Raw genomic sequence first — 57671 nt, forward strand, 5'->3', positions numbered from 1 at the left:
TCGGTCACAGCTTTGGCGGCATTCCGATCACCGGGGTTGCAGACCTCGTGCCGGAGCGGATTGCCGGTCTGATCTATCTCGACGCGATCATGCTGGAGAGTGGGGAAACCTGGTTCGATCTTCTGCCGCAAGATCTTGCCGAAGACCGCAGGAAGCTGGCGGAAACCAGCAGCGGTGGCCTGTCACTGGCGCCAGCCCCGCCGGAAAGTTTTGGCATCACGAAGCCGGACGACGTTGCCTTTTTGAAACCGCGCCTGACACCGCACCCGTTCCGAACCTTCACCACGGCACTGGACCTGAAGCACCCGGTCGGAAACGGTCTTCCAGCCCATTACATCGAATGCACTGAACCGCCGTATCCGCCGGCAAAAGTCGCGCTGGCCCGGGCACAGGCCAAGGGATGGCCGGTCTCTCGGATCGCGACAGGCCACGACGCCATGGTGAGCGAGCCTGAGGCGCTTGCAGATCTGCTGGAAGAGATTGCAGAAGAACTTTGACGATGAACAGGCTGCCGTTCCCGGGGCTTCAACGGAAAACGGGGCAGCCTTCTTTCGAAGACTGCCCCGCATCACTGCCAGGACAAGATCGGGTAACGCCGGCAGTCTTTAGAAGAACCCGAGTTTGTTCGGGTTGTAGCTGACCAGCATGTTCTTGGTCTGCTGATAGTGATCCAGCATCATCTTGTGGGTCTCACGGCCGATGCCGGACTGCTTGTAGCCACCAAAGGCCGCATGGGCCGGGTAGGCGTGATAGTTGTTCACCCACACGCGGCCTGCCTCGATGGCGCGGCCGAATCGGTAGCAGCGGTTGGCATCACGCGACCACACGCCGGCGCCGAGGCCGTACATGGTGTCGTTTGCAATCGCCAGGGCTTCTTCTTCGGTCTTGAACGTGGTGACGGACACCACCGGGCCGAAGATTTCCTCCTGGAAGACCCGCATCTTGTTGTGGCCTTTCAGGATGGTCGGCTGAACGTAGAAGCCGCCGGAAAGGTCGCCGTCGAACTTCGCTTCCGCGCCGCCGCACAACACTTGTGCACCTTCCTCGACCCCGATGGTCAGATAGGACAGGATCTTGTCCTGCTGCTCGCGGCTGGCCTGGGCACCGACCATGGTCTCGATGGCGCGCGGGTCACCCTGCTTGATGGCTTTCACACGGGCGATCGCCCGTTCGATGAAGGCTTCGTAGATGTCTTCCTGGATCAGGGCCCGGCTCGGACAGGTGCAGACTTCACCCTGGTTGAAGGCGAACAGAACAAAGCCTTCGATGGCCTTGTCGAGGAACGCATCGTCTTCGCTCATGACGTCGGAAAAGAAGATGTTCGGCGACTTGCCGCCCAGTTCCAGCGTTACCGGAATGAGGTTCTCGGTTGCGTACTGCATGATCATCCGGCCGGTTTCGGTCGACCCGGTAAAGGCGATCTTGGCGATGCGATTTGACTTGGCGAGCGGGGCGCCAACCTCTGCACCAAAGCCATTGACGATGTTGAGAACGCCATCCGGCAACAGGCCGCCGATGAGCTCCGCCAGCACCATGATTGCCGCCGGGGTCTGCTCGGCCGGTTTCAGGACGACGCAGTTGCCGGCGGCAAGCGCCGGAGCCAGTTTCCAGGCAGCCATCAGGATGGAGAAGTTCCAGGGAATGATCTGCCCGACAACGCCGAGCGGCTCATGGAAGTGGTAAGCAATTGTGTCGGCATCGATCTCCGACATGGAGCCTTCCTGGCCGCGCAGAACACCTGCGAAATAGCGGAAGTGGTCAACGGAAAGCGGAATATCGGCTGCCGTGGTTTCGCGGATCGGCTTGCCGTTGTCCCAGGTTTCGGCCTTGGCCAGAATGTCGAGATTCTGCTCCATGACATCGGCGATTTTCAGCAGAATATTGGCACGCTCTGCTGCCGGGGTCCGTCCCCAGGCTTCCCTGGCCGCATGGGCCGCATCAAGCGCCAGGTCAACGTCAGCGGCATCGGAACGGGCGACTTCGCAAACGGTGGCGCCGGAAATCGGCGTGATGTTGTTGAAATACCGTCCGTTCACAGGCGCAACGAATTTGCCGCCAATATAGTTGTCATAGCGGGACTTGAACGGAGACGTCGTGTCGACGGAAAAACTGGGCATCTGATTCATCTGGGTTCCTCCACAAGATCGGCGGTCAGGCAACCGAAGCTGCGACGGGCCGAAGGTCCCGGTCCTCCACCGGGAATGGGTGGACTGTGCCGGAGGAGCTTGCGCTGTGGTAGGAGGGGGCAGATGCCTGTGTCCGGCATGTGTCTCAGTTCTGAGACAGGTCAGCCGGGATATCAGTCTATGTTCAGCCGTTTCATTCGCCGGTAAAGGGTTGCCCGGCCGATGCCGAGCGCGCGCGCGGCTTCGGAAACGTTGCCGCCGGCCCGCGCCAGTGCACGAATGACGGCAGCCCTTTCGGCCTTCTCAAAGCCGCTGGGGCCATCCTCGCGGCCAAGCAGATCGGAAGCGGGCAGGGGCTTCAGAGGGCCGCTTGCACCAAGCCCGAAGGCCTTCCTGGCAGCGCGCGTTGCCCCGAGAACGATGTCGTCGGCGTCGACGGCAAGCAGCATTGCGGTATCGGTGGTTTCCCCGTCGGCGACGATGATACGGGCGGCAGGAAAAGCGGCGCGGAAGGTTTCGATCTCGATCTGTCTTGCAGTCTGCGAGACCATTGCTGCGATCAGCCGGTTGAAGGTTTCCGTCTGGTCGGAACGGGCAGAAGACACATCGAGTGCACCGGCCAGCCTGCCGTCCGGACCATAGATAGGCGCGTCCATGCAGCTCATGCCGACATTGCGAGCCAGGAAATGTTCTTGCCGGTGGACGATCAGATTGCGTTCCTCGGCAAGGCAGGTGCCTATGCCGTTTGTGCCGACGGCGGCTTCGCTCCAGTCGGTGCCCTGGCTGAGACCCCAGTCCTGAAAGATGTCCGCATCGGCGCTCATGCAACGCTGGTCGAGCACGACGCCTTCCGCGTCGGTCAGCAGAACCGTGCAGCCGGACTGACCGACCAGGCCGAATAACTGGTCCAGTTTCGGCGTGGCGATTTTCAGGAAGGCGCCTGTCTCTTGCCGTCGCTGGTAAAGCTGGTCGTCCCCCATGCGCTGGGGCGCCTTGTGGGCGGCAGGGTCTAGGCCGTGCTTGTCGATCGATCTGCGCCACGAGGCGGCAATCCGGGACAGCGCAGGCGCCGATCCCGATTGCACGGTTCGCAGAACTGTCTCGACATGGTCCTTCATTGATGCGACCGCCGACCTCGGGTCTTCCGGCCTTTTGCGCCGGTTTCAAACCGTCGGATCGTTCCTCCCATGAACGCTCGATTGATCGCGGAGGATGGAGGGATTGCATGGCGATTGCAAGCCGTCTGTCCGGCAAGGGGCCGAACCGAAGACGCGGCCGAGCTGGACACGAAGGTTGGCATTGCCTTTCCGGTACCTCAAACGATGCGCCTTCTTCCGGCAAGAGTTTCAGGTATTCATTGTTGTTTTTCTCAATGGGTTATCTGGAGAAAAAGAAACGTTGGGTAATTAAATCGGAAAACTCGCGCGGAAGTAGTGATTGTTTGTCAGTAATGGCAGTTAAAAACAGACATATGTCTGGAACTGATTAATGCTGACGTAAGCAAATTCGTATACTCACAATGCTAACTCTGGAGGAGTCTGCATGTATGGAATGGTGAACGAAGGCATTCGCACCTTCATTCTGGACAACCACGGACCCGAGGCCTGGCAAAGCATTTGCGAAACCGCGGGCCTGGAGGAACTCGAATTCGAAAGAATGTCGAGTTATGACGATGCCATCACCTACAAGCTCGTCGGTGCCATCTGCAGCTTTACCGGCCTGCCTGCATCGGACGTCCTGAGCATCTTCGGAAAATACTGGGTCGAATACGCAGGCGCCTCGCATTTCGGCAATCTGATGCGCCTTGCCGGCAATTCCTTCATCGAGCAGTTGAAGGGGCTCGATGACATGCACGACCGGATCCTGCTGTCGATGCCACATCTGAAGCCGCCGTCCTTCGAGGTCGACCAGAAGGAAGATGGATCCTGCATTCTGCACTACTATTCCGATCGTGACGGACTGGCGCCGATGGTCATCGGACTTCTGCATGGTCTCGCCAAGGAGACCGGTGAGAGCATCGAGGTCAACCAGGTCGCGGTGAAATCGGAACAGGCGGATCACGACATTTTTGAAATCCGGATCCTCGACACTGCACTCAAGCCCATGAGACCCGAGGCCGGAATTTGACAGCATCCAAACTCGATCTGACCTGCAAGGCCATCGACATGCTTTTTCCCATGCATGTTGTTCTGGACAATTGCGGCCGGATCAGTGGACTGGGCCCGACCCTTGAACGGATCCTCGGGCCGGAAGCGTCGGGAGCGAACTTGTTCGACGTCTTCACGGTTGAGCGGCCGCGTAACGTCAGATCCATGGCCTGTGTTCGCGAAAGGCTCGGCACGAAACTGGTCCTTTCAGCATGTCCGCAGGATGGCGAGCCTATACAGTTTCGCGGTTTCGCCCTTGCTGCTGCGGACGAGGACACGGTGTTTCTGGACCTGTCCTTCGGTCTTCACCTGTCGCAGGTCGTGGAACGTTTCGGGTTGACGGAAACCGACTTCAAACCGAACGACTTCTCCATCGATCTCTTCTACTCCTTCGAAGCGCAGCGTACGCTTCTGGAGGACAGCCAGAAGATGGCAACCGCATTGAAGGCGGCGAAGATCGAAGCGGAAAAGAAGGCCTCACAGGATCCGCTGACGGAGATTGCCAACAGAGGGGCACTGCACCGGCGTCTGGAAGAGGCGTTGCAGCTGCCCGACACCGGGCACGTGTTTGCGCTCCTTCACATCGACCTCGACGAATTCAAGTCGGTCAACGACAACTTCGGCCATACCGCGGGCGACATGATCCTGATGCAGACGGCCGAGGCGTTGTCGGCAATATGCGGTCCGAACGACCTTCCTGCACGGCTTGGCGGTGATGAGTTTGCCCTGTTCCTGGCTGAGCCTCCGGACAAGGAAAGCCTCTATGCCATGGCGCTGCGCCTCTTGAATGCGATCGCCATGCCGATCCGCTACAACGGGCACAGCTGCCAGGTCAGCGCGAGCATAGGCGTGGTTCTGTTTCATCCCGGCGAAGTGCAGAACGCCGACAGGCTGATCGCGAATTCCGATATCGCGCTTTACGATGCCAAGGTCACCCGGTCGTCCGTCAAATTGCTGTCAAAGGAGATGATCCGGCGGCACGAGGAGACGAGCAGGTTGGTCTCACAGATCGAAGAAAGTCTGAAACGCAGCCAGTTCGTTCCCTATTTTCAGCCGCAGATCGATATCGTCACGGGTCGGGTGTGCGGCCTGGAGGTGGTCGCGCGCTGGGAGACGGCAGAACAAGGGGTTTTGCCACCGGCCCGTTTCCTGGAAACGGCGACCAGGGCAAACATCATGTCCGAAATCGACCGGCAGGTGCGTTGTAAGGCGTTCACCCATTTTGTTGCCTGGAAATCCGCCGGCAGGGACATAGGCAAGCTCTCGTTGAACGTGACGGCATCGAACCTCAGGTCGGTGGAATTTGTCGCGATCTTGCATGCCGAACTTGCCGCGGCCGGCCTGAAGCCCGGGGACATTCAGCTGGAGCTGCTGGAATCGATCCTTTTCGATCAGTCGGATCAGGAGCTGATTGCCCAGTGCCGTAACCTGGAACAGGCAGGTTTCGCCCTGGCCCTCGATGACTTCGGCACCGGACATTCCTCCATCGCAACCTTGATCGAAACACCGGTCGCGACGCTTAAGATCGACCGTTCGTTCGTTTCCGGGCTCGACAGGAACCCGAAGATGCAGAGAATTGCCGGCGCCATGCTGGCAATGGCCAAGAACATGGGGCTGGACGTTCTGGCGGAAGGCGTTGAAACCCGCGAGGAGCTGGAGTTCCTGAAAAACTGTGGCTGCCGTCTATTCCAGGGTTTCTATTTTTCGCCGCCCATCGGTGCCGACGAGATCCTGCAATGGCTGGATGTCTGGGCGCCGGACGTGAAATACAAAAGCGCCTGATCGAGGTACCGTTCCCGTGTTCCATAAAGAAAACCCCGTCTCCTTTTCTGGGAAACGGGGCTAAGTCGATCTCGCGGGGAACGCGAAGTCTCTCTTTGGAGTGCCTGCTTATGCCTGCAGGCGGGATCTGATTTCCTTGCGGAGATCGTCGATTGGCGACGTCTTGCCGCCCTCGTTGATGTGCCAGAAGGTCCAGCCGTTGCAGGCCTCCTGACCCTGTACCAGAGCACCGACCTTGTGGATCGAGCCGGTATGATCGCCGGACTTGAGCGAGCCGTCGGCGCGCACGATGGCAAGATGCTTGCCTTTCGGGCAGCTGAGTTCCGTCCCCGGCTGCAGCAGACCGCTTTCCAGAAGCGTGCCGAACGGGATGCGTTTCAGCGCCCGCTTGCCCTGCTGCATTTCCAGCGATGCGGCATCGCCAGGCTCGATGGCCTCGATACGAGCCGTGGCCGCGTCGATATAGTCCTGCTCACGCTCCACACCGACATAGTGGCGGCCAAGTTTCTTGGCGACAGCCCCGGTGGTGCCCGTCCCGAAGAACGGGTCGAGCACGACATCTCCCGGTTTGGAGGAGGCCGTCAGTACGCGGTAGAGCAGAGCCTCCGGTTTCTGGGTCGGATGCACCTTCTGCCCGTCCTTGCCCTTCAGCCTCTCGGTACCGGTACACAGCGGCAGGTGCCAGTCGGAGCGCATCTGAAGATCCTCGTTGAAGGTCTTCAGCGCATCGTAATTGAAGGTCGGCTTCGCATCTTTCGATTTGACCGCCCAGATCATGGTCTCGTGGGCATTGGTGAACCGTTTGCCGCGGAAGTTCGGCATCGGGTTGGACTTCAGCCAGACGATGTCATTCATGATCCAGAAGCCGAGATCCTGCAGGATCGCGCCGACGCGGAAGATGTTGTGATAGGAGCCGATCACATACAGCGAGCCATCCGCCTTCATCACCCGCCGGACGGCCAGAAGCCAGGCCCGGGTGAAAGCGTCATAGGCTTCGAAACTTTCGAACTGGTCCCAATGGTCGTCACAGGCATCCACCTTTGACTGATCCGGCCTGTGCAGATCGCCACCCAACTGAAGGTTGTAGGGCGGATCCGCGAAGACCAGGTCAACAGACCGGGACGGCAGTTTCTCAAGGGCGGCAACGCAGTCGCCCTTCAGGATCGTGTTCAGCCAGGAAGCACCAGCTTCCGGTTCATTTGATAGGCGGGGTGCCGCGAAGGACACCCCGGTACGCAGTACACTCATTGCGACGCAATACCTCACGCAATTTCGAGTGTCATGGTTACCGGGTTTGGTAAATCAGCAGTTAAGCTGATGGAACAAAAATTCCCTTTGAATCAAGGCTTTGTTTACAATCGTAAAAGCTGAATGAGAAGTTAATGACTTGTCCCGACCGAAAAGGCCAGAATTCTGCTGATTTCGTTCAGGGGACGACCGGAAGTTGCTTTCCATTCGTTAAAGGCGGCCTGAATCGCGGTAAGATTTTTTTTCGACATCGCGTCCTTCTCGATGACATTTTCGCGGATCAGGGCGTTAACCACATCGCCGGAGAGGACGAAACTTTCCTTGCCCATGAAGCGCAAGGCGATTTGCCCTGTGTTGCCACCAAGCCGGCTGCCGCGCTTCTTGAGCAGCTCCATCAGGCCGATCTGGTCGTTGACGGGATAATGCGCGAAAAAACCGGCTGCGCTGCCGTGTTCGGTCGCTAGGTCCTTGAGGAAAATCGCGTTTTCCTGAACAGATCGGATCTTGGCACCGTTGCGGACGATGCGTTTGTCGCCGAGCAGCGCTTCAAAGGCCTCGTCAGGGAGAAAGGCGAGGCGGGGAACGTCGAACCCCTCGAAGGCTTCCTCGAAACCCGGCCACTTCTGGTCGATCACCTTCCAGCTGAAACCGGCCTGGAACACGCACTTGGTGAACATGGCCAGCCAGCGATCGTCTCCGACCTTCTCCAGCTCTTCCGCAGTCCTGGGCGCATTATGCTCTGCCAAAAGAGCATTGAGTGCTGCCGGTCCGCCTTTCTTCTCCGCGGCCAGTGCTTCTATTTCTTCAAAGGAACGCATGCGGGTCTCCGTCTCGCTGCAGACGCCGTTCCCCCTGCACCCCCTCCTCAGGATGAGGGAGGAAGAAAGGCGTGGTCAGGCGAAAACCTTAGCGCTCCTGGATCTGCTTTGCCCGTTCAAATTTGCGCAGGGCCAGCGAAAGCGTGATCGTCATCATCAGGTAGATCAGCGCAACGACATTGTAGGTCTCGAAGTACCGGAAGGAGCCGGCAGCGTAGACCTTGCCCAGCTGGGTGATATCCGCGACACCCAGAACCGAGACCAGCGAGCTGTCCTTGATCAGGGCGACGAAATCATTGCCGAGGGGCGGCAGGATGGTCTTCAGGGCCTGCGGGAAGATGATCAGGCGGAAGCGAAGCCAACCGTTCATGCCGAGTGCTTCGGCGGCCTCGATCTGTCCCTTGTCGACCGCCTGGATGCCTGCCCGAAAGACCTCGGCGATGAAGGCCGAATAGCCGATGGTCAGCGCGAGAACGGCGCGCCAGAGCAGAGGGAAATCCCGCGTGCGCAACGGATCCAGACCCAGAGGTTCCACAATGGCGTTGACCCCGGCAATGAACAGCGGCGTCGCGACGAAGGCGATATAGAGCAGAAGCACGATGATCGGCATGCCGCGCACGATCTCGACGTAGAACCGGGCCATCTGCCGCAAGACGATTGATCCGGACAGGGAGGCAAGCGCCAGCAGGAGCCCGATCAGGGAGGCGCAGAAGAAGGCGACAAGCGTGACGAAGACCGTCAGTCCGATACCACGCGAGACCGTCGACATGACCTGCGAATAGATGTCGTCGGTCGCAATCTGGAACAACAGGAAAACCGCAATGCCGGCGGCAGCAACAAGCCAATAGGGAAAGTCTTCCTTGGGGGCGCCGGACGGTGTCTTGTTGCGGAACATGGGTTGGTCTCGGCTCCAGCTTTGTTAACGGCAGTTCAAACGAAAATGGCCGGCATCGGGGCCAAAAGCCCGGATACCGGCCATGGAGTGGAAAGTCCAGCCGCGCAGGGGCGGAGGATGGCCTTACTGGGCGACTTTATAGTCGAAGAACCACTTCTTGTTCAGTGCATCCAGCGTGCCGTCTGTGCGCATGCTGGCGACAGCCGCATTGATCGGTTCGATCAGGTCGGAGCCTTTCGGGAAAATGAAGCCGAAGTCTTCCGAGCCCATCGGATCGCCGATCAGCTTGAAGGTGTCCGGATTGGTCGCGACATAGCCCTGGCCGCCGGTGCTGTCTGTCAGGACCAGATCGACGTCGCCCGCCTTGAGCGCCTGGACAGCGGCACCAAAGGTTTCGAACAGCTTGATGCGCGGGTTGGCTTCATCGCCATCCAGCACTTCATAAACAGTGACGTAGAAGGGGGTGGTGCCCGGTTGAGCACCGGCCAGGAAGTCCGTGTTGGAAGCAAAGCCCTTTGCATCGGTAAACCGGTCTTCATCGGCGCGCACCAGCATGAACATTTCGGACCGCATGTAGGGCTCCGAAAAGTCGACCTGCTCGGCCCTGTCGGCGCGAATGGTGATGCCGTTCATCGCCATGTCGTATTCGCCGGCGGAGATGGCAGGGATCATCGCATCCCAGCTGGTGTTCTGAAAGGTGACGTTCAGGTTCAGCCGCTTGGCGATTTCTGCAACCGCATCATATTCCCAGCCGATTGCCTCGCCAGACTTGGGGTCGACGAACTGCAGCGGTGGGTAGGTGTTTTCCGAAGCAATGACAATGTCCCGGCCACCGAGATCCGGCAGATTGTCGGCAAGGGCGGAGACGCCTGCGCCAATCAGGGAGGAAACGGCGACCGCAAGGGTCAGAACGGTTTTTTTCATGGGAAACTCCTGGTCAAAAGTTAGCCGGACTTTAGCCGCTTGCCACGGTTTGGGAAAGCCTGCTCAAATGCATCGTTGAGGGGCGTGTGCAGAAATTTTCTCTCTGCGAAAAAAAATTCAAAATCCGATGCTAGATCTATTGACCAAGGCAAGCGTTAGCGGGACTGTGAGCCCATAACAACAATAAGGAGACGGTTTATGTCCAACTCAACCAAAAACGTTTTTCATCAAGCCGCCCGCAGGGTTCGGCATGCGCCATCGCATCCGCTTGAGGTCTTTACCGACGCCAACAAGGCAGTCGACCGTTTGATCGAAATTTTTGAATCCAACACCGCCTTTCTGCGCCAGCATTTTCAGGACCTTCTGGAGGGCAAGGAAATCGACGGCCGCGTACGCGCGTTCTATCCGCAGGTCCGTATCGTGACCGACAGCCACGTCCGCCTCGACAGCCGCCTGTCTTATGGGTTCGTCTCCCGCCCTGGCACCCACGCCTCCACGATTACCCGCCCGGATCTGTTCCGTAACTATCTAGTGTCGCAGCTTTCGCTGCTGATGAAGAACCATGACGTGCCGATCCAGGTCGGCGACAGCGACATGCCGATCCCGCTGCACTTCGCTTTCTATGACGGAACGCATGTGGAAGGCGGCGCTGCAGCAGCAAATCTCGACCGCCCCCTCGCTGACATGTTCGATCTTCCCGACCTGACGGTGATGGACGATTCCATCGCCAACGGCACTTACGATCCGGCCGACGGGGTGATGCCGCTGGCATCCTTCACGGCGCCGCGCGTCGACTATTCCCTGCACCGGCTGCAGCACTATACCGCGACAAAGGCCGAGCATTTCCAGAACTACGTGCTTTTCACGAACTACCAGTTCTACATCGACGAGTTCTGCCGCATGTCCAAGGCGCTGCTGTTGCAGCCGGACAGTGGCTACGAGGCTTTTGTTTCCCCCGGCAACGTGGTGCTGGAGGCAGGGCAGACACAGCCGGATGGCGAAGAGCTGACAAAACTACCCCAGATGCCGGCGTATCACCTGAAGCGGGCTGACGGCAGTGGCATCACCATGGTCAACATCGGCGTCGGGCCGTCCAACGCCAAAACCATCACCGACCATATCGCGGTGCTGCGGCCCCATGTCTGGCTGATGCTCGGTCACTGTGCCGGCCTCAGGAACAGCCAGACGCTTGGCGATTATGTGCTGGCCCATGGCTATGTGCGCGAGGACAATGTGCTCGACCAGGATCTGCCGATCTGGGTGCCGATCCCGCCGCTCGCCGAAGTGCAGGTGGCACTGGAAGACGCGGTTGCCGAAATCACCGGCATCGATGGGTATGAACTGAAACGTGTCATGCGCACAGGAACCGTCGTATCGCTCGACAACCGAAACTGGGAACTCTGGGACCAGCCGGAACTGGTCAAGCGGTTCTCCCAGTCCCGTGCCATCGCGCTCGATATGGAATCGGCAACCATCGCGGCCAACGGCTTCCGCTTCCGGGTGCCTTACGGCACGCTGCTGTGCATTTCGGACAAGCCGCTCCATGGCGAATTGAAACTGCCGGGCATGGCGACCGACTTCTACAAGCGCCAGGTCGCCCAGCATCTCCAGATCGGCATCAGGGCAATGGAGAAGATGCGAGACATGACGGCAGAACGCCTGCATTCCCGCAAGCTCCGCAGCTTTGCCGAGACAGCGTTCCAGTAAAGTTTCCTGTGTGGACAGGGAGTTTCCCGACTTATGAGTGTCGCCCCGGGCGAGCAAAGCGAGACCCAGGGCCTACTGATTTCCAGAGAAATGACCTGGCGCGGCAAGGGGTTGGCAGAACCTCCTGCTTTGGCAAGCTGACTTGCGAGTAGGCCCCGGATCTGCGCTGCGCTCGTCCGGGGAAACACCCTGGAGAACAACGCTCGCCCCCAGCCACCCCGTCCGTCAAACCGTCGCCCACGTACCGGTCTTCGACGATTTCCAGGCAGCTTCCGTGACCAGTTGCACCTCCAGCCCGTCCCGGAAGGTCGGCCAGACAGGTGTTCCGGTTTCGATGGCCTTCAGGAAGTCCCGCATCTCGATGATGATCTGGTCCTGATAACCGGTTCCGTGACCGGGGCCCTGACAGAAGGGCAGGTAATCGGGATGTGCCGGTCCGGTCAGGATCTTGCGGAAGCCGCGTTCCGCCTCCGGCCCTTCGGCAAGGTAAAGCCAGAGCGCATTCTGGTCTTCCTGGTCGAAGCGGATCGAACCTTTGTCACCGTATATCTCGTAGGCGTAACCCATCTTCCGGCCGGTGGCGACACGGCTGATGAAGAGATGACCCATCGCACCGTTTTGAAAGCGGCACATGAGATGGGCCTGGTCGTCATTGGTGACCGCCTCCGGCCCGTTTGCGCCCGGACGTTCGGAGTGGACGGTCTGAATATCCGCACTAACGCTGGAGATAGGCCCGGCAAGGCGCAGGGCGGCGTTGATGATGTGAGGGGCGAGATCGCCCATGCATCCATTGCTTATGTCCTTGGTACGCCAGTGCGACGGCGTTTGCGGATCTGACAGAAAATCCTCGGTGTGTTCAGCGCGAATATAGTGGATCTGACCAATCCGGCCTGACTGGACAAGGTCATGGGCAAATTGGCTTGCAGGAGTGCGAATGTAATTGAAGCCGGTCATGTTCGGCAGGCCGGAGGCTTCTGCGGCCGCCATCATCCTGCGGCAATCTTCGGCGTGGCTGGCAAGCGGCTTTTCGCAAAAGACAGCCTTGCCGTTTTCAAAGGCGGCAATTGCGATATCCATGTGGGTCGACTGGGGCGAGGCAATCACAACCGCATCGATCGCCGGATCGGCAACGACAGTGCGCCAGTCGTCCGTCGCCCGGTTGAACCCGAAAGCACGGGCCTTTTCCCGGGCGCCTTCCAGCGTTGTTGCACAGATCGTCTCACAAATCGGGCGCAGGCCTGTGTCGAAAACCGACGCCACTGATTTCAGGGCAACAGCATGGGCCTTGCCCATATAGCCTGTTCCGATCAGCCCGATCCGGATTTCCGTCATGGTTTCGCACCTCCAATTGCAATGAAAAAGCCGGTGCAGACCTGCACCGGCTTCAACTTAACCAATGAAATGGCCGCTTGCGACTACTCGGCTTCGTCGGCTGGTGCGGCATTCAACATGCCGTAGCGCTCGACACCGATCTTTTCCAGAAGGTCGATCTGGGTTTCCAGGAAGTCAATATGGCCTTCCTCGTCGGACAACAGCTCTTCGAAAAGCTGCATGGAAACATAGTCGCCTTCTTCGCGGCAGACATCGCGGGACTTGGCATAGGCCGTGCGGGCGTCATATTCGCCGGCAAGGTCTGATTCCAGCACTTCCTTGATGTTCTGGCCGATGCGCAGCGGTGCGACCTTCTGCATGTTCGGATGGCCTTCCAGGAAGATGATGCGGTCGACCAGCTTGTCGGCATGCTGCATTTCCTCGATGGATTCTTCACGTTCCTTCTTGGCAAGGCGCGCAAAGCCCCAGTCGCTCAGGAGGCGGTAGTGAAGCCAGTACTGATTGATGGCGCCGAGCTCCAGAAACAGAGCTTCGTTCAGGCACTCAATGACTTTTTCATTCCCTTTCACGGCAGAGCCTCCTTATTGCAAACCGGTCTTTGTTTAGAATTATTCTAGAGTAATTCACGGCAGGCGCAAGGGTCCATTGCGCACGGAAGTGTAACTTCCACTGGTTACACCCCGAAACAGCGAATTGAAACCGATCACATGCGCTTTGACGTTTTTCCGGGAGTGGAGAGCAAGCTTCGGAGCCGTAGACACCTGTCCCCGCTCAGATCTCACCGAAAGCGGGGGCCGTGGCTCCAGCAGGTCAGGGAGTAGCGGGTGCCCTTGGTCACGGGTACGACCCTGTGCAACATGAAACTGGCAAACAGAGTTGCGCAGCCCTGTTCACGCGATGCGGCCATCACCTTGTGTCCAAGGCTGATTTCCAGCGCGCCACCTTCATAGTCCTGTGAAGGGGAAAGCTGGGTGACGATGGTTGCCTTGCGGAACTGCGCGATCGGGCCTTCGCCGACATCGGAATGCCAGTCGTAATGGCCTTCTTCACTTTCGTCGTAGATGGCGACCTGGAGTTTCTCCCGAAACTCGGTGATGTCGAAATCGAAAGCTTCGCGGTTGGCCTTTGCAACGGCTGTCATAACGCGGTTCAAAACCCATCCCGCATCGCCTTCGTCATCAAGCCAGCTGATTCTGGCCCGGCGGATGTCACCCTGCTGCTTGCCCCCGACGAGGCCGCCCGTATCCTGAGCTTCGGCCCGGCTCAGGCGGATGATTTCATCGCAGTCCTTTTGAGAGAAGAGTGCGTCATAGGAATAGGTGAACATCGAGGCTCAGATCCAAGGATTGGGTGCGCTGTTCAACATCCAAACCGGACAAACTGCAACTGTTTTCTTGAGCCGGGAAAGAACTATTTCCGGGGGCTTTCGAACGCAGCGGCAAGAGCCTTCTTCATAACCGTGGGAAGTGCTTCGGTTTCGATGACTTCCGGGGCCGACCACCAGCCACCGTCAAGCAGTGGAGTGGTGTCTGCCGTGAGGTCGGCCCGATAGACGGTGAGCCGCAAATGGAAATGGGTGAAGGTGTGTTTCACTTCCACCGGGCGCTGCCGCCAATCCGCTGGAAACGGTGCGAAGTCTGGAGCTGCTTCTGGGGAGAAATCCTCTGCCCATTCGGTCCCCGGCACTTCGCTCATCCCGCCAAGAAGGCCTCTTGGTGGGCGGCGGCGCAACAGTACGGCCCCCGTCGCCGTATCGACAGCCACGAATGCAGCTCCAAAACGGGTGGGTTTTTCCTTCTTGGGTGCTTTGCGCGGCAGTGTTTCGGCAAGTCTTGAGGATTGCACCTTGCAGATAGAGCGCCACGGGCAAAGCGCGCAGGCCGGACGTCTGGGCGTGCAGATGGTTGCGCCAAGGTCCATCACAGCTTGCGCGAAGTCACCGGGCCTTTGGTCCGGTGTCAGGCCAGCCATTTTCGCCTTTATTTCTGGTTTGGCGTCCGGAAGCGGTGTTTCGATCTGGAAAAGTCGTGTCAGCACCCGCTCCACGTTGCCGTCGACCACTGCTGCGTGCCGGTCAAACGCGATGGTTGCGATGGCGGCAGCCGTATAGGGGCCGATGCCCGGAAGCTTCAGCAATGCGTCTTCGTCTTCCGGAAAGCGGCCGTCGTGATCACGGGCAACGGTTTCTGCGCATTTTTTCAAATTGCGCGCCCGCGAGTAATAGCCAAGTCCCGCCCAGGCTTTCATGACGTCTTCTTCAGCCGCGGCGGCAAGATCGGTTACGGTTGGCCAGCTTCGCGTAAACTTCGTGAAATAGTCTTTGACGGCGGCAACGGTCGTTTGCTGAAGCATGACTTCGGACAGCCAGATCCGGTAGGGATCGGGGACTTCGCCCAGTAGGCGGTCTTCCGGGGAAACCCGCCAGGGCAGGCGCCGGGCATGACGGTCGTACCAGTCGAGAAGCAGTCGGGAAGGGGAAGCAGACGCCATGAGATCAGCAGAACAAGTGGTGTTGATATGAAGCAGCAAGCCTTGGATAGCCTGGGGACAACTTGGCTGATAAAGGCAGTGCGGTGAGGTTGGGGAAAGTATTCGTCGTCATTTTGTCGTATTCTATTGAGACACAACACCCCAATCCGGAAAACGGCCGGCAAATCGCCGCACCTTACATCTGGATGAGGAGGTAGGCTATTAGCGCTACAAAGGCAAATCCCGTGCACGCCTCGAAGGGGGTGAAATCGCTGGCCGATCTTGTCGGCAAGGCGATGACGCCTGTTTGCCGGAAGCGTGGATTTGCGTCCGTCGATATCATTGCCTCCTGGGCCGATATTGTCGGCGAGCGTTACGGCACGCGCGTGCAGCCGGACAGGCTGATCTGGCCGCGGCAGCCTGAACGCGGCGATCCGGAAAACCCGCCGGAACCGGCGACACTGGTGGTGCACACGGACGGGGCGACAGCCTTGATCCTGTCTCATGACAGTGCCCAGGTGATCGAGCGTATCAATACTTTCTATGGCTGGCGGGCCATCGGCCGCATCAAGATCCTGCAGAAGCCGGTTCTGGTGAAGCAGCCCGTGCGCAAGAAGCCCTTGCGCGACTTGACGCAAACCGAGGAACAGCAGCTCGAAGCACGGCTGGAGGGGGTGGAGAACGACCGCCTGCGGCAGGCGCTCAGGAAGCTTGGCGCCCAGGTTATTGCCCGCGGCGCAGAAGATGCGGCCTGACGGTCCACATTGCTTCTTCCAATAACAACTCTGTGAAACCGGCATTGGCAAACGTGCCGCCGGCTTTGGCATGATATCGAAGAACTCAGGATTTCCCTTGTGTTGGTGTCGGCGGGTCAAGGGTGGATGCCAGTATTTAATAGCCTTTGACCGTCCTCGCTCCTGCCACATTTGATAAGCTTTGTTGACGCCGCCTGCCCGAGAGGGCACAGAAAGCGGCAAGCTGGTTCATCCTGCATTCAGCTGAACGCAAATAGGGTGGCCCGGTATCAATTAACCCGATCGGCCAGGATATCCGACAGGATGTGCTTCGATCCACGCACCGGCCGGTGCAGCGCTTGATTAATGTGACAGGACGATCTTCGTGACCCAGACCCGTAGACAGTTTCTCAAAACCACTGCCCTGGCGACGGCTGCATTCTGCCTTGCCGGTTCGAGCTTGGCTCTTGCGCAGGCCGTCGACCAGGACGAGTTGGTCAAACCCGGCCCGCTGGGCGACAAGATCCTTGGCGACGAAAACGCGCCGGTCACGATTGTGGAATACGCATCCATGACCTGCGGACATTGCGCCAATTTCCATGAGCGTACCTATCCGGCCCTGAAGGCCGATTACATCGATACCGGCAAGGTTCGCTTCATTTTCCGCGAATTCCCGCTGGATCCGGTTGCGGCCGGCGCGTTCATGCTCGCCCGCTGCGCTCCTGCGGACAAATATTTCGAGATTGTGGACATCATGTTCGAACAGCAGCGGACCTGGGCGTTTACCGACAATCCGTACCAATCCATGCTCGACTTTTCCAAGCAGATAGGTTTTACAAAAGAGTCCTTTGAGGAATGCTTGGGGAACCAGGGTCTGCTCGACGCCATCGATGCGGTGAAAAACCGCGGTGCAAACGAGTTTGGCGTGAACTCCACCCCGACGTTCTTCATCAATGGCGAAAAGCACTCGGGGGCGCTTTCGATTGAAGAGATGGGCAAACTTATTGACGCAAACCTCTAGACTGGCGGTCTGTCCGCCGGTCTTTTCGGTATGCGCCGATCAAGCCCGTGATCTTCAGGTGTCCGTGTCCAGGAGGCACGGGCGCCAATGAAATTTTCCAAACTCCGCATTGTCGGTTTCAAATCCTTCGTCGAACCGATGGAGTTCATCATCGGCAACGGCCTGACCGGTGTGGTCGGGCCGAATGGCTGCGGCAAGTCCAATCTTGTCGAGGCTCTTCGCTGGGTGATGGGCGAAAACTCCTACAAGAACATGCGTGCGTCCGGCATGGACGACGTCATCTTTTCCGGCAGCCTGAACCGCCCGGCGCGCAACACCGCGGAAGTGACGCTCTACCTGGAAAACCAGGACCGTACGGCACCTGCCGCTTTCAATGATGCCGATGCGCTTGAAGTCAGCCGCCGTATCGAACGCGAGCAGGGCTCCAACTACAAGATCAACGCCAAGGATGTGCGTGCGCGTGACGTGCAGCTTCTTTTTGCCGACGCATCCACAGGCGCCAGGTCACCTGCCATGGTGCGCCAGGGGCAGATTGGCGAGCTGATTGCCGCCAAACCGACTTCCCGCAGGCAGATCCTGGAAGAAGCCGCCGGTATCTCCGGTCTGCATTCGCGCCGGCATGAGGCGGAAATTCGCCTTCGCGCCGCAGAGCAGAACCTGGAGCGGCTGGAGGATGTCCTCGTTCAGATCGACAGCCAGCTCGACAATCTGCGCCGCCAGTCGCGCCAGGCTTCGCGCTATCGTAACCTGTCGTCTGAAATCCGCGGGGCTGAAGCCTCGATCCTTTACATTCGCTGGACCGAGGCGCGCGATGCGCTGGGAACAGCCGAAAGCCATTTTGCCGAAGCCCAGAAGCAGGTGAACGAAGCCACGGGTCTGCAGGCGGAAAGCGCCCGCATCCAGGCTATCGCCGCTCACAAGCTGCCGGAACTGCGCGAGGATGCGGCCAGGGCGGGCGCCGCCTTGCAGCGGCTGGTGATCGCCCGCAACGAACTGGACGCGGAAGAACGGCGGGTAAAGGAAAAGCTTCAGGATCTGGAGCGCCGCCTGGTGCAGCTGGCGGAAGATATCCGGCGCGAACAGTCCATGGTGTCCGAGAACGACGAGGTTCTGGAGCGCTTGTCGGAAGAACGCGCAGAGCTACTGGAAGAAAACGAGATGGTGCAGGAGCGCACCGAAAGCGCTCGTGAAAAGGTGGCCGAGGCCGAAGAGGCCGTGGGAACGCTGGAAAACCAGTTGTCCGACCTGACCGCGGCCGAAGCGCGTGCAACCGCCGAACGCCGCCAGTTGGAGCGGGCAGTCGCGGAAAGCCGCCAGCGCTCGGACCGGTTGTTCGCTCAGGCGCAGGACGCTCAGAAGGCTCTTCAGGAAATCAACGAACGCATGGCCGAACAGGACGGCGTTTCCGAGAACCGGGAAGCACTGGAGATGGCCGAGGAATCTCTTCTGGAGGCGGAAGCTGCCGCGGAAGAAGCCGAAACCGCGACCCGCGAAGCGCGCGAACAGGAGCAGTCCGCACGTGGACCCGTTGGTGATGCCCGCCAGATGTTGCAGGGCCTCGAGACAGAGGCACGGACGCTGGAGCAGGTGCTGAATGTTCACTCCGAACAGGATCACACGCCGGTTGTCGAGCAGATCCAGGTGGAGCAGGGCTTCGAAACGGCTCTGGGGGCGGCACTTGGTGAAGACCTTGATGCCTCACTTGAAGAAGCTGCTGCTGTTCGCTGGGGTGGTGTCCTCTCTCATGATGGCGATCCAGCCTTGCCGGCAGGAGCCCGCAGTCTGGCCGAGGTGGTTGAAGCCCCTGTCGAGCTGAGCCGCCGCCTGCGCCAGATCGGCCTTGTCGACCAGACCGACGGACCAGGCCTGCGCACGACCCTGAAACCGGGGCAATGTCTGGTTTCCGTGGAAGGCGACCTGTGGCGCTGGGATGGATTCGTAATCGCGGCCAATGCGCCGACACCGGCGGCACAGCGCCTGGCGCAGAAGAACCGCCTTGCTGAACTCGGAGATGAAATCGAGCAGGCCCGGCGCGAGCTTGAGGATCGTCAGCAGGCACTGGAAGGTGCCGCAACGAGGGTTCGGCAGGCCGTTGAACTTGAACAGATGGCCAGAGGCAAGGTTCGTGACGGCCAGCGTCAGGCAGCCGCGGCGCGCGAAGCCCTGGCTGCGGCGGAAAGGGCCGTTTCCCAGTTCGCCGCCAAGCTGGAAGCTGCGCAGGACCGGGCACAGCGTCTTGGTGAAGAGGCCGAGCTGGCACGTGAACAGCTGGCAGAGGCCGAAGAACGCCTGGAAGAAGCGCCAGACGGAACCAGCTATCGCGAAAGCATCGAAGAATTGCAGGGGCAGGTCGCGGCCGCACGCGGCGCCCTGGCCGAAGCAAGGGCCGTGGCAGAGGGTCTTGCCCGCGAACAGCAGATGCGCGACCGGCGGCTTGAAGCCATCGCCCGGGAATATGACGGCTGGAAGACCCGTGCTGCCAATGCCGCCCAGCAGATTTCCATTTTGCAGGAACGGCGTGAAGAAGCGGAAGAAGAGCGGGCCGAGCTGATCGAGGCGCCCGAAGACATCGAAATCAAGCGCCGCGACGTGTTTTCCGCCATTGCCAAGGCAGAAGAGGAAAAGAAGGCGCGCGACGATCAGCTTCAGCAGGCGGAACTGGATCTTGCCGACGTCGACCGTGCAGCCAAGGCCGCGATGGAAGCGATGGCAGGCGCACGAGAAGAGAAGATTCGCGCCGAGGAACGGCTGGAAGCCGCCCGCGACCGCAAGCAGAACCTGGAACGGCGGATCGACGAGGATCTGGAGGTTCCGGTGACGGCATTGCCGGAAATCGCGGGTCTGAAGGACGGCGCACCGCTGCCGGATCCCGATTCCATGGAGCGCAAGCTGGAACGGTTGAAGGCGGAGCGCGAACGGCTTGGCGGCGTCAACCTGCGAGCGGAAGAAGAGTTGCTCGAAATCGACGATCAGAAGACCACGCTGACCTCGGAGCGCGACGACCTGATCGAGGCGATTCGCCGTCTGCGAACAGGGATTTCGAATCTCAACCGCGAGGCGCGCGAACGTCTGCTCGCCTCCTTCGAGATCGTCAACGGTCATTTCCAGCGCTTGTTCACTCATCTTTTTGGTGGCGGCACGGCCGAACTCCAGCTGGTCGATTCCGATGATCCGCTGGATGCGGGGCTGGAAATCATCGCGCGCCCTCCCGGCAAGAAGCCACAGACCATGACGCTGCTGTCGGGTGGTGAGCAGGCGCTCACGGCCATGTCCCTGATTTTCGCGGTGTTCCTGACCAACCCTGCGCCGATCTGCGTGCTCGACGAGGTCGATGCGCCGCTGGATGACGCGAACGTGGAGCGTTACTGCGATCTCCTGGACGAGATGGCCAAGAGCACGGAAACCAGATTTGTGGTGATCACGCACAATCCGATCACCATGGCGCGCATGAACCGTCTCTTCGGCGTGACGATGGCCGAGCGCGGGGTTTCCCAGCTTGTTTCGGTCGATCTGGAGACGGCAGAGCGATTCCGCGAAACTGGCTAAGATTGCGTCTGGTGCGGCACTGCCGCGAAAACCTTATGCAACTTAGGTCTGGCTGATTCTGCAAAAACAGAAAAGATCTTTATTTTTCAAATGGATAGAGTTTAGTGCAGGCTTCTTGACACGGCATGAGGTGCCGACTATGGTGCGCGCGGCTTAGGGGGCTCCCCAGTTGTCGGATCAAGCATGTCGGCGCAAGCTGAGGACTTAAGAACATGTCTTCGCAAAACGGCGATAACAAGGATCGGGCGGTTGGTTCCCCGGAAGCAGGTCTGTCGGAACGGCGGGCTCAATTGAACCGGAAGCTTGATGACATAAGGGTGGTTGAAGAAAAGACCGCTCGGAAGTCTCAAAGCAGCTCATCCGGATACGCGCAGGCAATGAAACTCTCTTCGGAGTTTATCGCCGGCGTGCTGGTGGGGGCCGGGATTGGTTGGGTTGCCGACCAGTGGCTTGGGACGTCGCCTTTCGGGCTGATTGTCTTTCTGTTGCTGGGTTTCGTGGCCGGGGTCTTGAACGTTCTGCGCGCGGCCGGTGTCGTCGAGCAGCCGGATGCCAAGGTCCAGCGCGAAAAAGACGTTCAGAACGACAGATCGAAATAGAATTTGTCGCGCCTTCTGGCGCATTGATATGAACGAACGAAGAAGGCTGGCCGGTGGCGAACGATCCGATCCATCAGTTCCATATCCAGACGCTATTCCCGATTGAAGTCGGGGGCATGGATTTCTCTTTTACCAACTCTTCGTTGTTCATGGTTTTGACCGTGGCGGCGACGTCTGCATTCCTGATTTTCTCGACCAGCGGCCGCGGACTCGTTCCGACCCGCCTGCAGTCGATTTCGGAAATGGCGTATGAGTTTGTTGCCGGAACATTGCGAAGTTCAGCAGGAACGGAAGGGATGCGCTTCTTCCCTCTCGTGTTCTCGCTCTTCATGTTCGTTCTGGTTGCCAATCTGTTCGGGATGTTCCCGTACTTCTTTACCATCACCAGCCACATCATCGTGACCTTCGCCCTGGCGATGCTGGTGATCCTCACCGTGATCATTTACGGCTTCATGAAAAACGGCATGAAGTTCCTCAAGCTCTTCGTCCCCAGCGGCGTGCCCGGTGCACTGATCCCGCTCGTGACGCTGATCGAGGTGATCTCGTTCCTTTCGCGCCCGATCAGCCTGTCTGTTCGTCTTTTCGCGAACATGCTCGCCGGTCACATCACGCTGAAAGTGTTCTCCGGATTCATCGTCAGCCTTAGCGCGATGGGTGCGGTCGGTATCTTCGGATCCATTCTCCCTCTCGGAATGACGGTTGCCCTGACGGCTCTGGAATTCCTGGTCGCGTTCCTGCAGGCATACGTCTTCACCGTTCTGACCTGCATGTACCTGAACGACGCCATTCATCCTTCACACTGAGGGTAACCCAATCACACGGCCATTGCGCCGCGAGTGAGCAATCTGCAAACACCATTTAGGAGCACGTGTCATGGAAGCAGAAGCAGCAAAATACATCGGTGCCGGTATCGCATGCCTGGGCATGGGCGGCGCAGGCATCGGCCTAGGCAACATTTTCGGTAACTACCTCGCAGGCGCTCTGCGCAACCCGTCCGCTGCTGATGGCCAGTTCGGCCGTCTGATCTTCGGCTTCGCCGTGACGGAAGCTCTGGGCATCTTCTCCCTGCTGGTGGCTCTGATCCTCCTGTTCGCTTAATCGCTAAACCTTAGCGACTATCGATGCGACTCCGGTGGCGGCGCTCTCTAGCGCCGCCCAGCCGGATTTAGGAGACTGGAAATGGCAGGCCAAACTCACTCGACCACAGAAGGCATGCACGAAGCCATAGAAGTGCCGGCCGCAGAGCATGGCGCGGGTTTCCCGCCTTTTGACAGCACCACATTCGCCTCCCAGCTCTTGTGGCTCGCGATCACGTTCGGCGTGTTCTACTGGATCATGAAGAATGTGGCCGTTCCGCGGATCGCAGGCATTCTGGAAGACCGCAGGGACCGTATCGCCGGTGACATTTCCGAAGCCAACCGGCTGCAGGAAGAAACCGACGCTGCGATCGCAGCTTACGAGCAGGCGCTGGCCGAGGCCCGCAACAAGGCTCATGGCATTGCCCATGAGACGCGGACCAAGCTCAAGGCTGATCATGAAGCTCGCCGCGAAAAGGCGGAAGCCGAGCTGAACGGGAAGCTGAAAGCGGCTGAAGCACAGATCGCTGCAACCAAGACCGATGCCCTTTCTCAGATCGGGGATATTGCCGGAGAAACCGCTTCAGCGCTCGTTGAGCAGCTGATGGGCAAAGCTCCGACCAAGACCGACCTGACCAAGGCGCTCAAGTCGGCGATGAACTGAGGAGACCGTCATGGATGCTACATTTTGGGCCCTGATCGGTCTTATCCTGTTCTTCGTCGTGATTTTCTACGTCAAGGTTCCGGCCAAGATCAACGGTTCACTGGACGAACGCGCAGAAACCATCCGCAAGGAACTGGAAGACGCACGCAAGATGCGTGAAGAAGCCCAGGCTCTTTTGTCCGAGTATCAGCGCAAGCGTCATGAAGCCGAAAGCGAAGCGGAAGCCATCATCGCAGAAGCCAACTCGGAAGCCGAGCGCCTGACGCTCGAAACCAGCCAGGCTCTGGAAGAAATGATTGCTCGCCGTACCAAGGCTGCGGAAGACAAGATTGCACAGGCTGAAAGCCAGGCAGTCGCTGAAGTCCGTGCCAAGGCCGCTGACATTGCCGTTGCCGCTGCCGAGGAAATCCTTGCAGCGAAGGTGAAGGATAAAGTCGCCGACGACATCCTCGCCAAGAGCATTGAGCAGGTGAAGGAGCGGCTGAACTAAGTTCGGTCCACTCTGCTGACGAATTGAAGAAGCGGCCTTTCGGGGCCGCTTTTTTGTTGCGGCAAGCAATTCGCTCGCTACTTGGCACTAATCGGCAGCGAACGCCATTGCTGGTTGGTGTTGACGTGCCCGAAAGCAGAGGAGTGTCGCTGACTTGCAGCGTATTTCCTGCCGTCTAAACCCAACCCGTTATGTCTGGAACCTCAAGACCCTGCAGCCAGCCTGACCGGCTTGAAACTGAGGCGATGATGAACGGTTGGCCCATGGCGTTCCAGCGCTGCCTGGTGCTGCGGCACGCCATACCCCTTGTGCTGGGCAAACCCGTAGTCCGGAAAACTGGCGTCGAGGTGGACCATCATCCGGTCTCTTGTCACCTTCGCAACGATAGAGGCAGCCGCAACGCACAGGCAGCGGCCATCGCCCTTGATCAATGCCTGTCCGGCCTGATTCAGCCCATGCGGCACATCGCGGCCGTCGACAAGAACGTAGTCGGGAACAAGTGGCAGGTGATTGACGGCGCGCACCATGGCCGAAAGGGTTGCGGTGCGAATATTGATAGCATCGATCGTTGCCGGTGAAGCGCTGGCGAGCGAGACATGGGCTGTAGCAACAATCTGCTCGAAAAGCTCTTCGCGCCGGGCTTCGGTCAGTTTCTTGGAATCATTGAGGCCAACCGGTACCCGGTCGTAATCCAGGATAACCGCGGCCGTGACCACGGGCCCAGCCCAGGGGCCACGACCGGCTTCGTCTACGCCGCAGAGCCGACCGTCAAAGGATTTCGCGTGCTTGCGCTCGATGGCAAGGTCTGGGCTATCGGGAAAGGCAAGGTCAAAGAGGGAAGGGCTGAACGTCATGAACAGCACCCTGCCGTCCGGCAGCAAGTTTCTCAAGATCTGGCTTCAAAACAGGTCCAATTGCACACCGCCTTTTTGCGGCTGGACGAAGGCCTCGGTGTTGAGCTTTCGGCGACGCAGATTGAGGCCAAGACGTTTTGCCCCCAGCGAAAACCGTTTGGCAATCTGGTCGGCATAAGGACCACGGCCGCGCATGCGCTCACCCCATTTCGCGTCATAGTCCTTGCCGCCGCGCATGGCGCGGATCAGGTTCATCACATGGCGGTAGCGGTCCGGACGCTCTCGCAGCAACCAGTCCCGAAAGAGTTCCGACACTTCCAGGGGAAGCCGTAAAAGGATGTAGGCAACCTCCGTCGCGCCATGCTCGGCTGCCGCTTCCAGAACGTTTTCAATTTCGCTGTCTGTCAGGGCTGGGATCACAGGCGCCATCATTACGGACGTGGGAATGCCCGCGTCGGAGAGAGCCCGGACGGCCTCAAGCCTTTTGTGGGGTGCAGACGCACGCGGCTCCATGGCCCGGCAGAGTTTCTTGTCGAGCGTCGTGACCGACAAGGCAACCTTCACCAGATTTCGTTCTGCCAGCCTCGACAGAATGTCGATATCTCGCGTGACCAGGGCTGACTTGGTGACGATCGCAACCGGGTGGGAGCAATTGTCCAGCACTTCCAGGATCTCACGCATCAGCTTGTAGCCGCGTTCCATAGGCTGGTAGGGATCAGTGTTCGTGCCGATGGCGATCACGCGCGGCTGATAACCGGGGCGGGAAAGTTCACGTTCAAGCAACTGTGCGGCATTGGGTTTGGCAAACAGCCTGGTTTCGAAATCCAGGCCCGGAGACAGCCCCATGAACGCGTGGCTCGGTCTGGCAAAACAGTAGATACATCCATGTTCGCAGCCCCGGTAGGGATTGATGGAGCGGTCGAAGGAAATATCCGGCGACTCGTTTCGGGTGATGATTGTGCGCGCACGCTCTTCCTGAACCTGGGTTTTCAGCGGCGGCAGGTCTTCAAGCGTTTCCCAGCCATCGTCGAAACATTCACGAGTTAATTTCTCGAAGCGGCCGGAGGCATTGAGCGCAGCCGCGCGTCCCCGCCGCCTGTGCTCGGCAACGGAGCGAACATCGGGTACAAGGCCGGTTGCGTCGGCTGGTAGTGAAATCTCATCGGGAGGACTGAAGGGCACGCGAGAACGTCCAGGTTACGAAATGGAACATAACAAGAACATTATCACGACGCCAATGCGACGCAAGATGCTGTTTACACCTTGTGGGTTTTGACCTTCAAAAGATGGTGGACTGCAGACCAGGACGGAATTCAGGAACCGCCACGATCATCGTGACCTGGCCGGCGACCAAGGTATTTGATCAGGATCGCATCCAGCGTCCCGTCGGACTGCATCTCGCGAATGGTTTCGTCGTAGCGTCCGGGAAGGCTTTTGATGTCCGGGTAGGTCGAGGCTTTGGCAAAGACGTTGTAGTAGGGCTTCGTTATCAGCGGCAGCGGTAACGTCGCCAACTGGTCCAGCCTCCCGGCCTTCTTTTCCTCGTAGAGCGTGCTGATGGTGTTCATGGGAACGGCGTCCACACGCTTTGCCAGCAGCATGCCGATCTGGAGATTGTTACTGGCGACCGTCTGAAAATCGAGGCCGGCGTTGAGGAACTCCGGCGTATAGGCGAAATCCTGCGTGATACCGATCTGCAGCCCCTTCAGATCGTCGTAGCCTTCGAAACGGATTGTCCCGGCATCTTCGGCGCGGATGAAGAAGCTCCAGCTGATGTCGATGTAGCTTTCGTCTGGATAGTTCAGGTACTCCATCCGGTCCGGCTTCTTGGAAAACAATAGCAGCATGTCCGCCCGTCCGGCGCGCGCTTCCTGTTGGATGCGGGTTCCGGATTCGACCAGTTCCAGCGAATAGGAAAGGCCGAGACGGCGCATGACTTCATCGAGAACTTCGACGTCGATACCCTTGTACACCCCGTCTTCAAGAAACTTGTATGGCTCTTCCGGGGTTGCCAGCACCACGAGGTCTCGGGCCGATGCTGTCCCGGCCAGCAAAGCCAGGGACAGAACAAACCCGGCGAGCCCCATGAAAATTCGGCCGAGCGTCTGCGTCAGGTATCCTGCGCCTGAAGTTGGCTTTTGATCGGGTGTCGTCATGGCGCGATCGCTTGGGTTCTGGTCGAAGTAAGAGCTTTCAGCTTTGGTATGCACTCTTAAGATAACATGAAATCCGGCACTTCCATTTGCCGGAGAGGGGCTATTTTCCTGAAAACCGTCAAATGGATACCGATCGGTTTCACACTGGAGCAACTTTTCACGGCCCTATGACAAATGTGAAAGAGGTACTGCTACAGCTTTCGCCCGGTCTTTTCTTTTCATGCAACCAAAGTAGACATTACCCGGCGATATATATCGCGAAGGTTGGTGGCCGATTATTGGAGTTTGTTAAGAACCCCAACAAAAAAACAGCTCCCGCTTCGTCGGCGACACTCGCACTTTGAAAAAAATCATGTAAAACTTGAGATCATGATCAGCGTCATCATTGCGACAAGAAATTCCGAAACCGAGCTCGTTCACGCGCTTTCGGCCCTGGTGCCGGCAGCTGCAGAGGGCGTTATCCGCGAAGTTATCGTGGTCGATGGTGGTTCGTCGGACAATACCGAGAAGGTTGCCGACGCGGCCGGGTGTGTCTGGATCAGCCGGGGCAATGCTTCCCGCAGCGAACGCCTTGCCTATGGCGCCTCCATGGCGAGCCGGGGCGACTGGCTATTGTTCCTGCGGCCGGAAACGCTTCTGGAAAGCGGCTGGCATCATGAGGCCCAGGCCTTCATCGAGCGGGCAGCCCGTGCCTCCAACGGTCCACGGACCGCCGCAAGCTTCCGCCTTCGCTATGAGGCTTTCGGGCTCAGTGCGCGGGTAAGCGAGTCTTTTGCAGCCTTGCGATCCCAACTGCTTGGCATGCCTTACGGTAACCAGGGCCTGCTGATCTCCAGGCAGTTTTATCAGAAGCTCGGCGGCCATCGGCCGTTGCCGGAGCTGGAAGATCTCGATATCGCCAAGCGTATCGGACGTGGGCGGATGGTGTTCCTGCGGGCTGCCGCGGTCTCTTCGGGTGAAGCCGAGCGGGAAGGGCTGTTTTCCAGGTTCCGCCAGGCTTTCGCACGCTTTTGCGTCGGTACCCTGCGCATTCCAGCGAGTGTTGCCGTCAAGCTGCACGGCTGAACAAGGCACTGCACGGTTCTGGGCGGATACGCTCTTCTTCGGTGTGGTGGCGCTCACGCCTCCCGCAGCTTGCCGCGCTTCAGGTGCTCGTCCAGCCTGGGCATGATCTCCACGAAATTGCAGGGCATGTGACGATAGTCCAGCTGCCATTTCAGGATACCGTCCCAAGCGTCCTTGCAGGCGCCCGGGGAACCGGGGAGCACGAAAATATAAGTCGCCCCGGCAACGCCGCCGGTCGCACGGGACTGGATCGTGGAGGTGCCGATCTTGTCGTAGGAGATCCGGTGAAAGACCTCCGAAAAGCCGTCCATGCGTTTTTCGAACAGAGGCTCCATAGCCTCCGGCGTCACGTCACGGCCGGTAAAGCCGGTGCCGCCGGTCGAGACGATCACATCCACGCCCTTGTCATTGATCCAGCTTTTGACGACCGCCTGAATGGCCGGAACGTCGTCGGTGACGATCTGCCTGTCCGCAAGCGTATGTCCTGCCTTTTCGATCCGGTCCACCAGCGTATTGCCGGAGCGGTCTTCTGCCAGCTTGCGCGTGTCCGATACCGTCAGCACAGCAATGTTGAGCGGAATGAACGGACGGGTTTCATCGAGACGGGACATGGCGAACTCCTTTGCTCTCCAGACATAGGCAATAGCCGCAATGGCTTCCAGAGGCAGCAAGCAAACTGTCGCGGCATTTTGATATTGAAATAAAATTACAAAAAATAACAAGATTGAGACACTTGCAAAAAAGTTAGGTCAGTATTATTGACTTAAATAACCAATCCAAAAATGCAACGAGCCAACAATGACAACCTGGGAAAGCCTATACGCCCGACGCGCCAGCCGCATGCGCGCTTCGGAAATCCGTGAACTCCTGAAACTGCTGGACCAGCCGGATGTGATCAACTTCGCCGGCGGCATTCCCGACCAGGCTCTGTTCCCCGCCGAAGCGTTCAAGGCAGCCTATCAGGAAATTCTGGCAGGTCCGGACGCGGGCCGCGCACTGCAATACGGCATGAGCGAAGGCAGCGCCCGCCTGCGCAACTGGATCGTCAACCACATGCGCCGCCTTGGCGTCGAGTGCGGGCCGGAAAATATTCTCGTCACATCCGGGTCTCAGCAGGGGCTCGATTACATCGGCAAACTGTTCCTGACGGAAGGCGATACCGCATTGGTGCAGTGGCCGACCTATCTGGGCGCATTGCAGGCTTTCAATGCCTATGAGCCCGGTTACGACCGGCTTGACCCTGGAGCCAACCGCCCTGCGGAAGATTATGCGGCAACCGCGCGCGAAAAGGGCGGACGGATCAAGTTCGCTTACCTTTCTCCCGATTTCGCCAACCCCACGGGCCTGACGGTGGATCTGGCCGAGCGACAACGCCTTTTGGCACTGGCCGGAGAACTCTCCTGTGCAGTCATCGAGGATTCGCCCTATGAGGCGCTGCGCTATGACGGCGAACCGTTGCCACCGATGCTGGCGCTTGATTGCGAAGCCTCGGGGGGCATCAACAACGCCCGCACACTATACTGCGGCAGCTTTTCCAAGTCGCTCTCACCGGGATTACGCCTCGGCTGGATCTGTGCGTCGGCTGAAGTCATCTCCAGGCTGGTTCTGATCAAGCAGGCGAGTGACCTGAATTCGCCGGTGCTCAACCAGGAAGCCATGGCCCGGGTCGCCGAAAATGTCTTTGAAGAGCATACGGCAAAGACGAATGCGGTCTACAAGTCCCGGCGCGATGCAATGCTGGCCGCGCTTGAGCGACACATGCCAGCTGGTGTCAGCTGGACCCGTCCGGATGGGGGCATGTTCATTTGGATGACCCTGCCCGAAGGTATGGACGCGGCAACTCTGCTGGAAACCTCCATTGAAACGGTGCGCGTCGCCTTCGTTCCCGGCCGTGCGTTCCATCCGGATGGCACCGGGGCGAACACCCTCCGGCTCAGCTTCTCCTGCAACGACTATCAGAAAATCGAAGAAGGTATTTCAAGGCTTGGCCGCTTGATTACCGAAACTGTCACGTCCAAGTTGTAAGTCCTTCGAGGGAAGAAGCAGGGGCGGATGTTGGAGCCGATGGCGCTGACCGACAAGCTGGACAATTATTGTGAGCGGATCGGGCCGGAGTTCTGGTCCGAGCCGCTCAATGCGCTCACCAATGCGGCTTTCCTGATTGCGGCCATTGCCGGATACATGCTCTGGCGCCGCAAGACACCGGACGATCTCTTTGCCCTTGTCCTGATCGGCATCGTCTTCGTGACCGGCCTGGGATCGTTCCTGTTTCACACCTTCGCGACACGTTGGGCGAGCCTTGCCGATGTCATCCCGATCGCGCTGTTTATCCATGTCTATCTCTTTGCGGCGCTGAACCGGTTTCTGGGTCTGTCCTGGTGGGCGGCGCTAGGCATCGTTATCGTGTTTTTCGCAGTCACGCCCTTTGCCGGGCGCGCGGTCGCACCGCTGGTCGGCTCATCAGCAGGCTATGTGCCTGCGCTGCTGGCGATCTTCGTGGTGGGGGCACTGTTTCTTCGTAAGAATGCGCGGCTCGGGCGTGAGGTGTTGCTGACAGGTGTCGTCTTTGCCGTTTCACTGACATTCCGGACGCTGGACGGCCCGGTTTGCGATCAACTTGCCATTGGCACGCATTTCCTGTGGCATATCCTGAACGGGGTCGTACTGTTTTTGCTATTACGGGTTCTCATCAGGCAGCGCGCCGGTTAAATCACACAGAGTATTCACGAAATTGCAGATCATCCTTGCGGACAGGCCGCAGAGCTTTGCAGAAAAACAATATGACCTTAGGGAAGAGGCAGGAGACAGGGACCGTCATGAGCGACAGCAGCAAGACCGGAAGTGATCTGACCGAAGCGGCCCTGTTCTATCACGAGCATCCGCGCCCGGGAAAACTGGAGATCCAGGCAATCAAGCCGCTGGGCAACCAGCGCGATCTGGCACTGGCCTATTCACCCGGCGTGGCCGCGCCGTGCCTTGCGATTGCCGACAATCCGGCACTGGCAGCCAATTACACCTCGCGCGGCAATCTGGTCGCCGTCATCTCAAACGGCACGGCAGTGCTCGGCCTCGGCAACATCGGTCCGCTGGCATCCAAGCCGGTGATGGAAGGCAAGGCGGTTCTCTTCAAGAAATTCGCCGGCATCGACGTCTTCGATATCGAGGTGGCCCAGACCGACGTTGAAAAATTCGTTGATGCGGTTTCGGTTCTGGAGCCGACCTTTGGCGGTATCAACCTGGAAGACATCAAGGCACCCGAATGCTTCATGATTGAATCGAAGCTCCGGGAACGTATGAAGATCCCGGTCTTTCATGACGATCAGCATGGCACGGCGATCATCGTCGGTGCCGCGGTTCGCAACGGTCTGGACCTTGCCGGCAAGAAGATCGAGGAAGCCAAGATTGTGGCGTCCGGTGCGGGCGCGGCTGCGCTTGCCTGCCTCAACATGCTCGTCTCGCTGGGGGCGAAGCGGGAGAACATCTGGGTTACCGACATTGAAGGCGTCGTCTATGAAGGCCGCGAGGCGCTGATGGACGAATGGAAGGCGGTCTTTGCCCAGAAGACGGATTTGAGGTCGCTCGATCAGGTAATCGACGGCGCCGATGTCTTCCTGGGGCTGTCCGCTGCCGGCGTGCTGAAGCCGGGCATGGTGGAAAAGATGGGCAAGGGCCCGCTGATCCTGGCGCTCGCCAACCCCAACCCGGAAATCATGCCGGAGGACGCCAAGGCTGTCCGTGACGACGTGGTCATGTGTACCGGACGGTCCGACTACCCGAACCAGGTCAACAACGTCCTGTGCTTCCCCTACATCTTCCGGGGCGCGCTCGACGTCGGGGCGACCACCATCAACGAGGAAATGAAGCGGGCCGCCGTGGAGGCAATTGCCGGCCTTGCGCGCGAGGAACCGTCCGACGTTGCAGCCCGTGCCTACGGCGGCAAGACCGAAACCTTCGGACCGAACTACCTGATCCCTTCGCCGTTTGATCAGCGCCTGATCCTGCGCATTGCACCGGCTGTTGCCAAGGCGGCCATGGCAACAGGTGTCGCCACGCGCCCGATCGAGGATTTTACAGCCTATCTGGACCGGCTGAACCGTTTTGTCTTCCGGTCCGGCCTCATCATGAAGCCGATCATCCAGAACGCCAGCAAGGACCCGCAGCGGATCATTTATGCCGAAGGCGAGGACGAACGTGTTCTTCGTGCCGCTCAGGTGCTGATCGAGGACAATATCGCCAAGCCGATCCTGGTTGGCCGTCCGGATGTTCTGCAGCAACGCTGCGAACGCTTTGGCCTGCGCATTCGTCCCGATGTCGATTTCGAGTTCGTCAACCCGCAGGACGATCCGCGCTACCGTGAATATGTCGACGAATATTTCGAGTGTGTCGGCCGCAAAGGCATGCCGCCCAACGCGGCGCGGACGGTCGTGCGCACCAACACCACGGTGATTTCCGCCCTTGCGGTGCGCCGCGGCGATGCCGATGCGGTCATTTGCGGTCTGGAAGGCCGGTTCATCCGCCATCTGCGGGACATCAAGCAGGTGATCGGCGTTTGCGAGACGGCCAGGGACCTTTCGGCCATGTCGCTGCTGATCAACTCGCAAGGGGCGATATTCCTGTCGGATACCTTCGTGACGGAAGACCCGACCGCCGAAGAGATCTCCGAAATGGCAAACCTCGCGGCTGAGGAAATCCGGCGCTTCGGTATCGAACCGAAGATCGCCCTGCTGTCGCTTTCCAACTTTGGTTCTCGCGACACGGCGTCCTCGCGCAAGATGCGCGAAGCGCTGGAGATGATCTGGAAGCGTTACCCGGAACTGGAAGTCGATGGCGAAATGCACGGCGACAGCGCGCTCAGCGTGGAGCTGCGCGAGCGGGTGATGCCGGGCAGCAAGTTGAAGGGAGAGGCCAACCTGCTTCTGTTCCCGAACCTGGATGCGGCCAACATTGCCCATAACCTTCTGAAAGTTTCGACCCAGGCGCTTCATGTCGGACCGATCCTTCTGGGCACGGCCAAGCCCGCGCATATCCTGACACCGTCTGTCACGTCGCGCGGCGTGGTGAACATGTCGGCACTTGCCAGCGTCGAGGCACAGACCCGGTCCGCCGGCTAGTCCTGCTTCAAATCGCGCCTTCTGTTGAACAAGGCGGACCGGTACAACCGGTCCGCTTTTCCATTTTTTAAACGGCCTGCCATGACCCTTGTGAAACAGCCAGCCGACTGCGTCAGCAAAACGGATATCCGCACCGCAATTGATGCGCTTGACGAAGAACTCCTGCAGCTCTTTGCCCGTCGCCAGGGCTATGTCCGGCGGATGGCGGACCTGAAACAGCATCCTGATGAGGCCTTTGATCACCAGAGGATTGAAACAATGGTGGCTGCACTGAAAGACCGGGCGGAAGAATTGGGGCTGGAAGGCGCGCAGGCGGAAGCGGTCTGGCGGACGCTGATCGACTGGAACGTGGCCTTCGAGAAGCGAACGATCGCCGCACGGCTCGAGGGGCTGCAGGACGGGCCGACGAAACCGGGCTCCGATTTTTAGCACCGTGCCGGGTTTTCCAGACCGTTCAGGCTCCTACTTATCAGGGAGTATGGATCGTCCGTGGAGCCCCAATGACCCTGAATTCGCATCTTCTTCCAGGCGTGGCCGCAATGGCCGCAGCGCTCGTCCTGCCGATTGTCCCTGCCGCTCTAGCCCAGTCCGGGGTTCAGCTGGAAACCGTTGCCGCGGGATTGTCCTACCCATGGAGCGTCGCTTTCCTTCCGGAGGAGGGCTACCTGGTGACGGAACGCGACGGGACTGTGAAGCACATTGATGCATCCGGCAGGCAGAGCGAAGTTACCGGCGTTCCGGAAGTCTTTGCCCAAGGACAGGGTGGTCTGCTGGACGTGGCGCTCAGCCCGGACTTTGCCACCGACCGGACGGTCTTTCTGTCCTATTCCCAGGGATCGGCGGAGGGCGCCGGCACATCCCTGTTCCGGGCGAAGCTTACCGGTGCCTTTGAGGGAGGCTTCGCGCTGGAAGATGGCGAGACGATCTTTTCCGGCAACAACAAGGCTTACGGAGGCCGCCACTTCGGATCACGCCTCGTTTTTGCGCCCGATGGCACCTTGTTCATGACCGTCGGTGAGCGGGGAGACGGTGAGCGTGCTCAGGATACCTCGGACCACGCCGGGTCCGTGTTGCGTCTGACGAGGGACGGTCAACCTGCTCCGGGCAATCCCTTTATCGGGCAGGAAGGCTACAAGCCGGAAATTTGGTCCTATGGTCATCGCAATCCGCAGTCGGCTGCGATCCATCCTGAAACCGGCGTATTGTGGACAGTTGAACACGGGGCACGAGGCGGCGACGAAATCAATATTCCCGAAGCCGGAAAGAACTATGGCTGGCCGGTGATTTCCTACGGACGCCATTACTCGGGGGCAACCATCGGTCAAGGCACGTCGAAGGAAGGCATGGAACAGCCGGTTCACTATTGGGATCCCTCCATCGCTCCGTCCGGCATGGCCTTTGTAACCAGCGACCGATATCCAGACTGGAAGGGCGACATGCTGGTCGGTGCGCTGGCTGGACAACACCTTGCCCGTGTTGACCTCGACGGCGGAACCGTTGTCGGCGAGGAAAAGCTGCTGACGGATCTTGGCGAGCGGATACGCGATGTCCGGCAGGGCCCCGATGGCTACGTCTATGTACTGACAGACAGCGACGATGGCCGGTTGCTGCGGCTGCAACCTTGAGGCAGGCCGAACTTTTTGAGCTGTAAGCGCTTTTGCGGCTTCTTTGCTTGACATTAGGGCCGTTCCCGACGATATACCGCACTGCAACCGCTGCCGCGTGAGCAGAGAGTGCGCCCCGGACAAGAGAAGTTTCTTGGCGGGCAGTCGCAAGAGGGTTGCCACTTCAAGAACCCAATGAGGGGTTCAACCAGTTCCCATTTCACGCGAGGGTCTGGCGGCAGAGAGACCGGGTAGCGATGGCTGCCGGCTGTGCCGCATTCCAACTTCAAGTCGCACCGTCAATGACGTGCGGCTTAACAAGCGTTTGTTTCGCTTGAACCAAGGATTTTATATTGACCGACTTTCAAAGCCTGGGACTCTCCAATGGCCTTGTGACTGCCGTTACCGAAAACGGCTATGACGCTCCGACACCGATCCAGCAAAAAGCCATCCCGTTGATCCTGGAAGGCCGGGACCTCATGGGTCTGGCACAGACGGGTACGGGCAAGACGGCTGCTTTCGGCCTGCCGTTGATCGACCGGCTTCTCCTGGAGAAGAAAAGAGCCGTTCCCAAGGGCACACGGGCGCTGATTCTGGCCCCGACCCGCGAACTGGTGAACCAGATCGCAAAGAACCTGATTTCCTTCCTGAAGCATACGCCGCTGCGGGTTTCCTCCGTTGTCGGTGGTGTGTCCATCAACGGCCAGATCAAGCGGCTCTCAAAGGGCACCGACATTCTGGTGGCAACACCGGGCCGGCTGCTGGACCTGGTAGATCGTGAAGCGATCGACCTGCGCACCGCTTCCTACCTGGTGCTCGATGAAGCTGACCAGATGCTCGATCTGGGCTTCATTCATGCCCTGCGCCGGATCGCGGGCCTGGTGGCCGACAAGCGCCAGACCTTGCTGTTCTCCGCGACCATGCCGAAGCAGATCAACGAGCTGGCACAGTCCTATCTGCGCAACCCGGAGAGGGTCGAAGTTGCTCCGGCCGGCAAGACCGCTGACAAGGTTACCCAGTCGGTTCATTTCATGGACAAGAACGACAAGGGCGACTTCCTGGTCGATCAGCTTCGTGACAAGCCGGACGGGCTGTCGCTGGTGTTCTGCCGCACCAAGCACGGCGCGGAACGGCTGATGCGCAAGCTGGCGCATTCCGGAATTTCCGCTGGCTCGATCCATGGCAACAAGAGCCAGAACCAGCGTGACCGCGCGATCAAGGATCTGCGGGAAGGCACCATCAACGTGCTTGTGGCAACCGATGTTGCCGCTCGCGGCATTGATATTCCGGGTGTCAGCCACGTTTATAACTTCGAGCTGCCGGAAGTTGCAGAAGCCTACGTTCACCGAATCGGCCGTACGGCCCGCGCCGGTGCGGAAGGTGAGGCGATTGCCCTGTGTGCTCCGGAGGAAATCGGTCTCTTCCGCCAGATCGAGAAGCTGATCGGTATCGATATCACGGTTGCCGGTGGTGAAATTCCGCCGATGTCCGCGGCTGCCGGGCGCGCAAAGCGCGGCGGAAACCGGAATGGCAACAGCAAGCCGGGCGGCAAGAAGCCGTTCCGCAAGCAGTCGTCCTCCGGCGCCAACGACAACGCGTCCGAAAACCGTCGTCCTCCGCGTCGCCGTCGTCAGAACACACGCAGAGATGCAGCCTGAAGACTGACGGGTTACGTCGCAGTTCATGGTGATGTGAAAAAAATTGCACCGGGAAGTGGCCTTCCCGGTGCCGAACCTTGTGGTCGATGGGTTTCAGAACTGTTGAAACAGTACTGAATGAATTTGGTGGATGAACCGCCTGATCCGAACCAGAACCGCCGCCGGCTGGTTATGACCCTGCTGTCTTCCTGTCCACAAGGTATCCAACCGCTTGCGCGGCTCGATCTCGTTAAGCTTTCGGGAAAACCGCGGGAACTCCGCGAAGAACTTGTAGAAAGTCACCAAGATCTTGGTGATTTGCTACAAATTTGCCCCGTGAAAGTAAAAGTAAATTAACCAACGCGAGACTGCAATCACAACCAGCTGGTCGCTATTTGGTATGTGGATAAATATATTTATCAGTAATATCAGCTAGTTAGTTTGTTTTTGGTGAAATGGCGATGGATTTGACGAACAACCTCAGATGGAGTTGATGGTTGAGTAGTTGAAATAAACGCTTAGATTTCAAAGAATTGGCTAATTCATTTTCTTAATTTATTGTTATATAGAAAAAATTTATAGACCCTCTGAAGGTCGATAAGTTCCTTATCGCCTTGTTTGTAAACGGAAAAAACCGGCAATAGTTATACTGTCAAATATCGCGATGTATTGATCGGTATTTTCGGACAACCCTTATTTTCCAGGCTCCGTGTTTTCAGTTGAGGCGTATTCCCGGCATTTTTTGACCAGTTGGTATAATTTTGTCTTTTGGAGTCATAACAAGTTTTTATTCGTCTCATTATTTATTTGACCTTGCCGTAGGGGGAGTTTATTCCGGCGCCATCACGGTTTTGGTTAACAGAATTAAACAAATCGAAACCCGAAAAAAATCCAGATCATCTCTGGGATAAATGTGCACGCTGGCTCCATCGGGACCAACGACCTCATAAGAATTGCCCGTTGTTAATACGGGTACGAACTTGTGGCGCGGGCAACCACGCGGCAGCAAGCGGAGTGGCATGTCCACTCGGCCTTGTCCGTGTGTTTGACAACCGCAACAGGCTGGACCCCCACATACGCCAGCCTGATTACGACCCATCGGCCGCAAGACTGCAGCACCGGGAAGGCTTCCTTTCCGGTGCTGTTCGTTTTTTCAAGGCACAAAAAAACCACGGGTTTCCCCGTGGCTTTCAATGTTTTCCAGTTTGGCAGCGAACCTTACATGTTCGGATAGTTCGGACCACCGGAACCTTCCGGAACGGTCCAGTTGATGTTGCCGTTCGGGTCCTTGATGTCGCAGGTCTTGCAGTGGACGCAGTTCTGCGCATTGATCTGGAACCGCGGCGCATCTTCGCCTTCCTCGATCCACTCGTATACGCCAGCCGGGCAATAGCGGTTGGACGGACCGGCGAAGACATCGTGTTCCGAGCGCTTCTGCAGTGCCTCGTCCTTCACCTTCAGATGGATCGGCTGATCCTCTTCGTGGTTGGTGTTGGAGAGGAACACCGAAGACAGCTTGTCGAAGGAAACGACACCATCCGGCTTCGGATAGTCGATCTTCTTGCAGTCCTTGGCCGGTTTCAGGGTGTCGGCGTCCTTCTTGCCGTGTTTCATGGTGCCGAAGAAGGAGAAGCCGAACAGCTCGTTGGTCCACATGTCGAGACCGCCGAGGGCAACACCGATAGCGGTGCCGAATTTGGACCACAGCGGCTTTGCGTTGCGCACGCGCCAGAGATCCTTGCCGATCGGGCTTTCGCGCCAGGCTGTGTCGTAATTGGCCAGCTCGTTGTGTGCTTCGCCGCGGCCGATTGCGGCCATGACTTCTTCTGCCGCCAGCATGCCGGACAGCATGGCATTGTGGGAGCCCTTGATCCGCGGCACGTTGACGAAGCCTGCGGAACAACCCATCAGCAGACCGCCGGGGAACGAGAGTTTCGGCACGGACTGGAAACCGCCTTCGGTAATGGCACGGGCACCATAGGAAATGCGCTTGCCGCCTTCGAAGGTGTCACGGATCGCCGGGTGCGTCTTGAAACGCTGGAACTCGTCAAAGGGCGACAGCCAGGGATTCTCGTAGTTGAGGTGAACCACGAAGCCGACAGCGACCTGGTTGTCTTCCAGGTGATAGAGGAACGAGCCGCCACCGGTCTTGCCGTCAAGCGGCCAGCCGAAGGAATGCTGTACCAGGCCAAGCCGGTGCTTCTCCGGGTCGATCTGCCACAGCTCCTTGATGCCGATGCCGAATTTCGGCACGTCGCTGTCCTTGTCGAGGTCGAATTTCTCGATCAGTTGCTTGGCCAGAGAGCCACGTGCGCCTTCACCGATCAGGGTGTATTTGCCGCGCAGCTCCATGCCGCGCGTGAACATGGCATTGGGTTTGCCATCCCGGCCGATGCCCATGTCGCCCGTCGCAACACCAACCACGTTGCCATTGTCGTCATAGAGGATCTCGGCAGCTGCAAAGCCCGGGTAGATTTCAACGCCGAGCGCTTCAGCCTTTTCGGCCAGCCAGCGGCAGACATTGCCAAGCGAGACGATGTAATTGCCGTGGTTGTTCATGAGTTTCGGCATGAACATGTTCGGCAACCGCATGGAACCTGCCGGCCCCAGCACGAGGAAGTGGTCGTCGGTAACCGCCGTCTTGATCGGCGTGTCTTCTTCGCGCCATTCCGGAAGCAGCTTGTCGAGAGCGATCGGATCAATCACGGCGCCGGAGAGAATATGCGCGCCGACCTCGGACCCTTTTTCCAGTACGACAACGCTCAGCTCTTCGCCCTTGTCGTTGGCGATCTGTTTCAGCCGGATCGCAGCTGCAAGACCGGCGGGCCCTGCGCCTACGATCACAACATCCACATCCATGCTTTCGCGTTCGCCAAGCGCTTCTTGTTCGCTCATCTTTTTCTCCCTCCGCCCAAAGGGCAACTTCTGCGCCGCCAGGTGCTCAAATCAAGTGAACCAGCGTATGGATAACGGCTGATGCCCAATTGTTAGAGCAACTTACCTGCGTCCGTTCGGAAGCAGCGCCTATTAGCCCTTACCGCCTATTTGCCCCATTTTGCAGCGCAAAACACGACATTTTTCATCGGCAATTGCGAAATTTCGCCGCTATTCCTTCAGTTGGGCATCAGATAGACCAAAGCAGGCGCAGGGCGTCAAGTGCTTAGTTAACGTTTACGTAAACGTAATTCGAGTGTATTCCCGACAGTTTCGAAAATGTGCACAGGCTTTGGAAAACCGGCCGGATTGAAGGTGGTCTGGCGCTGCATGCTTGTAGAAATGATCGGGGCGGTTAAACTCCGCGCCGGAGGCAGCCTCTTGCAACAGATCCCGAACGACCCGAGACACCTTGAAGCCCTGCTGGATTTTTATGCCGGTGCGGGTGTCGATTGTTTTCTTCAGGACGAACCCGTCGATTGGGTAGCGCTTACGCGTGCCCAAGCAGCGCAGCGTGCGCTGGCCGGTCAGCATGCGGCAGCCCCCACGCATGCTCAGCAGCCCCGGCAACAGGCCCCGGCAGGCAATTTCCAGGGGCAGACAGGCTCTCCGGTTCCAGCAGCTCCCGTTGCTCCCCAGGCGATTTCCGTGCCGCCCGCAGTTGCGGGGCAAGCGCCGGTCTTGCCCGACAGGGAGATAATCGCCGCAGCTCGGGATCTGGCGGCATCTGCCCCGACTCTCGAGGAACTGCGCAATTGCCTAGGCGGTTTCGACGGCTGCAACCTCAAGCTGACCGCCAAGAAGCTTGTGTTTGCCGACGGCAATCCACAGGCGAAGCTGATGTTTGTCGGCGAGGCGCCGGGCCGCGACGAGGATCTTCAAGGCCTGCCTTTTGTTGGCCGTTCCGGCCAATTGCTGGACAGAATGCTGGGTGCGATCGGTCTGGATCGCTCGTCGGCCTATATCGCCAACGTGGTTCCCTGGCGGCCACCTGGCAACCGGACACCGACACCGCAGGAAACCGAGATCTGCAAGCCGTTCATTCTGCGCCAGATCGAACTGGTCAACCCGGACGTGCTCGTCTTTCTCGGTGCGGCATCCGCCAAGACCCTGCTCGGGGTACAGGACGGCATCCGCAAGATGCGCGGGCGCTGGATGACATATCCCTGCAAGGGCAGGGAAATCTCGGCTATCGCCACTTATCATCCGGCGTATCTTTTACGCAGTCCGCTTGAGAAGCGATTGTCCTGGCGTGACTTTCTGGCGATCAAGCAGAAGCTGGCAGAAAAAGCAGCGCAATAGCCTTCGGACTGCATGGTTTCCTGCAATCATCCAGACGTTTCTTCGTTTTCTCGACCTTGTCGGGCAGGTTGTTCGAAACGTGCAGGGAAATCCTTCTTTTTCAGATCAAAAGTGACCTTGCGTTAACTTGGATTTCAGACTACAGGTTGTAACATTGAGTGTGTAACGCTCTGGGTGATTTTAACAACCGGTCATGACGATGGATGCAGACAAATGCATTTCGGCGCTCGTCGTCGACTTGGCGGACATGTCGTGTTTCGAAGCAACGGCCTATGATCTGACAGAGAACGGCTGTTGGATTGCGTCCGACAGGGTTGACCTCCTCAAGGAGGAGGTGGGCTTGCGCCTTGCCGGGTTCGACAAACTGGTCCGCGGGACCGTGATTGCCTTTGGCGATCAGCAAGCGCAAATTTCTTTTCAGACCAAACGAGAGGCGTCAGGCGAAAAACGTCGCGAGATCCGGCGGCAAGTCTGGATCACGGCAATCGTTTGCGGCAAGACCAATCCGGCAACAATGAGATGTCGGATCGTTGATGCCAGCAGGTCCGGATGCCGGCTGGAAGGCGACAAGCTGGATCGACTTCCCGATGACATCGAGGTCTCCATTCCCGGTCTCGATCTGCCGATCAGTGCAGAAATTGTCTGGCGCAAGAACAACCAGGCCGGTGTCAGGCTCACCTGGCCGTTCGAAGCGTCGCCCAAGCCCAAACCGGAAGACGTTCTGGAGCGCATGAAAGAAGAAGACGAAAAGCCGAAACGCAAGCGCAAAAAGAAGATCAGCGCTTTCGGTGGTTGAACAGCGCTTGGGCGCGTTAAACCGTGCGACAAGGTTTTGACGGCCTGGAGTCTTTGCAAGCGGGCTTTGCGTACATATATCGGATGGAGTTTGTGAACTCTTTCAGGGCCTATTGCGCGTGATTTCATCCCTTCGCCGGTTTCTTCCCAAACCCTTTCGAAACGATAAGCCTGTCATTCCGGTCGTGCGCCTGCATGGGGCAATCGGTGGCGGTGGGCCGCTGAAGTCCGGATTGTCCCTGGCGACCGCGTCCATCCCCCTGGAAAAAGCCTTCTCGATGAAGAAAGCACCGGCGGTGGCCCTGGTGGTCAATTCGCCGGGTGGCTCGCCTGTTCAGTCGAGGCTCATCTTCAAGCGGATCAGGGATCTGGCCAAGGAGAACGAGAAGGACGTTCTGGTTTTCGTTGAGGATGTGGCTGCCAGCGGCGGTTACATGATTGCGCTCGCAGGGGACGAGATCTTTGTCGATCCGTCATCCATCGTCGGCTCGATCGGTGTGGTTGCAGCCGGGTTCGGGTTCACGGAGATGATCAAGAAAATCGGCGTTGACCGGCGCGTTTATACCGCAGGTGAAAAGAAGGTGACGCTCGATCCCTTCCAGCCGGAAGTGCCGGAAGACATCGAATACATCAAGAGCCTGCAGCTCGAGATCCACGAGACCTTCATCGACATGGTGAAATCGCGTCGCGGTGACGTGCTCGCAGATGATCCGGATCTTTTCACGGGCAAGTTCTGGACCGGGCGCACCGGTGTTCAGCTTGGGTTGGTCGACGCGATCGGCGACCTGCGCGAAGTGATCAAGGACCGGTATGGTGACAAGGCCGAGCCGAAATTGATTTCGGCACCGCGTGGCCTTTTTGGCCGCAAGGCCGGGCTTGGTGTCGGCCTTGCAAAAGGCCGACTGCTGGACGGGGTCGGCGAGGAGTTGATCTCCTCTGTCGAGGAACGGGCAATGTGGATGCGCTACGGCCTTTAAAAAGGCACAATGCCTGTGTGAAAATCGGGTGAGCAAGGGGAAAAGACATGACCGAATTGATAGGCGTCGCCGCATTGGCCGTGGGAGGTTACTGGATCGTGCAGCGCGTGAAGCGCAAGATGGCCGAGGTTGAAAACCAGATTTCCAGGGCAGCTGCAAAAGCCGATCCCAATGGCCGCGGCGCCAAGCTTGTGCTTGACCCGGTCAGCGGCAAGTACCGTCCGCAAGCCTGACGCAACGGCGGGCAGTTTGCCCGCCCGCCGTCAGGTGCTTTGTTTCAGCGGCTTCAATTTGCCGGTACCGCCCGGAAAAGCCCCCAGCGCGCTGTCCCGGTGCGCGCGGTAATCCCGAGCAGGACCAGCGTCACCACCAGCAGCATCAGTTCCGCCAGCGGACTGGACAGCCAGATGCCGCCCTCTCCGAAATAGACCGGCATCAGGAACACCAGCGGCAGAAAGAACGCATAGGGTTTGGCGAGGCTCAGCAGAGCTGCCCGAGCCGCATCTCCGAGCGCCTGAAAGTAGGTCGCAACCATGAACAGCGGCCCCGCGACAAAGTAGAGCGCCATTATCACCGGAAGGATCCGGCCGACTTCCGCCGCCACGCCTGGATCATCGACAAATGCGAAACCGACCTGGTGTGAGAACAGCGTGAGCACGAGTTCCGCAAGGCCGCAGTAGACAAGGGCCACAACCAGGCCAGCCCGCAAGGTGCTGTCCGAGCGATGCCACAGACCTGCCCCGAAATTGTTTCCGACCATGGACTGTAGCGCCTGGGCAAGGCCCAGGAGAGGCAAATAGCAGAAGGTCATGACCCGGGTAACGATCCCGAATGCGGCGACCGTTGCCTCATATCCGCTGGCACCGGCCGTCTGCAGTGCGGCAATGGTTGCGGCGGAGCCCAGCGCGATGCCGATGAAGCTCAGGCTCTGAGGTGCACCAAGCATCAGGATATCGCGCCAGAAAGATGTCAGCGGATATCGCAGGAGCGCGGACGGTGACAATTCCGTTTTCCCGCTCAGTCTCAGACCCAGCATGATTGCAAGCGCCAGAGCCTGTGCCAGCACGGTTCCGGCCGCACTACCGGCAACACCGTAATCGTAAACCGCGATCAGCAGATAATCGAAGGCGATGTTGGCCAGCGAAACAAGCAGGCTGAAGCCCGCCATTACCACCGCGAGGCCTTCGTTGCGCAGCGCGTCAGCATTTACCGACAGCACGAACATCAATGGTGTGAAGGCAACCGTGATGGCCATGTAGGTATGGCTCATACCGGCAATCTCCGCCGAACCGTCAGCGGCGGCCCGGGTGAGGCCGTCACCTACACCCAGGAAGAGGGCGATCACGATGCCAGCGATGGCAAGTGCCAGGCCGTGGGCGCCGGCAAAAACCGCTTCGGCATCGGCACGAAGGCCGGCTCCAAGTTTGCGGGCAAGCACGCTGGACATGCCGCTGGCAACAAGTGTCGCCAACGCCGCAAGCAGCATATAGGCAGGAAACATCAGCGTGACCGCGCTGAGGGCATCCGGCCCGACGAAAAGGCCGAGGAATATGGCATCGACCACGGTCAGCAACCCGTTCATGCTCATCACCAGGATGATGGGCAAGGCGGTTCTGGCCAGGGTCGGAAGGATTGGCCCATGCGTATAGGCGTTGGGCCGGGATATGTCGGAAGACATTCCGTTCTCCATCAATGGGCATTTCGATCGGGAAGGAGGGGCTCGCATTGCCACCAGCGCGAAATGCGTGGGGAACAGAAAGTCTTGAAGACCAGAATTTCACCGTGACTGTCGTCCGCGAGCGGCAGGCATTCTGAAGCCGGTGCGAGGGATACCTTGGTGCCGGCGCTCCGTCAATCTGAAACCGCCACGCCCGCTTCGCCTTGACCTTGCCCCGACATCGTGGCACCTGTCGCCCAAACCGGCGATACGTGCACGCCGGGCACAGCCATATTCGCGGAACATCTTCATGTCGACTGAAACCCTGCCGGCGCACATGCGGCCGGAAAACTCCTTTCAAGGCCTGATCCTGACCCTGCAGCGCTACTGGGCCGACCAGGGCTGTGTTGTGCTTCAGCCTTACGACATGGAAGTCGGCGCCGGTACGTTCCACCCGGCGACCACGCTGCGTTCACTCGGCCCGCGTCCGTGGCGGGCTGCCTATGTGCAGCCGTCGCGCCGCCCGACCGACGGCCGTTATGGTGAGAACCCGAACCGTCTGCAGCACTACTACCAGTTCCAGGTGATCCTGAAGCCGTCACCGGCAAACCTTCAGGAGCTCTATCTGAATTCGCTCTACGCGATCGGCCTTGACCCGAAGCTGCACGATATCCGCTTTGTGGAAGACGACTGGGAAAGCCCGACCCTGGGGGCCTGGGGCCTCGGCTGGGAATGCTGGTGCGATGGCATGGAAGTCTCGCAGTTCACCTATTTCCAGCAGGTGGCAGGCTTTGAATGCTCGCCCGTCTCCGGCGAGCTGACCTACGGCCTTGAGCGCCTGGCGATGTACATACAGGGCGTCGATAACGTCTATGACCTCAACTACAACGGCATGGAAGGCGATGCCAAGGTCACCTATGGCGATGTTTTCCTGCAGGCCGAGCAGGAATACTCGCGGCACAATTTCGAGCACGCGGACACCGAAATGCTGTTCCGCCATTTCAAGGATGCCGAAGCGGAATGCCGTTCACTGCTGGAAGCCGGTGCGAAAGCGCGTGAAGCTGCCGGTGCCAATGTCCATCAGGTGGTGCTGCCGGCCTATGACCAGTGCATCAAGGCCAGCCATGCCTTCAACCTGCTCGACGCGCGCGGCGTCATCTCCGTGACCGAGCGACAGAGCTATATCCTGCGTGTCCGCGAACTGGCCAAGGCCTGCGGCGCTGCCTTCCTGGAAACGGAAGCCGGCGGTGTCGGCTATCACAACCAGGCTGCGGAATAACGCATTCCGGCTTGAAGCGGATTTTTTTGATCAATCGAATGCGGGGCCAGGTTGGCCCCGTTTTCGTCAGGCAACATCCGGCTGTTCATTTGCCCGCTACCAGCAACCTGCGACGGCTCACTCGGGTTCCGAGCCCGGCTCGGGCTCCAGTTCACAGGCGAGGCGCATGTCGCCGATGTCCAGGTGGCTTGCCTGTCGATTGCCGGAAAACCGGGTGTTTCCCCGCTCGAAACTTTCTCCCGAAGCGCCCGGTACCGGGTCAAGCAGGACTTGCGTATGCGCCTTTCCGCCGACAGGTCCGGAAAGCGTCGCGGGCCCTGGTTCCTGTGGGGAGAAGATGACGTGAAAGACCAGATCGCCATTCGAACAGCGATATTGGTCAGCAAGCGAGGCATGGGCCTCTTGCGTTGCCAGCACCAACAGCAGCACCGCAAGTACCGGGATCATTCTGCAAAGTTGCAAGACGCACATTGGTGGCCGACCTTTCGTTCAGGCGTTTCGGGCAAGCTCGCCCAAGCTTATCTGCAATCCTGTGTCGAAGATTACAGAATGACTCAATTCAGGCGTCGGTCGCTTGAAGAAGATGACAAGTCAGCACCTCCCGGTTAGCTTCCAGAACACATTTTCTGGAGGTGATTGTCTTGTCCTGGTTCTTTCTTGCAGCGCTGATTGCGCTATCTGTTTTTGCGATCGTTCTTTACAACGGACTTGTCAAGAAACGGCAGATGGTCGAGGAGGGCTGGAGCGGCATCGATGTCCAGCTCAAGCGGCGGGCAAATCTCATTCCCAACCTTGTCGAGACCGTGAAAGGCTACGCCTCGCACGAAAAGGAAGCGCTCGAGGCCGTGACCAGCATGCGCGCGCAAGTTTCGGCAGTGCCGAAGGATGACGTTGCTGGCCGTGCGAAGGCAGAGGGAGAACTCAGTCATGCTCTCGGCCGCCTGTTTGCAGTTGCGGAAGCCTATCCAGACCTGAAGGCAAGTCAGAACTTTTCCGACCTTCACAATTCGCTGGACGAGATCGAAAACGCCATCCAGATGGCGCGCCGTTATTACAATGGCGCGGTCCGGAACCTGAATGTTGCGGTCGAGAGCTTCCCATCCAATCTGATTGCCAACCAGTTCAAGTTCGAAAAGGCCGAGTACTTCGAAATCGAAGACGAGGCTGACCGCGCGGTTCCCAAGGTCCAGTTCTGAGGTGCGCGCAATGCTGAACCGGGTCTCTGCGGGCATCCTGGCCGTCTTCGTCCTGCTGACTGCCGGACTTTGCGCGCAAGCTGACGAACGCATCTTGAAGTTCGTTTCCGATATTGACGTTGCGAGCAATGGCACGCTGACGGTCACGGAGACGATTACCGTTCGTGCGGAAGGCGATCAGATCAAGCGGGGCATTTTCCGCGATATTCCGCTTGCGGTGGAAGGTGCAAACGGGCGCATATACAAGGCCGGCTTCAAGCTGCTCTCGGTGCTGCAGGACGGCGCCCCGGCCTCCTACCACACCAACGAGAACAGTCGGGGTGTGCGGATCTATGTGGGGGATGAATACACCTTCCTGTCTCCGGGCAATTACACCTACAGCTTCACCTATGAAACCAACCGGCAAATCCGTTTCTTTGAAGACCATGACGAGGTCTATTGGAACGTGACAGGCAATGAATGGATCTTCCCCGTTGATGAGGCCATTGCGCGGGTCGTTTTGCCGGAAGGGGTGAAAGCCAGCGCATGGACGGCCTATACGGGCGGCTATGGCGAAACCGGCAATGCCTTTGAGGCACAAAGCGCCCAGGGTGGTTCTGAAGTCATCTTCCGGACAACCGAGGTTCTGGGGGCCTACGAAGGCTTGTCGATCAACGTCAGCCTTCCGAAAGGCGCAATTGCAGCGCCTACGGAAGCCGAACAGCTGGAGTATTTCGTCGAGGACTACAGATCGGAGCTGATCGGCGGAGCCGGGGTGCTGCTGGTGCTGCTTTATTATTTCGCAGCCTGGTGGATGGTTGGCCGGGATCCTTCTGAAGGTGTTGTTTTCCCGAGGTTTTCACCGCCTTCCGGCATCTCGCCGGCTCTTGCCAAATACATTGTCAACCGAGGGTTCGGGGATGGTGGCTGGGTGGCCCTGTCTGCAGCCTGCCTCAACCTCGCGGTCAAGAAACGCTTGCGACTTGAAGAGACGGATGGCGATACAACTCTGGTTCTGAACCGGAAGGTACGGGAAGGTCAGATCCCGGGCTTCGGGCTGCCCAAGGGCGAAGCTGCGCTTGAGGACTGGCTAAGCGGACGGGGTAGTCCATTGACCCTCAACAAGGACAACGGCACTTCTATCCAGGCGCTGGGGAAAAAATTCCGGACGGCTATCGAGCGGGAGAGCCGAAACGTCTTTTTCAGGGCGAACAGGGGCTATCTCATTCCCGGGTTCATACTGAGCCTGGTTACCATTGTCGCGCTGCTGGCTTTCGGTGGACTGCAGCCGGGTCAGGAAGGGTTCGTCATCGTCTTTCTGGTCTTTTCCGTTTTTGCGACCGTCATTTCGGTCAATCTGGGGAGGGCCATCTTCCGCTTCGCCAGCATGAAACTGCGTATGGCGCTGATCTTCATAGTCTTTGGTCTCGCAATATCAGGGGCAGCCTTCGGTGCTTTCCATGTGAATGGCGGTGTGGATTCCTTGCCTGTTCTGCCGTTCATCGCGGTGGCGCTGGTTGCCCTCAACATCCTGTTCTTCTTCCTGATCGGTGCGCCGACGGCAATCGGCCGCCAGGCCCTCGATGAAATCGAGGGTCTTCGGATGTATCTGAGCGTGGCGGAAAAGGAGCGGCTCAACATGGAAAAGCTTCCGGATATGAGCACCGATCATTTCGAGGAGCTTTTGCCTTACGCCGTTGCGCTTGGCGTCGAAAAACCCTGGGCCAAGGCCTTCGAAGCCTGGCTGACTACCGCTGCCGGGGCAGCCGCGGCTGCCAGCTACCATCCGGGCTGGTACTCCGGCAATCACTTCGATGCCCGGCACGTGTCCGACAGCCTCGGCCGGACGGCAAGTTCCATGGCCGGGTCGTTCCAGTCGTCTCTGCCAGCTCCCAAATCGTCCAGCTCCGGATCGTCGGGTTCCTCCGGCGGCTTTTCCGGCGGCGGTGGCGGCGGTGGCGGTGGCGGCGGCTGGTAACGAGCTGAGGATCGTCAGCTCCGCCTTGCGCAAGCTGCTTCGAACGGCATAGTGGAAGCATCAAGCAGGAGCGGGGGTGCGGATGGCCGGCGAAACGATCACGCTAACGGAATTTGTCAGCTTCAATCTGGCAATCCTCGTCTACTTCCTGGGCGTGCGGCTGAACAAGAAGATACTGGTTCTGGACAGGTTCAACATTCCGGAACCGGTCTCAGGCGGCCTGCTTGTCGCGTTCCTGTCCCTCGTGGTCTATCTCGGCCTTGGAACGGAAATCGGGTTCTCCCTGCAGTCGCGTGATTACCTGCTGTATTGCTTCTTCACGGCAATCGGCTTGAACGCCCGCTTCACGGACCTGGCCAAGGGCGGCAAGCCGCTCCTGATCCTGCTGATGCTCACCGTCTGTTACATGCTGCTGCAGAATGCGGTCGGCTCGGGCATTGCGGTGGCGCTGGGTCTGCCCACAGGGTTCGGCCTTCTTGGAGGCACCATTTCGCTGGTTGGCGGCCACGGCACGGCAATTGCGTGGGGGCCGAAGCTGGCCACCGACTATGGCGTCCCAGGGGCGATCGAGATCGGTGCTGCAACGGCAACGCTCGGCTTGATCGCCGCCAGCCTTCTTGGCGGTCCGGTGGGCAAGTTCCTGATCGAAAAACGGGGTGGCAAACCGGATCCGAACCGCCCGGAAGAAGCCCCCATGATCGGCCTTGAGATGGAACGAGAGGCAGACACGAGCGTGACCCACACCGGGCTGATGCGCTCGCTGCTGGTTCTCAACATCGCCATTGGCCTCGGCGTCGCGCTTCAGGAAGCCTTGAGCGCGGGAATAGGCCTCGATCTGCCGGTCTTCGTCTGCTGTCTCTTCTGTGGCATCGTGCTGTCGAACACCGTGCCGCTGGTCTTTCCGAAAATGACCTGGCCGGCCCGGTCCAAGTCCCTGGCGGTCTTGTCGGACCTTGCACTTGGCATCTTTCTGACGATGTCACTCATGAGCCTGCAGCTCTGGACCATTGCGGGACTGGCGGGGCCGATGCTGCTCATTCTTTTCACGCAGGTCGTCGTTGCGGCCGCCTTCATCATCCTGGCGCTTTATCCGCTGATGGGCCGTAACTACAACGCGGCGGTGCTGGGGGCGGGCTTTGCGGGGTTTGCACTGGGCGCGACACCGACGGCCATTGCCAACATGACCGCAATCACCAAACACTTTGGCCCGGCAACCCAGGCATTCCTGATCCTGCCGCTCGTGTCCGCATTCTTCGTCGATCTGGCCAATGCGGTCATCATCCTTCTGTTTCTCGGAGGATGAGGGGCGCGGTCAGGCGGCGTCTGTCTTCTCGCTGAAGGGAAACCGTCCGTCGACCTGGGATTCCAGCAGGCTGCAGGCTTCGTCTGAAGTAACGGCCGCGGCGTAAAGGAAGCCCTGACCGTAGTGACAGCCGTTGGAATTCAACGCGTCATGGACCGCGCTTTCCTCAATCCCTTCCGCGACAGCGTCGATGTCGAGACCCTTGGACAGGACCAGTATGGCCTCGACGATGGCGGCACACTGCTTGTCTTCCAGCATGCGTTCGGTGAAGGACTTGTCGATCTTGACCTTCTTGATCGGGAAATCGCGCAGATAGCTCAGGCTGGAATGGCCTGCGCCGAAATCGTCGAGCGCAATGGAAATGCCGGCTTCCGTCAGCTCGGTCAGGATGCGTTTGGCCGATTCCGGGTTCTTCACCAGCGACGTTTCGGTGATCTCCAGCACCAGCCGTCTGGGCGGAAATTCGAATTTCTTCAAGATGGCATTGATCTGGGTCGGCAAGGCCGGATCCTGCAACTGCACCGGCGACAGATTGAAGGACAGGTAGAGATCGTCCGGCCAGGTGGCGGCGACCTTGCAGGCATCCTCCAGCAGATGCTGGGTCAGCTCGGAGATGATGCCGCAGTCTTCGGCAATCGGGATGAACTGCAACGGCGGTACCTTGCCGAAATCGGCATCGGTCCAGCGCGCAAGGGCTTCGAAGCCTGCGATGCGGCCGGAATCCATATCCAGGATCGGCTGGTAATAGGCCTTCACCTCATGTTCCGAAATAGCGCGGCGCAGACGCTGTTCCAGTAGCGTGCGATGCAGGATCGAGGCATCCATGTCGACCTCGAAGAACCGGTAGGTCGAGCGCCCAGAGGATTTGGCCCGGTAAAGGGCAATATCGGCCCGGCGCAATAGCTCGGTGACCGCGTGGCCGTCATGGGGATAAAGCGCGATGCCGATACCTGTGCCGATGGAAATCTGGCGGTCGCCGAACTCGAAACGGTCGTTGATCCGCGTCAACAGTCGCCTGGCGAAGCCGGCTGCCTCGGATTTGTCCTTGAACACCGGGGAGACGATGGCAAATTCGTCCCCTCCGAGACGGGCGACAATGCCTTCCTTGCCGAGAGTTTCGGCCAGACGGTCGGCAAAGCTTCGCAGCAGATTGTCGCCAAAGGCATGACCATAGACGTCGTTGATCGGCTTGAACCCGTCGAGGTCGAGCATCATTACGGCACGAAAGCAGTCGGGCTTTACCTCACGGGTCAGATCGGCAAAGGCCTCCAGCAGTCGGCGGCGATTTGGAAGCCCGGTCAGCGGGTCGTGCTGGGCAAGGGCCAGGGCTTCGGAATGAGCCGAGGATCTTGCCTTCAGCTCCTTGCGCAAACGGCGCGTTGCCCACGTGCCATATCCCAGACTGAAGATGGCGATGCCCAGAAGGAGGCTGGTGACCACGTCGAACGTCATTTGCGAATTATGGATTTGGTAGGTCGGGAAAAGTACTGGAAGGACCTTAACCCCAGTAAAAATGACAAGAACTATCGCAAGTAACGCAACTATAGATCGTGTCATATATCTGTTGTCTGCAACTTCCCGGTTCGCCACAAGGTCGGTCCCAATACATACAACTGCTAACAAGTCGCGCAGTTTCACATGCAATCCTTGAAGAAGAGTGAAACAAAGCAGACGGACTGGCGTCAAAATGGGCAGGCCGCCCGTTGTCCGCTTCAGCGAAAGGGGGTGACAAGTCTCCGTTGTCTTGGTAACGGACGGCGCAAACCGTTTCCGGTGTTATTCCACCAGACCAAAGGTCCAGATATCCATGCCCGATCTTCTGCTTGAACTTTTCAGCGAAGAGATTCCGGCCCGCATGCAGCGCAAGGCGGCCGAAGACCTGAAATCTCTCGTGACCAATGCCCTGGTGGATGCCGGTTTGCCATATGAGGGCGCTAAGGCCTTCGCGACCCCGCGGCGTCTGGCCCTGCATGTTGCCGGCGTTCCCGCCGGTTCTGCCGCCACGCGTGAAGAACGCAAGGGACCGCGCGTCGGGTCTCCCGAAAAGGCACTGGAAGGCTTCCTGAGAGGCGCCGGCCTGACGTCGATCGATCAGGCAACCATCCAGACGGATCCGAAGAAGGGCGATTTCTACGTTGCGGTGATCGAAAAGCCGGGCCGTTCGGCGATCGACGTCATTGCCGAGTTCATGCCGGGCATCCTGCGCAACTTCCCCTGGCCGAAAGCCATGCGCTGGGGCACTGGATCCACACGCTGGGTGCGACCGCTGCACTCAATCGTCGCGACCTTCGGTCCGGAAACGGAAGAACCGGACGTGGTTCCGTTCGAATTCGATGGCATAAAGGCCGGCAAGACCACACGCGGCCACCGCTTCCTGGCGGACGAGGCCTTCGACGTGCGCCGTTTCGACGACTATGCGCCTTCGCTTGAGAAGCACAAGGTCGTGCTGGATGCCGACCGCCGCAAGGACATCATCCAGAATGACGCCAAGGATTGTGCGCTGGCGCTAGGCCTCGATCTGGTGGAGGATCCGGGCCTTCTGGAAGAGGTTGCCGGGCTGGTTGAATGGCCTGTGGTGCTGACGGGCAGCTTCGACGAGGATTTCCTGACGATCCCGGACGAGTGCATTCAGCTGACCATCAAGGTCAACCAGAAGTGCTTCGTGCTGAAGAACCCGGCCACCGGGCGCCTTGCCAACAAGTTCGTGCTGATTTCCAACATCATTGCCGACGATGGCGGCAAGCTGATAGTGGCCGGCAACGAAAAGGTTATCCGTGCACGCCTGTCCGATGCCCGCTTCTTCTGGGAAACCGACCTGAAGTCGAAACTTTCGGACAACCTGCCCAAGCTGGATGAAGTGAAGTTTCACGAAAAGCTCGGCAGCGTTGGCGAACGGGTGAAGCGCCTGATCGCGCTTTCGGCCGAACTGGCCACGGTCGCCGGGGCGGACGAGACCAGGGCCAAACGCGCGGCGGAACTCGCCAAGGCGGACCTTGTCTCCAACATGGTGTTCGAATTCCCGGAACTGCAGGGCCTGATGGGCCGCTACTATGCGACAGCCCAGGGCGAGGATGCGTCGGTGGCAACGGCTATCGAAGAGCATTACAAGCCGCAGGGACCAAGTGACAGCGTGCCGACCGACCCGGTCGCCGTTGCCGTGGCCCTTGCCGAAAAGCTGGACCTTCTTGCAGGTTTCTGGGCCATCGACGAAAAGCCGACCGGCTCCAAGGACCCTTACGCGCTTCGCCGCGCGGCTCTGGGCGTGATCCGGATCATTCTGGAAAACAACCTCAGGATCAGGCTGGGCGATGCCATTCGTTCCGCTCTGGACCTTCAAGGTGTTGAAGCGAGCGATCCCGCAGCTCTTGTTGCCGATCTGCTGTCCTTCTTCGGTGATCGCCTGAAAGTCCACCTGAAGGATGAAGGCGCGCGCCACGATCTGATCGACGCGGTCTTTGCATTGGAAGGCCAGGACGATCTCCTGATGGTGGTTCGCCGTGTCGAGGCGCTTGGCAAGTTCGTATCGTCCGACGACGGCACCAACCTGCTGGCTGGTTACAAACGTGCGGTCAATATTCTGAAGGCCGAGGAAAAGAAGGACGGCAGCCCTGTTTCCGGCAAGCCGCACGCGGACCACTTCCAGGAGCAGGCCGAAATCGATCTGGCCGCTGCCATCGATGTGGCCCGGGCTGAAGCGGCCGACGCCGTGGCAAGCGAGAACTTTGAAGGTGCAATGGAAGCGCTGTCGAAATTGCGTGCTCCGGTCGACCGTTTCTTCGACGATATTCTGGTCAATGCCGACGACGCCACGCTGCGCATGAACCGCCTGCAACTCCTTGCTGAAATCCGCGATGCGACCCACGTCGTGGCGGACTTCTCGAAGGTGGCTGGCTAAACGGAATTGGCCGGTTAAGCGAAATTGTACTGACAAACAAAAAGGCGGGCCTTGAGCCCGCCTTTTTCGTTCTGTGCCTAAACGTTCAAGTTTGAAGATCCGGCGTCTCTTACTCGGCAGGTGCAGCAGCGAGCCGGTCAACGGGTTTTTCCTGGATCGGCCAGTGCACGACGGCGGCGAAGATGCCGAGGGCGATGCCCAGCCACCAGATGGCGTCATAGGAGCCTGTTTCGTCGTAGATCTTGCCGCCGAGCCACACACCCAGGAACGAGCCGACCTGGTGCGACAGGAAGACGAAGCCGAACAGGGTTGCCATGTAGCGCGGCCCGAACATGACAGCGACGAGGCCCGATGTCGGCGGCACGGTTGACAGCCACAGGAGACCCATCACGCCGGAGAACACGAGTACCGAGGCAGGCGTGACCGGCAGCATGATGAAGGCGAAAATCGCGACGGCGCGGCCAAGGTAGATCAGCGACAGGAAGATCGGCTTGGAATAGCGGCCGGAAATATATCCTGACAGTAGCGAACCCGCGATGTTGCAAAGACCGATGAGGGCGATGGCCGTAGCGCCCCAGGCGGGGTCAAGGCCAAGGTCGGCGATATAGGGCGGCAGGTGCACCGTAATGAAGGCGACGTGAAAGCCGCAGACGAAAAAGCCGAAGGTGAGCAGGATAAATCCGCGTGTTCCGAAGGCTTCGGAAATGGCGGAGGTCAGCTTCTGGTCGTTCGCCGGATTGCTGTCTTTCGGCATCTCCGACTTGCCCCTGAGCGCGATCGCCAGAAGCGGAACAATTGCCACAAGGCCGGCGAAGACGATGAGGGTCTGCTGCCAGCCGATGCTGGCAATCAGCGTGCCACCAAGTGGGGCAAACAGGAACTGGCCAAGAGATCCGGAGGCTGTGCCGATACCGAAGGCCAGCGTTCTCTGTGATGGCGAGACGGCGCGGCCGAAAGCCGCCAGAACCAGCGAGAAGGACGAGCACGCAATGCCGAGCCCGATGAGCACACCTGCGGAAATGTGCAGGGCGACGGTGCTTTCCGCGTCGATCATCAGCAAAAGGCCGGCACAGTAGAGGACTGCGCCAAGTGTCATGGTCTTCCAGGTTCCGAACCGGTCGGCCATCATGCCGGCGATCGGCTGTCCGATGCCCCACATAAGGTTCTGGATCGCCAGTGCCAGTGCGAAGATCTCGCGGCTCCAGTCCCTGGCCTCGGTCATGGGCTGAAAGAACAGGCCCATGGCAGAACGCGGCCCGAACGAAATGAGGGCGATCAAACAGCCGCAGGAAATCACCAGCGGTATATTCGGGCCGACCCGGCCGGTGGAAGAAGCTGTTGTCATGGATGAGTCTCTGATCGTGAAATTACGATAGGTATAGTCTGAAGCCATCCAATCGCAAAACGCGTAATTTTGATGGATTGATCAACGTTGCAAATGGAACGGCAAAACTTGGATCACGCCAGTGCGTCGCGCGTTCGCGGTGTAAACGCAGCAACAGATGCTGTGAGAGCCCGGTTGGTTTTGCCGTTTGCATCTCGTGTGTGAAGGCGATAATTGTTAGCCGGCTTTCCGGAAATGGAAAAGTTGCGCCTTAAGCTCAGGAAAACAAAGGCAAATCGGATTTCCCGCGAGAATTTTTCGGATTTTTGTAGATTTTCGATTTGCTGATGACTATATAAACTCCGAAAGAGCAAAAGTATGGGCATCACCGCCCGTTTTCTTTTGCCTCTGATATGCTCAAGTTGAGTATAATTAAATAGCGGCACAAAATACCCCTCGCGCCGCGCAAAAAAGGGAGGTCGCCATGACCATTGCCCAGACCAAAGCACCGGTTGGAGCACCGATTGCCGCCGGACTGACGGCACTGGAGCGTTTCGGCAAGCTGGAGCGCCCGGACCTGCGTTATACGCCGGAGGTCGCAGAGGCGACTGCGCCGATCTACGAGAAGGTCAAGCACATCATCCCGGCCATCGAATGGCCTGCTCTTGCGCCGACCATCCATGCGATCAACAAGCTGAAGAAGCAGCGCAACGCGGTTATCCTGGCGCACAACTACATGACGCCGGATATCTACCATGGTGTTGCCGATATTGTTGGCGACAGCCTGCAGCTGGCCATCGAGGCGACCCGCACCGATGCGGAAGTCATCGTCCAGTGCGGCGTGCACTTCATGGCAGAAACCTCGAAGATCCTGAGCCCGGAAAAGACCGTGCTGATCCCGGACATGCGTGCAGGCTGTTCGCTGGCTGAATCCATTACCGGTGCCGATGTGCGGGCCCTGCGCGAGCGGAACCCCGGCATCCCGATCATCACCTACGTGAACACGTCTGCCGACGTGAAGGCGGAATGCGACATCTGCTGCACGTCTTCCAACGCGCTGCAGGTCGTGGAAAGCTTCGGCGTCGACAAGGTGTTCCTGATCCCGGACAAGTATCTGGCTGCAAACGTCGGCAACAAGACCGACGTCGAGGTTCTGGTCTGGGACGGTGCCTGCGAAGTGCATGAGCGCTTCACCGCGGAAGAGCTGCGTGACTATCGCAAGATCGAACCGAATGTGAAGATCATTGCCCATCCGGAGTGCCCGCCCGAAGTGGTCGCGGAAGCCGACTTCGCCGGTTCCACCGCGCACATGATCGACTGGGTCAAGACAAAGCGTCCGGAAAAGGTGATGATGATCACCGAGTGCTCCATGGCGGACAATGTTGCCAGCGAAACGCCGGGTGTCGACTACATCCGCCCTTGCAACCTTTGCCCGCACATGAAGCGGATCACGCTGAACAAGATCCTCGACACTCTCCTGGAGATGAAAGAGGAAGTGGTCGTCGACCCGGCGGTGGCCGACAGGGCCCGCACCGCGGTCGAGCGGATGATCAACTTGAAAATCTGACCGGCTTCGGTCTAAACCGCATCTATGCGATTGCTTCCGGGCCTGCCGGCCCGGGAGTTTCTTTGGGGCTCTTGCCCCGTCTGTTCCAGGAAGTTTCCCATGGCCGTGTCGGTTGAGGATTTTGCACCTGCCTATATAGGCAAGGATGTGGATGATGTCGTCATTCTGGGGGGAGGTCTGGCAGGCCTTTTCTGCGCGCTGAAGCTCAGCCCGCGTCCGGTCACCGTCATCACCAACGCACCGATCGGGCAGGGGGCGTCGTCTGCCTGGGCGCAGGGCGGTATTGCCGCTGCGATCTCCGAGCAGGACTCGGTGGAAAAACACCGCGACGATACGCTGGCCGCCGGCTGCGGCATCTGCGAGGAAAAGATCGTCGAAGAGATGACCCGCGAAGGCAGTGCCCGGGTTCATGACCTCTTGTCCTATGGCGTTCCGTTCGATCAGGATCTTGAAGGCCGGCTGAAGTTTTCGCGCGAAGCCGCCCATTCCCAGAGCCGGGTCGTACGTGTGCGCGGCGACATGGCAGGCCGGGCGATCATGGATGCCCTGATCGCAGCTGTTCGCAAGACGCCGTCGATCCGCATTCTGGAAGGCTACATCGGCGAAAGCTTCATTGGCGAGGGACGGTATGTAACCGGGGTCCTGGCGCGCCGGCGCGGCGGCCTGGAACGGCTGATTTTCCCGGCAAAGGCCGTGGTGCTTGCTTCCGGCGGCATCGGCCACCTCTACGAACTGACGACCAACCCGCACGAAGCTAACGGTCATGGCCTTGCCATGGCGGCCCGCGCCGGTGCGGTGATTGCCGATGCCGAATTCGTGCAGTTTCACCCGACCGCGCTTGATCTCGGCAAGGATCCGGCACCGCTGGCAACCGAAGCCCTGCGCGGCGAGGGAGCTACCCTCGTCAACAAGGCCGGCGAACGCTTCATGGAAGGTGTTCACCCGGAATTGGAACTGGCGCCGCGCGACATCGTTGCCCGGGCCATTCACCGGGAAGTATCGGAAGGCCGGGGGGCCTTCCTCGACTGCCGGACAGCGATCGGCGAAAGGTTCAAGGACGATTTTCCGACCGTCTTCGCGGCAGCCTCCGCAGCGGGCATCGATCCGGCAAAGGATCTGCTGCCAGTGGCGCCTGCTGAGCATTACCACATGGGCGGGGTCCTGACCGATGCCAACGGCCGGACGTCGCTTGACGGTCTGTGGGCCGCGGGTGAAGTGGCTTCAACCGGTGCCCACGGCGCCAACCGCCTGGCATCCAATTCGCTGCTGGAGGCGGTCGTTTTTGCCGCGCGCATCGCGGAAGATATCCAGGGCCTGATGCCGACCCCGCGCAGCGCCTACTGGAACGAGATGGACGATGCTCCGGGCTTGCCGAGCCAGCGCAACGTCGAGGAGCGGGAAGCGATCACCGTTCTGCGCAAGACACTGGCGCGCAATGTCGGCGTGCTGCGCGACGCGGCCGGTCTCAAGACGGCCCTGG

51 protein-coding genes (2 of these 51 running past the window's edge) are annotated in these 57671 nt (G+C 59.0%); 32 read left to right on the top strand and 19 right to left on the bottom strand.

Annotated features, from left to right (window positions below):
- On the top strand, positions 1–497 hold the 3' portion of the coding sequence (locus J7447_RS00285; RefSeq protein WP_055657865.1) for an alpha/beta fold hydrolase. It extends 226 nt beyond the left edge of the window; 497 of the gene's 723 nt are visible here — the last part of the coding sequence; its start codon lies off the left edge, out of view; its stop codon occupies positions 495–497.
- A 108-nt stretch (positions 498–605) separates the two neighbouring features.
- Here the strand turns inward: J7447_RS00285 and adh are convergent, their stop codons facing one another.
- The gene (gene adh, locus J7447_RS00290) at positions 606–2126 is read right to left on the bottom strand and encodes an aldehyde dehydrogenase (protein ID WP_075282285.1); all 1521 of its coding nucleotides are present in this window, start codon (positions 2124–2126) and stop codon (positions 606–608) included.
- Between the two features lie 173 nt (positions 2127–2299).
- Positions 2300–3244 (bottom strand): helix-turn-helix domain-containing protein, encoded by a 945-nt coding sequence (locus J7447_RS00295; RefSeq protein ID WP_209168434.1) that lies wholly within the window; start codon positions 3242–3244, stop codon positions 2300–2302.
- A gap of 107 nt (positions 3245–3351) precedes the next feature.
- Here J7447_RS00295 and J7447_RS00300 point away from each other — a divergent pair, with 107 nt between their 5' ends.
- Genes J7447_RS00300 through J7447_RS00310 form a run of 3 tightly spaced genes read left to right on the top strand, consistent with a single transcriptional unit; the run spans position 3352 to position 6055 of the window.
- Positions 3352–3615 (top strand): hypothetical protein, encoded by a 264-nt coding sequence (locus tag J7447_RS00300; protein WP_209168435.1) that lies wholly within the window; start codon positions 3352–3354, stop codon positions 3613–3615.
- 53 nt (positions 3616–3668) lie between these two features.
- Entirely contained in the window at positions 3669–4253 is a 585-nt protein-coding gene (locus J7447_RS00305; protein ID WP_055657867.1) for a heme NO-binding domain-containing protein, read from the top strand.
- Positions 4250–6055 carry an EAL domain-containing protein gene (locus J7447_RS00310; RefSeq protein WP_209168436.1) on the top strand — a complete coding sequence of 602 codons (1806 nt, stop codon included), beginning with the start codon at positions 4250–4252 and terminating at the stop codon, positions 6053–6055. Before J7447_RS00305 ends, J7447_RS00310 begins: the two co-directional genes overlap by 4 nt.
- Before the next feature lie 108 nt (positions 6056–6163).
- Here the strand turns inward: J7447_RS00310 and J7447_RS00315 are convergent, their stop codons facing one another.
- From J7447_RS00315 to J7447_RS00330, 4 genes are all read right to left on the bottom strand, one after another.
- Positions 6164–7303 (bottom strand): site-specific DNA-methyltransferase, encoded by a 1140-nt coding sequence (locus J7447_RS00315; protein WP_023001982.1) that lies wholly within the window; start codon positions 7301–7303, stop codon positions 6164–6166.
- 131 nt (positions 7304–7434) lie between these two features.
- Positions 7435–8121: a DNA-3-methyladenine glycosylase I gene (locus J7447_RS00320; protein ID WP_077290713.1), complete on the bottom strand. Its 687-nt coding sequence runs from the start codon at positions 8119–8121 to the stop codon at positions 7435–7437.
- A gap of 88 nt (positions 8122–8209) precedes the next feature.
- The gene (locus J7447_RS00325) at positions 8210–9016 is read right to left on the bottom strand and encodes an amino acid ABC transporter permease (protein WP_077290712.1); all 807 of its coding nucleotides are present in this window, start codon (positions 9014–9016) and stop codon (positions 8210–8212) included.
- Positions 9017–9139: 123 nt separating this feature from the next.
- Positions 9140–9940, bottom strand: a complete 801-nt coding sequence (locus J7447_RS00330) for a transporter substrate-binding domain-containing protein (protein WP_023001979.1) — start codon at positions 9938–9940, stop codon at positions 9140–9142.
- 198 nt (positions 9941–10138) lie between these two features.
- Between J7447_RS00330 and J7447_RS00335 the strand changes: the two genes are divergently transcribed.
- A complete protein-coding gene (locus J7447_RS00335; RefSeq protein WP_023001978.1) occupies positions 10139–11647 on the top strand; it encodes an AMP nucleosidase in 1509 nt (502 codons plus the stop codon).
- A gap of 225 nt (positions 11648–11872) precedes the next feature.
- Here J7447_RS00335 and J7447_RS00340 read toward each other — a convergent pair whose 3' ends face one another.
- The 4 genes from J7447_RS00340 to mutY all read right to left on the bottom strand — a co-directional run bounded on the left by J7447_RS00340 (position 11873) and on the right by mutY (position 15469).
- Entirely contained in the window at positions 11873–12979 is a 1107-nt protein-coding gene (locus J7447_RS00340) for a Gfo/Idh/MocA family oxidoreductase (protein WP_075282289.1), read from the bottom strand.
- Positions 12980–13062: 83 nt separating this feature from the next.
- Complete coding sequence (gene bfr, locus J7447_RS00345; protein WP_023001976.1) at positions 13063–13548, bottom strand: bacterioferritin; 486 nt, start codon at positions 13546–13548, stop codon at positions 13063–13065.
- Between the two features lie 209 nt (positions 13549–13757).
- On the bottom strand, positions 13758–14306 hold the full coding sequence (locus tag J7447_RS00350) for a 2OG-Fe(II) oxygenase (RefSeq protein WP_023001975.1): 549 nt from the start codon (positions 14304–14306) through the stop codon (positions 13758–13760).
- Between the two features lie 83 nt (positions 14307–14389).
- Positions 14390–15469 carry an A/G-specific adenine glycosylase gene (gene mutY, locus J7447_RS00355; RefSeq protein WP_209168437.1) on the bottom strand — a complete coding sequence of 360 codons (1080 nt, stop codon included), beginning with the start codon at positions 15467–15469 and terminating at the stop codon, positions 14390–14392.
- A gap of 224 nt (positions 15470–15693) precedes the next feature.
- Between mutY and J7447_RS00360 the strand changes: the two genes are divergently transcribed.
- The 8 genes from J7447_RS00360 to J7447_RS00395 all read left to right on the top strand — a co-directional run bounded on the left by J7447_RS00360 (position 15694) and on the right by J7447_RS00395 (position 23578).
- Positions 15694–16203 (top strand): DciA family protein, encoded by a 510-nt coding sequence (locus J7447_RS00360; protein ID WP_209168438.1) that lies wholly within the window; start codon positions 15694–15696, stop codon positions 16201–16203.
- 364 nt (positions 16204–16567) lie between these two features.
- Positions 16568–17203 (top strand): thioredoxin domain-containing protein, encoded by a 636-nt coding sequence (locus tag J7447_RS00365; RefSeq protein ID WP_023001972.1) that lies wholly within the window; start codon positions 16568–16570, stop codon positions 17201–17203.
- A gap of 87 nt (positions 17204–17290) precedes the next feature.
- Positions 17291–20749 carry a chromosome segregation protein SMC gene (gene smc / locus J7447_RS00370; RefSeq protein WP_209168439.1) on the top strand — a complete coding sequence of 1153 codons (3459 nt, stop codon included), beginning with the start codon at positions 17291–17293 and terminating at the stop codon, positions 20747–20749.
- 212 nt (positions 20750–20961) lie between these two features.
- Positions 20962–21348 carry an AtpZ/AtpI family protein gene (locus tag J7447_RS00375; RefSeq protein WP_023001970.1) on the top strand — a complete coding sequence of 129 codons (387 nt, stop codon included), beginning with the start codon at positions 20962–20964 and terminating at the stop codon, positions 21346–21348.
- Between the two features lie 53 nt (positions 21349–21401).
- Positions 21402–22151: a F0F1 ATP synthase subunit A gene (locus J7447_RS00380; protein WP_023001969.1), complete on the top strand. Its 750-nt coding sequence runs from the start codon at positions 21402–21404 to the stop codon at positions 22149–22151.
- Between the two features lie 70 nt (positions 22152–22221).
- Complete coding sequence (locus tag J7447_RS00385; RefSeq protein WP_006935776.1) at positions 22222–22446, top strand: F0F1 ATP synthase subunit C; 225 nt, start codon at positions 22222–22224, stop codon at positions 22444–22446.
- An 81-nt stretch (positions 22447–22527) separates the two neighbouring features.
- Entirely contained in the window at positions 22528–23088 is a 561-nt protein-coding gene (locus tag J7447_RS00390) for a F0F1 ATP synthase subunit B (protein ID WP_023001968.1), read from the top strand.
- Positions 23089–23098: 10 nt separating this feature from the next.
- Positions 23099–23578 carry a F0F1 ATP synthase subunit B gene (locus tag J7447_RS00395; protein WP_023001967.1) on the top strand — a complete coding sequence of 160 codons (480 nt, stop codon included), beginning with the start codon at positions 23099–23101 and terminating at the stop codon, positions 23576–23578.
- Positions 23579–23781: 203 nt separating this feature from the next.
- Here the strand turns inward: J7447_RS00395 and J7447_RS00400 are convergent, their stop codons facing one another.
- The 3 genes from J7447_RS00400 to J7447_RS00410 all read right to left on the bottom strand — a co-directional run bounded on the left by J7447_RS00400 (position 23782) and on the right by J7447_RS00410 (position 26588).
- Positions 23782–24432 carry a ribonuclease HII gene (locus J7447_RS00400; RefSeq protein ID WP_209168440.1) on the bottom strand — a complete coding sequence of 217 codons (651 nt, stop codon included), beginning with the start codon at positions 24430–24432 and terminating at the stop codon, positions 23782–23784.
- A gap of 45 nt (positions 24433–24477) precedes the next feature.
- Complete coding sequence (locus tag J7447_RS00405; protein WP_353653752.1) at positions 24478–25590, bottom strand: PA0069 family radical SAM protein; 1113 nt, start codon at positions 25588–25590, stop codon at positions 24478–24480.
- Positions 25591–25745: 155 nt separating this feature from the next.
- Complete coding sequence (locus tag J7447_RS00410) at positions 25746–26588, bottom strand: transporter substrate-binding domain-containing protein (RefSeq protein ID WP_208984432.1); 843 nt, start codon at positions 26586–26588, stop codon at positions 25746–25748.
- A gap of 369 nt (positions 26589–26957) precedes the next feature.
- Between J7447_RS00410 and J7447_RS00415 the strand changes: the two genes are divergently transcribed.
- A complete protein-coding gene (locus J7447_RS00415; RefSeq protein ID WP_209168442.1) occupies positions 26958–27653 on the top strand; it encodes a glycosyltransferase in 696 nt (231 codons plus the stop codon).
- A gap of 53 nt (positions 27654–27706) precedes the next feature.
- Here J7447_RS00415 and moaB read toward each other — a convergent pair whose 3' ends face one another.
- Positions 27707–28264, bottom strand: coding sequence for a molybdenum cofactor biosynthesis protein B (moaB, locus tag J7447_RS00420; protein ID WP_168686163.1), 558 nt, complete (start codon positions 28262–28264; stop codon positions 27707–27709).
- Positions 28265–28451: 187 nt separating this feature from the next.
- On the opposite strand from moaB, the gene J7447_RS00425 reads away from it, so the two are divergent.
- From J7447_RS00425 to J7447_RS00455, 7 genes are all read left to right on the top strand, one after another.
- Entirely contained in the window at positions 28452–29678 is a 1227-nt protein-coding gene (locus tag J7447_RS00425) for a PLP-dependent aminotransferase family protein (RefSeq protein WP_209168443.1), read from the top strand.
- A 27-nt stretch (positions 29679–29705) separates the two neighbouring features.
- Positions 29706–30362, top strand: a complete 657-nt coding sequence (locus J7447_RS00430; protein ID WP_353653734.1) for a ceramidase domain-containing protein — start codon at positions 29706–29708, stop codon at positions 30360–30362.
- A 107-nt stretch (positions 30363–30469) separates the two neighbouring features.
- Positions 30470–32764: an NADP-dependent malic enzyme gene (locus tag J7447_RS00435; RefSeq protein WP_023001959.1), complete on the top strand. Its 2295-nt coding sequence runs from the start codon at positions 30470–30472 to the stop codon at positions 32762–32764.
- Between the two features lie 81 nt (positions 32765–32845).
- A complete protein-coding gene (locus tag J7447_RS00440) occupies positions 32846–33193 on the top strand; it encodes a chorismate mutase (protein WP_031269713.1) in 348 nt (115 codons plus the stop codon).
- Between the two features lie 71 nt (positions 33194–33264).
- Positions 33265–34389 (top strand): PQQ-dependent sugar dehydrogenase, encoded by a 1125-nt coding sequence (locus tag J7447_RS00445; RefSeq protein WP_209168444.1) that lies wholly within the window; start codon positions 33265–33267, stop codon positions 34387–34389.
- A 332-nt stretch (positions 34390–34721) separates the two neighbouring features.
- Positions 34722–36026, top strand: a complete 1305-nt coding sequence (locus tag J7447_RS00450) for a DEAD/DEAH box helicase (RefSeq protein ID WP_023001956.1) — start codon at positions 34722–34724, stop codon at positions 36024–36026.
- Between the two features lie 117 nt (positions 36027–36143).
- Positions 36144–36362 carry a hypothetical protein gene (locus J7447_RS00455; RefSeq protein WP_139314097.1) on the top strand — a complete coding sequence of 73 codons (219 nt, stop codon included), beginning with the start codon at positions 36144–36146 and terminating at the stop codon, positions 36360–36362.
- Positions 36363–37223: 861 nt separating this feature from the next.
- Here the strand turns inward: J7447_RS00455 and J7447_RS00460 are convergent.
- Entirely contained in the window at positions 37224–38900 is a 1677-nt protein-coding gene (locus J7447_RS00460) for an electron transfer flavoprotein-ubiquinone oxidoreductase (protein ID WP_023001953.1), read from the bottom strand.
- 381 nt (positions 38901–39281) lie between these two features.
- Here J7447_RS00460 and J7447_RS00465 point away from each other — a divergent pair, with 381 nt between their 5' ends.
- From J7447_RS00465 to J7447_RS00480, 4 genes are all read left to right on the top strand, one after another.
- Positions 39282–40241, top strand: a complete 960-nt coding sequence (locus J7447_RS00465) for a uracil-DNA glycosylase (RefSeq protein ID WP_209169349.1) — start codon at positions 39282–39284, stop codon at positions 40239–40241.
- A 199-nt stretch (positions 40242–40440) separates the two neighbouring features.
- Entirely contained in the window at positions 40441–41037 is a 597-nt protein-coding gene (locus J7447_RS00470; RefSeq protein WP_161633266.1) for a PilZ domain-containing protein, read from the top strand.
- Positions 41038–41155: 118 nt separating this feature from the next.
- Positions 41156–42013 carry a S49 family peptidase gene (locus J7447_RS00475; protein WP_031269710.1) on the top strand — a complete coding sequence of 286 codons (858 nt, stop codon included), beginning with the start codon at positions 41156–41158 and terminating at the stop codon, positions 42011–42013.
- Positions 42014–42060: 47 nt separating this feature from the next.
- Positions 42061–42246 carry a hypothetical protein gene (locus tag J7447_RS00480; RefSeq protein WP_023001949.1) on the top strand — a complete coding sequence of 62 codons (186 nt, stop codon included), beginning with the start codon at positions 42061–42063 and terminating at the stop codon, positions 42244–42246.
- A gap of 53 nt (positions 42247–42299) precedes the next feature.
- On the opposite strand, the gene J7447_RS00485 is transcribed toward J7447_RS00480, so the two are convergent.
- Positions 42300–43691, bottom strand: a complete 1392-nt coding sequence (locus J7447_RS00485; RefSeq protein ID WP_209168445.1) for an MATE family efflux transporter — start codon at positions 43689–43691, stop codon at positions 42300–42302.
- Between the two features lie 289 nt (positions 43692–43980).
- On the opposite strand from J7447_RS00485, the gene J7447_RS00490 reads away from it, so the two are divergent.
- Positions 43981–44949 carry a glycine--tRNA ligase subunit alpha gene (locus J7447_RS00490; RefSeq protein WP_055657898.1) on the top strand — a complete coding sequence of 323 codons (969 nt, stop codon included), beginning with the start codon at positions 43981–43983 and terminating at the stop codon, positions 44947–44949.
- 117 nt (positions 44950–45066) lie between these two features.
- Here the strand turns inward: J7447_RS00490 and J7447_RS00495 are convergent, their stop codons facing one another.
- Complete coding sequence (locus J7447_RS00495) at positions 45067–45396, bottom strand: hypothetical protein (protein WP_209168446.1); 330 nt, start codon at positions 45394–45396, stop codon at positions 45067–45069.
- 188 nt (positions 45397–45584) lie between these two features.
- Here J7447_RS00495 and J7447_RS00500 point away from each other — a divergent pair, with 188 nt between their 5' ends.
- The 3 genes from J7447_RS00500 to gltS all read left to right on the top strand — a co-directional run bounded on the left by J7447_RS00500 (position 45585) and on the right by gltS (position 49405).
- A complete protein-coding gene (locus tag J7447_RS00500) occupies positions 45585–46145 on the top strand; it encodes a LemA family protein (protein ID WP_082444678.1) in 561 nt (186 codons plus the stop codon).
- Between the two features lie 10 nt (positions 46146–46155).
- Positions 46156–48102: a DUF2207 domain-containing protein gene (locus tag J7447_RS00505; RefSeq protein WP_209168447.1), complete on the top strand. Its 1947-nt coding sequence runs from the start codon at positions 46156–46158 to the stop codon at positions 48100–48102.
- 82 nt (positions 48103–48184) lie between these two features.
- Complete coding sequence (gene gltS / locus J7447_RS00510) at positions 48185–49405, top strand: sodium/glutamate symporter (RefSeq protein ID WP_152504547.1); 1221 nt, start codon at positions 48185–48187, stop codon at positions 49403–49405.
- A gap of 9 nt (positions 49406–49414) precedes the next feature.
- On the opposite strand, the gene J7447_RS00515 is transcribed toward gltS, so the two are convergent.
- Entirely contained in the window at positions 49415–50857 is a 1443-nt protein-coding gene (locus J7447_RS00515) for an EAL domain-containing protein (RefSeq protein ID WP_023001942.1), read from the bottom strand.
- A gap of 355 nt (positions 50858–51212) precedes the next feature.
- Here J7447_RS00515 and glyS point away from each other — a divergent pair, with 355 nt between their 5' ends.
- On the top strand, positions 51213–53300 hold the full coding sequence (gene glyS, locus J7447_RS00520; RefSeq protein ID WP_209168448.1) for a glycine--tRNA ligase subunit beta: 2088 nt from the start codon (positions 51213–51215) through the stop codon (positions 53298–53300).
- A gap of 109 nt (positions 53301–53409) precedes the next feature.
- Here glyS and J7447_RS00525 read toward each other — a convergent pair whose 3' ends face one another.
- On the bottom strand, positions 53410–54645 hold the full coding sequence (locus J7447_RS00525; protein WP_209168449.1) for an MFS transporter: 1236 nt from the start codon (positions 54643–54645) through the stop codon (positions 53410–53412).
- A gap of 463 nt (positions 54646–55108) precedes the next feature.
- On the opposite strand from J7447_RS00525, the gene nadA reads away from it, so the two are divergent.
- Both nadA and J7447_RS00535 read left to right on the top strand, forming a co-directional pair.
- Complete coding sequence (nadA, locus tag J7447_RS00530) at positions 55109–56191, top strand: quinolinate synthase NadA (protein ID WP_055657911.1); 1083 nt, start codon at positions 55109–55111, stop codon at positions 56189–56191.
- A 99-nt stretch (positions 56192–56290) separates the two neighbouring features.
- Positions 56291–57671, top strand: partial view of an L-aspartate oxidase gene (locus J7447_RS00535; protein ID WP_023001938.1) — the 5' portion only. 221 nt of this gene lie beyond the right edge of the window; only the first 1381 of its 1602 coding nucleotides appear in the window; it begins with the start codon at positions 56291–56293; its stop codon lies beyond the right edge, outside the window.

The organism is Labrenzia sp. R5_0 (genome assembly GCF_017743835.1).
Classification (GTDB): Bacteria; Pseudomonadota; Alphaproteobacteria; order Rhizobiales; family Stappiaceae; genus Roseibium; species Roseibium algicola.

What these genes read in the sequence shown, in the direction of transcription:
- adh (WP_075282285.1), bottom strand. Translation starts at nt 2,126, where the DNA reads ATGAATCAGATGCCCAGTTTTTCCGTCGACACGACGTCTCCGTTCAAG.
- J7447_RS00295 (WP_209168434.1), bottom strand. Translation starts at nt 3,244, where the DNA reads ATGAAGGACCATGTCGAGACAGTTCTGCGAACCGTGCAATCGGGATCG.
- J7447_RS00300 (WP_209168435.1), top strand. Translation starts at nt 3,352, where the DNA reads ATGGCGATTGCAAGCCGTCTGTCCGGCAAGGGGCCGAACCGAAGACGC.
- J7447_RS00305 (WP_055657867.1), top strand. Translation starts at nt 3,669, where the DNA reads ATGTATGGAATGGTGAACGAAGGCATTCGCACCTTCATTCTGGACAAC.
- J7447_RS00315 (WP_023001982.1), bottom strand. Translation starts at nt 7,303, where the DNA reads ATGAGTGTACTGCGTACCGGGGTGTCCTTCGCGGCACCCCGCCTATCA.
- J7447_RS00320 (WP_077290713.1), bottom strand. Translation starts at nt 8,121, where the DNA reads ATGCGTTCCTTTGAAGAAATAGAAGCACTGGCCGCGGAGAAGAAAGGC.
- J7447_RS00325 (WP_077290712.1), bottom strand. Translation starts at nt 9,016, where the DNA reads ATGTTCCGCAACAAGACACCGTCCGGCGCCCCCAAGGAAGACTTTCCC.
- J7447_RS00330 (WP_023001979.1), bottom strand. Translation starts at nt 9,940, where the DNA reads ATGAAAAAAACCGTTCTGACCCTTGCGGTCGCCGTTTCCTCCCTGATT.
- J7447_RS00335 (WP_023001978.1), top strand. Translation starts at nt 10,139, where the DNA reads ATGTCCAACTCAACCAAAAACGTTTTTCATCAAGCCGCCCGCAGGGTT.
- J7447_RS00340 (WP_075282289.1), bottom strand. Translation starts at nt 12,979, where the DNA reads ATGACGGAAATCCGGATCGGGCTGATCGGAACAGGCTATATGGGCAAG.
- J7447_RS00350 (WP_023001975.1), bottom strand. Translation starts at nt 14,306, where the DNA reads ATGTTCACCTATTCCTATGACGCACTCTTCTCTCAAAAGGACTGCGAT.
- mutY (WP_209168437.1), bottom strand. Translation starts at nt 15,469, where the DNA reads ATGGCGTCTGCTTCCCCTTCCCGACTGCTTCTCGACTGGTACGACCGT.
- smc (WP_209168439.1), top strand. Translation starts at nt 17,291, where the DNA reads ATGAAATTTTCCAAACTCCGCATTGTCGGTTTCAAATCCTTCGTCGAA.
- J7447_RS00375 (WP_023001970.1), top strand. Translation starts at nt 20,962, where the DNA reads ATGTCTTCGCAAAACGGCGATAACAAGGATCGGGCGGTTGGTTCCCCG.
- J7447_RS00385 (WP_006935776.1), top strand. Translation starts at nt 22,222, where the DNA reads ATGGAAGCAGAAGCAGCAAAATACATCGGTGCCGGTATCGCATGCCTG.
- J7447_RS00390 (WP_023001968.1), top strand. Translation starts at nt 22,528, where the DNA reads ATGGCAGGCCAAACTCACTCGACCACAGAAGGCATGCACGAAGCCATA.
- J7447_RS00395 (WP_023001967.1), top strand. Translation starts at nt 23,099, where the DNA reads ATGGATGCTACATTTTGGGCCCTGATCGGTCTTATCCTGTTCTTCGTC.
- J7447_RS00400 (WP_209168440.1), bottom strand. Translation starts at nt 24,432, where the DNA reads ATGACGTTCAGCCCTTCCCTCTTTGACCTTGCCTTTCCCGATAGCCCA.
- J7447_RS00410 (WP_208984432.1), bottom strand. Translation starts at nt 26,588, where the DNA reads ATGACGACACCCGATCAAAAGCCAACTTCAGGCGCAGGATACCTGACG.
- J7447_RS00415 (WP_209168442.1), top strand. Translation starts at nt 26,958, where the DNA reads ATGATCAGCGTCATCATTGCGACAAGAAATTCCGAAACCGAGCTCGTT.
- moaB (WP_168686163.1), bottom strand. Translation starts at nt 28,264, where the DNA reads ATGTCCCGTCTCGATGAAACCCGTCCGTTCATTCCGCTCAACATTGCT.
- J7447_RS00425 (WP_209168443.1), top strand. Translation starts at nt 28,452, where the DNA reads ATGACAACCTGGGAAAGCCTATACGCCCGACGCGCCAGCCGCATGCGC.
- J7447_RS00430 (WP_353653734.1), top strand. Translation starts at nt 29,706, where the DNA reads ATGTTGGAGCCGATGGCGCTGACCGACAAGCTGGACAATTATTGTGAG.
- J7447_RS00435 (WP_023001959.1), top strand. Translation starts at nt 30,470, where the DNA reads ATGAGCGACAGCAGCAAGACCGGAAGTGATCTGACCGAAGCGGCCCTG.
- J7447_RS00440 (WP_031269713.1), top strand. Translation starts at nt 32,846, where the DNA reads ATGACCCTTGTGAAACAGCCAGCCGACTGCGTCAGCAAAACGGATATC.
- J7447_RS00445 (WP_209168444.1), top strand. Translation starts at nt 33,265, where the DNA reads ATGACCCTGAATTCGCATCTTCTTCCAGGCGTGGCCGCAATGGCCGCA.
- J7447_RS00455 (WP_139314097.1), top strand. Translation starts at nt 36,144, where the DNA reads ATGAATTTGGTGGATGAACCGCCTGATCCGAACCAGAACCGCCGCCGG.
- J7447_RS00460 (WP_023001953.1), bottom strand. Translation starts at nt 38,900, where the DNA reads ATGAGCGAACAAGAAGCGCTTGGCGAACGCGAAAGCATGGATGTGGAT.
- J7447_RS00465 (WP_209169349.1), top strand. Translation starts at nt 39,282, where the DNA reads ATGATCGGGGCGGTTAAACTCCGCGCCGGAGGCAGCCTCTTGCAACAG.
- J7447_RS00470 (WP_161633266.1), top strand. Translation starts at nt 40,441, where the DNA reads ATGGATGCAGACAAATGCATTTCGGCGCTCGTCGTCGACTTGGCGGAC.
- J7447_RS00480 (WP_023001949.1), top strand. Translation starts at nt 42,061, where the DNA reads ATGACCGAATTGATAGGCGTCGCCGCATTGGCCGTGGGAGGTTACTGG.
- J7447_RS00485 (WP_209168445.1), bottom strand. Translation starts at nt 43,691, where the DNA reads ATGTCTTCCGACATATCCCGGCCCAACGCCTATACGCATGGGCCAATC.
- J7447_RS00490 (WP_055657898.1), top strand. Translation starts at nt 43,981, where the DNA reads ATGTCGACTGAAACCCTGCCGGCGCACATGCGGCCGGAAAACTCCTTT.
- J7447_RS00495 (WP_209168446.1), bottom strand. Translation starts at nt 45,396, where the DNA reads ATGATCCCGGTACTTGCGGTGCTGCTGTTGGTGCTGGCAACGCAAGAG.
- J7447_RS00505 (WP_209168447.1), top strand. Translation starts at nt 46,156, where the DNA reads ATGCTGAACCGGGTCTCTGCGGGCATCCTGGCCGTCTTCGTCCTGCTG.
- gltS (WP_152504547.1), top strand. Translation starts at nt 48,185, where the DNA reads ATGGCCGGCGAAACGATCACGCTAACGGAATTTGTCAGCTTCAATCTG.
- J7447_RS00515 (WP_023001942.1), bottom strand. Translation starts at nt 50,857, where the DNA reads ATGACGTTCGACGTGGTCACCAGCCTCCTTCTGGGCATCGCCATCTTC.
- glyS (WP_209168448.1), top strand. Translation starts at nt 51,213, where the DNA reads ATGCCCGATCTTCTGCTTGAACTTTTCAGCGAAGAGATTCCGGCCCGC.
- J7447_RS00525 (WP_209168449.1), bottom strand. Translation starts at nt 54,645, where the DNA reads ATGACAACAGCTTCTTCCACCGGCCGGGTCGGCCCGAATATACCGCTG.
- nadA (WP_055657911.1), top strand. Translation starts at nt 55,109, where the DNA reads ATGACCATTGCCCAGACCAAAGCACCGGTTGGAGCACCGATTGCCGCC.